Origin of the sequence: Curtobacterium sp. L6-1 (genome assembly GCF_018885305.1) — a bacterium.
Lineage (GTDB): Bacteria > Actinomycetota > Actinomycetes > Actinomycetales > Microbacteriaceae > Curtobacterium > Curtobacterium aetherium.
In genome coordinates this window covers 1,384,118-1,441,788 of the sequence record NZ_CP076544.1, presented here as the reverse complement: position 1 = coordinate 1,441,788, position 57,671 = coordinate 1,384,118, and the positions used below count along the sequence as shown (strand labels likewise).

At 72.0% G+C, this 57,671-nt stretch carries 49 protein-coding genes and 1 pseudogene (2 of these 50 running past the window's edge); 39 read left to right on the top strand and 11 right to left on the bottom strand.

Annotated features, from left to right (window positions below; translation table 11 throughout):
• The 3 genes in view from KM842_RS06640 to KM842_RS06630 are tightly spaced (each overlapping or abutting the next) and all read right to left on the bottom strand, a layout consistent with a single transcriptional unit that may run on beyond the window.
• Positions 1 to 1,126, bottom strand: partial view of a glycosyltransferase gene (locus KM842_RS06640; RefSeq protein ID WP_216261672.1) — the 5' end (the start) only. It extends 1,469 nt beyond the left edge of the window; only the first 1,126 of its 2,595 coding nucleotides appear in the window; it begins with the start codon at positions 1,124 to 1,126; its stop codon lies off the left edge, out of view.
• The gene (locus tag KM842_RS06635) at positions 1,126 to 2,565 is read right to left on the bottom strand and encodes a glycosyltransferase family 2 protein (RefSeq protein WP_216261671.1); all 1,440 of its coding nucleotides are present in this window, start codon (positions 2,563 to 2,565) and stop codon (positions 1,126 to 1,128) included. Before KM842_RS06635 ends, KM842_RS06640 begins: the two co-directional genes overlap by 1 nt.
• Positions 2,562 to 3,932: a rhamnosyltransferase WsaF family glycosyltransferase gene (locus KM842_RS06630; RefSeq protein ID WP_216261670.1), complete on the bottom strand. Its 1,371-nt coding sequence runs from the start codon at positions 3,930 to 3,932 to the stop codon at positions 2,562 to 2,564. Before KM842_RS06630 ends, KM842_RS06635 begins: the two co-directional genes overlap by 4 nt.
• Before the next feature lie 80 nt (positions 3,933 to 4,012).
• Between KM842_RS06630 and hisD the strand changes: the two genes are divergently transcribed.
• The 3 genes from hisD to KM842_RS06615 are packed head-to-tail and all read left to right on the top strand — an operon-like array spanning position 4,013 to position 6,882.
• Positions 4,013 to 5,320, top strand: a complete 1,308-nt coding sequence (hisD, locus tag KM842_RS06625; protein WP_216261669.1) for a histidinol dehydrogenase — start codon at positions 4,013 to 4,015, stop codon at positions 5,318 to 5,320.
• 12 nt (positions 5,321 to 5,332) lie between these two features.
• Entirely contained in the window at positions 5,333 to 5,818 is a 486-nt protein-coding gene (gene nrdR / locus KM842_RS06620) for a transcriptional regulator NrdR (protein ID WP_216261668.1), read from the top strand.
• The gene (locus tag KM842_RS06615) at positions 5,815 to 6,882 is read left to right on the top strand and encodes a quinone-dependent dihydroorotate dehydrogenase (RefSeq protein WP_216261667.1); all 1,068 of its coding nucleotides are present in this window, start codon (positions 5,815 to 5,817) and stop codon (positions 6,880 to 6,882) included. The genes nrdR and KM842_RS06615 overlap by 4 nt, the downstream gene beginning before the upstream one ends.
• Positions 6,883 to 6,969: 87 nt before the next feature.
• On the opposite strand, the gene KM842_RS06610 is transcribed toward KM842_RS06615, so the two are convergent.
• Positions 6,970 to 7,545, bottom strand: coding sequence for a DUF3043 domain-containing protein (locus KM842_RS06610; RefSeq protein WP_253206281.1), 576 nt, complete (start codon positions 7,543 to 7,545; stop codon positions 6,970 to 6,972).
• A 52-nt stretch (positions 7,546 to 7,597) separates the two neighbouring features.
• On the opposite strand from KM842_RS06610, the gene KM842_RS06605 reads away from it, so the two are divergent.
• The 6 genes from KM842_RS06605 (at position 7,598) to KM842_RS06580 (ending at position 14,534) form a co-directional block, all read left to right on the top strand.
• A complete protein-coding gene (locus tag KM842_RS06605) occupies positions 7,598 to 9,061 on the top strand; it encodes a dipeptidase (RefSeq protein ID WP_216261665.1) in 1,464 nt (487 codons plus the stop codon).
• Positions 9,062 to 9,165: 104 nt separating this feature from the next.
• The gene (locus tag KM842_RS06600) at positions 9,166 to 9,534 is read left to right on the top strand and encodes a HesB/IscA family protein (RefSeq protein WP_111053050.1); all 369 of its coding nucleotides are present in this window, start codon (positions 9,166 to 9,168) and stop codon (positions 9,532 to 9,534) included.
• Positions 9,535 to 9,839: 305 nt separating this feature from the next.
• A complete protein-coding gene (gene ctaC / locus KM842_RS06595) occupies positions 9,840 to 10,742 on the top strand; it encodes an aa3-type cytochrome oxidase subunit II (RefSeq protein WP_216261664.1) in 903 nt (300 codons plus the stop codon).
• A gap of 12 nt (positions 10,743 to 10,754) precedes the next feature.
• Complete coding sequence (gene ctaD / locus KM842_RS06590) at positions 10,755 to 12,494, top strand: aa3-type cytochrome oxidase subunit I (protein ID WP_216261663.1); 1,740 nt, start codon at positions 10,755 to 10,757, stop codon at positions 12,492 to 12,494.
• A gap of 6 nt (positions 12,495 to 12,500) precedes the next feature.
• Entirely contained in the window at positions 12,501 to 12,917 is a 417-nt protein-coding gene (locus tag KM842_RS06585; protein WP_216261662.1) for a cytochrome c oxidase subunit 4, read from the top strand.
• Between the two features lie 243 nt (positions 12,918 to 13,160).
• Positions 13,161 to 14,534, top strand: a complete 1,374-nt coding sequence (locus tag KM842_RS06580) for a glucose-6-phosphate dehydrogenase (RefSeq protein ID WP_216261661.1) — start codon at positions 13,161 to 13,163, stop codon at positions 14,532 to 14,534.
• 140 nt (positions 14,535 to 14,674) lie between these two features.
• Here the strand turns inward: KM842_RS06580 and KM842_RS06575 are convergent, their stop codons facing one another.
• Entirely contained in the window at positions 14,675 to 16,579 is a 1,905-nt protein-coding gene (locus tag KM842_RS06575) for a glycoside hydrolase family 15 protein (protein WP_301183818.1), read from the bottom strand.
• 106 nt (positions 16,580 to 16,685) lie between these two features.
• On the bottom strand, positions 16,686 to 17,843 hold the full coding sequence (locus tag KM842_RS06570; RefSeq protein ID WP_216261659.1) for an App1 family protein phosphatidate phosphatase: 1,158 nt from the start codon (positions 17,841 to 17,843) through the stop codon (positions 16,686 to 16,688).
• A 140-nt stretch (positions 17,844 to 17,983) separates the two neighbouring features.
• Between KM842_RS06570 and KM842_RS06565 the strand changes: the two genes are divergently transcribed.
• From KM842_RS06565 to KM842_RS06515, 11 genes are all read left to right on the top strand, one after another.
• Positions 17,984 to 18,634, top strand: a complete 651-nt coding sequence (locus KM842_RS06565; protein WP_216261658.1) for a TetR/AcrR family transcriptional regulator — start codon at positions 17,984 to 17,986, stop codon at positions 18,632 to 18,634.
• A 212-nt stretch (positions 18,635 to 18,846) separates the two neighbouring features.
• Positions 18,847 to 19,755 carry an ABC transporter ATP-binding protein gene (locus KM842_RS06560; RefSeq protein WP_216261657.1) on the top strand — a complete coding sequence of 303 codons (909 nt, stop codon included), beginning with the start codon at positions 18,847 to 18,849 and terminating at the stop codon, positions 19,753 to 19,755.
• Complete coding sequence (locus tag KM842_RS06555) at positions 19,752 to 20,468, top strand: ABC transporter permease (protein ID WP_216261656.1); 717 nt, start codon at positions 19,752 to 19,754, stop codon at positions 20,466 to 20,468. The genes KM842_RS06560 and KM842_RS06555 overlap by 4 nt, the downstream gene beginning before the upstream one ends.
• Positions 20,465 to 21,193, top strand: a complete 729-nt coding sequence (locus KM842_RS06550; protein WP_216261655.1) for an ABC transporter permease — start codon at positions 20,465 to 20,467, stop codon at positions 21,191 to 21,193. Before KM842_RS06555 ends, KM842_RS06550 begins: the two co-directional genes overlap by 4 nt.
• Complete coding sequence (locus KM842_RS06545) at positions 21,190 to 22,113, top strand: ABC transporter substrate-binding protein (RefSeq protein WP_216261654.1); 924 nt, start codon at positions 21,190 to 21,192, stop codon at positions 22,111 to 22,113. The genes KM842_RS06550 and KM842_RS06545 overlap by 4 nt, the downstream gene beginning before the upstream one ends.
• A gap of 303 nt (positions 22,114 to 22,416) precedes the next feature.
• Positions 22,417 to 23,829, top strand: coding sequence for a cytochrome ubiquinol oxidase subunit I (locus KM842_RS06540; RefSeq protein WP_216261653.1), 1,413 nt, complete (start codon positions 22,417 to 22,419; stop codon positions 23,827 to 23,829).
• A gap of 1 nt (position 23,830) precedes the next feature.
• Entirely contained in the window at positions 23,831 to 24,835 is a 1,005-nt protein-coding gene (gene cydB / locus KM842_RS06535) for a cytochrome d ubiquinol oxidase subunit II (RefSeq protein ID WP_216261652.1), read from the top strand.
• Positions 24,836 to 24,848: 13 nt separating this feature from the next.
• On the top strand, positions 24,849 to 26,624 hold the full coding sequence (gene cydD / locus KM842_RS06530) for a thiol reductant ABC exporter subunit CydD (RefSeq protein WP_216261651.1): 1,776 nt from the start codon (positions 24,849 to 24,851) through the stop codon (positions 26,622 to 26,624).
• Positions 26,621 to 28,324 carry a thiol reductant ABC exporter subunit CydC gene (cydC, locus tag KM842_RS06525; protein ID WP_216261650.1) on the top strand — a complete coding sequence of 568 codons (1,704 nt, stop codon included), beginning with the start codon at positions 26,621 to 26,623 and terminating at the stop codon, positions 28,322 to 28,324. The genes cydD and cydC overlap by 4 nt, the downstream gene beginning before the upstream one ends.
• Before the next feature lie 50 nt (positions 28,325 to 28,374).
• On the top strand, positions 28,375 to 30,930 hold the full coding sequence (gene leuS, locus KM842_RS06520) for a leucine--tRNA ligase (protein ID WP_216261649.1): 2,556 nt from the start codon (positions 28,375 to 28,377) through the stop codon (positions 30,928 to 30,930).
• Between the two features lie 92 nt (positions 30,931 to 31,022).
• Positions 31,023 to 31,874, top strand: coding sequence for a ComEA family DNA-binding protein (locus tag KM842_RS06515; protein WP_216261648.1), 852 nt, complete (start codon positions 31,023 to 31,025; stop codon positions 31,872 to 31,874).
• A gap of 56 nt (positions 31,875 to 31,930) precedes the next feature.
• Here KM842_RS06515 and KM842_RS15845 read toward each other — a convergent pair whose 3' ends face one another.
• A complete protein-coding gene (locus tag KM842_RS15845) occupies positions 31,931 to 32,701 on the bottom strand; it encodes a hypothetical protein (RefSeq protein WP_253206280.1) in 771 nt (256 codons plus the stop codon).
• Here KM842_RS15845 and KM842_RS16025 point away from each other — a divergent pair.
• Positions 32,678 to 33,748, top strand: a pseudogene (locus KM842_RS16025) (ComEC/Rec2 family competence protein); the annotation flags it as partial. The gene KM842_RS15845 and the pseudogene KM842_RS16025 overlap by 24 nt on opposite strands.
• Positions 33,749 to 34,692: 944 nt before the next feature.
• Complete coding sequence (holA, locus tag KM842_RS06500; RefSeq protein ID WP_216261647.1) at positions 34,693 to 35,712, top strand: DNA polymerase III subunit delta; 1,020 nt, start codon at positions 34,693 to 34,695, stop codon at positions 35,710 to 35,712.
• 197 nt (positions 35,713 to 35,909) lie between these two features.
• Here holA and rpsT read toward each other — a convergent pair whose 3' ends face one another.
• Entirely contained in the window at positions 35,910 to 36,170 is a 261-nt protein-coding gene (gene rpsT, locus KM842_RS06495; RefSeq protein ID WP_216261646.1) for a 30S ribosomal protein S20, read from the bottom strand.
• A gap of 203 nt (positions 36,171 to 36,373) precedes the next feature.
• Between rpsT and KM842_RS06490 the strand changes: the two genes are divergently transcribed.
• From KM842_RS06490 to KM842_RS06480, 3 genes are read left to right on the top strand one after another with little or no spacing between them, the layout of a single operon-like run.
• Positions 36,374 to 37,540 (top strand): pyridoxal phosphate-dependent aminotransferase, encoded by a 1,167-nt coding sequence (locus KM842_RS06490; RefSeq protein WP_216261645.1) that lies wholly within the window; start codon positions 36,374 to 36,376, stop codon positions 37,538 to 37,540.
• A 43-nt stretch (positions 37,541 to 37,583) separates the two neighbouring features.
• Positions 37,584 to 39,431: a translation elongation factor 4 gene (gene lepA, locus KM842_RS06485; protein ID WP_216261644.1), complete on the top strand. Its 1,848-nt coding sequence runs from the start codon at positions 37,584 to 37,586 to the stop codon at positions 39,429 to 39,431.
• Positions 39,428 to 40,072 carry a DUF1990 domain-containing protein gene (locus KM842_RS06480; RefSeq protein WP_253206278.1) on the top strand — a complete coding sequence of 215 codons (645 nt, stop codon included), beginning with the start codon at positions 39,428 to 39,430 and terminating at the stop codon, positions 40,070 to 40,072. Before lepA ends, KM842_RS06480 begins: the two co-directional genes overlap by 4 nt.
• A gap of 97 nt (positions 40,073 to 40,169) precedes the next feature.
• Here the strand turns inward: KM842_RS06480 and KM842_RS06475 are convergent, their stop codons facing one another.
• Positions 40,170 to 40,862, bottom strand: a complete 693-nt coding sequence (locus KM842_RS06475; RefSeq protein ID WP_216261643.1) for an HAD family hydrolase — start codon at positions 40,860 to 40,862, stop codon at positions 40,170 to 40,172.
• 29 nt (positions 40,863 to 40,891) lie between these two features.
• On the opposite strand from KM842_RS06475, the gene hemW reads away from it, so the two are divergent.
• Entirely contained in the window at positions 40,892 to 42,115 is a 1,224-nt protein-coding gene (gene hemW, locus KM842_RS06470) for a radical SAM family heme chaperone HemW (protein WP_216261642.1), read from the top strand.
• 135 nt (positions 42,116 to 42,250) lie between these two features.
• On the opposite strand, the gene KM842_RS16020 is transcribed toward hemW, so the two are convergent.
• A complete protein-coding gene (locus KM842_RS16020) occupies positions 42,251 to 42,772 on the bottom strand; it encodes a DUF4870 domain-containing protein (protein ID WP_367397714.1) in 522 nt (173 codons plus the stop codon).
• A gap of 122 nt (positions 42,773 to 42,894) precedes the next feature.
• Between KM842_RS16020 and hrcA the strand changes: the two genes are divergently transcribed.
• From hrcA to era, 8 genes are all read left to right on the top strand, one after another.
• Complete coding sequence (gene hrcA, locus KM842_RS06460; RefSeq protein WP_216261641.1) at positions 42,895 to 43,917, top strand: heat-inducible transcriptional repressor HrcA; 1,023 nt, start codon at positions 42,895 to 42,897, stop codon at positions 43,915 to 43,917.
• 50 nt (positions 43,918 to 43,967) lie between these two features.
• Positions 43,968 to 45,080, top strand: coding sequence for a molecular chaperone DnaJ (gene dnaJ / locus KM842_RS06455; protein ID WP_216261640.1), 1,113 nt, complete (start codon positions 43,968 to 43,970; stop codon positions 45,078 to 45,080).
• On the top strand, positions 45,080 to 45,844 hold the full coding sequence (locus KM842_RS06450; protein ID WP_216261639.1) for a 16S rRNA (uracil(1498)-N(3))-methyltransferase: 765 nt from the start codon (positions 45,080 to 45,082) through the stop codon (positions 45,842 to 45,844). Before dnaJ ends, KM842_RS06450 begins: the two co-directional genes overlap by 1 nt.
• A gap of 76 nt (positions 45,845 to 45,920) precedes the next feature.
• Positions 45,921 to 46,274: a histidine triad nucleotide-binding protein gene (locus KM842_RS06445; protein ID WP_216261638.1), complete on the top strand. Its 354-nt coding sequence runs from the start codon at positions 45,921 to 45,923 to the stop codon at positions 46,272 to 46,274.
• A complete protein-coding gene (locus KM842_RS06440) occupies positions 46,264 to 47,319 on the top strand; it encodes a PhoH family protein (RefSeq protein WP_216261637.1) in 1,056 nt (351 codons plus the stop codon). Before KM842_RS06445 ends, KM842_RS06440 begins: the two co-directional genes overlap by 11 nt.
• Entirely contained in the window at positions 47,316 to 47,777 is a 462-nt protein-coding gene (gene ybeY, locus KM842_RS06435) for an rRNA maturation RNase YbeY (protein ID WP_216261636.1), read from the top strand. The genes KM842_RS06440 and ybeY overlap by 4 nt, the downstream gene beginning before the upstream one ends.
• A 5-nt stretch (positions 47,778 to 47,782) precedes the next feature.
• On the top strand, positions 47,783 to 49,105 hold the full coding sequence (locus KM842_RS06430) for a hemolysin family protein (RefSeq protein WP_216262156.1): 1,323 nt from the start codon (positions 47,783 to 47,785) through the stop codon (positions 49,103 to 49,105).
• Positions 49,102 to 50,028, top strand: coding sequence for a GTPase Era (gene era, locus KM842_RS06425; protein WP_216261635.1), 927 nt, complete (start codon positions 49,102 to 49,104; stop codon positions 50,026 to 50,028). The genes KM842_RS06430 and era overlap by 4 nt, the downstream gene beginning before the upstream one ends.
• Positions 50,029 to 50,044: 16 nt before the next feature.
• Here era and KM842_RS06420 read toward each other — a convergent pair whose 3' ends face one another.
• Positions 50,045 to 52,054: an acyltransferase family protein gene (locus KM842_RS06420; RefSeq protein ID WP_216261634.1), complete on the bottom strand. Its 2,010-nt coding sequence runs from the start codon at positions 52,052 to 52,054 to the stop codon at positions 50,045 to 50,047.
• Between the two features lie 94 nt (positions 52,055 to 52,148).
• Between KM842_RS06420 and KM842_RS06415 the strand changes: the two genes are divergently transcribed.
• The 5 genes from KM842_RS06415 to leuA all read left to right on the top strand — a co-directional run.
• On the top strand, positions 52,149 to 53,381 hold the full coding sequence (locus tag KM842_RS06415) for a sensor histidine kinase (protein ID WP_216261633.1): 1,233 nt from the start codon (positions 52,149 to 52,151) through the stop codon (positions 53,379 to 53,381).
• Positions 53,378 to 54,073, top strand: a complete 696-nt coding sequence (locus KM842_RS06410) for a response regulator (RefSeq protein WP_216261632.1) — start codon at positions 53,378 to 53,380, stop codon at positions 54,071 to 54,073. Before KM842_RS06415 ends, KM842_RS06410 begins: the two co-directional genes overlap by 4 nt.
• A gap of 108 nt (positions 54,074 to 54,181) precedes the next feature.
• Positions 54,182 to 54,931 (top strand): ABC transporter ATP-binding protein, encoded by a 750-nt coding sequence (locus KM842_RS06405; RefSeq protein ID WP_216261631.1) that lies wholly within the window; start codon positions 54,182 to 54,184, stop codon positions 54,929 to 54,931.
• Positions 54,928 to 56,322 (top strand): ABC transporter permease, encoded by a 1,395-nt coding sequence (locus KM842_RS06400; RefSeq protein WP_216261630.1) that lies wholly within the window; start codon positions 54,928 to 54,930, stop codon positions 56,320 to 56,322. Before KM842_RS06405 ends, KM842_RS06400 begins: the two co-directional genes overlap by 4 nt.
• A gap of 234 nt (positions 56,323 to 56,556) precedes the next feature.
• Positions 56,557 to 57,671: the 5' portion of a 2-isopropylmalate synthase gene (gene leuA, locus KM842_RS06395; protein ID WP_216261629.1), read on the top strand. Its footprint extends 655 nt past the window's final position; the window shows 1,115 of its 1,770 coding nt (coding positions 1–1,115); it begins with the start codon at positions 56,557 to 56,559; its stop codon lies off the right edge, out of view.

The window sequence follows — 57,671 nt, the reverse complement described above, 5'->3', positions numbered from 1 at the left end:
GACGGACGACGAGGGCGTTCAGGTCGATGAAGTTGCCGGCGAGCAGGTCCTCGTGGGTGCCGTCCTCGCCCCGGTAGGTCTCGGTGGGCGCGGTCGCGTCGTCGGCGTTGTTCGCGCCGACCATCCGGACGCCGGTGTGCACGCCGGGGCCGTCGGTCTCGAGCAGGGCGGCGAGGGCCGCGGTGAGGTGCTCGGGACGCCAGGTGTTGTCCGCGTCGAGGAAGGCGAGGAACGTGCCCCGGGCGGCGGCCAGGCCGGTGTTCCGGGCGGCGCCGGCACCGCCGTTCTCACGTTCGAGCAGGCGGATCCGGTCGTCGGCCCGGGCGCGGGCGCGCACGACCTCGACCGTGTCGTCGCCGGAGCCGTCGTCGACGACGAGGAGCTCCCAGTTCGCGTACTGCTGGGCGAGGACCGAGTCGATCGCCGCGCCGACGACGTCGCCCCGGCGGTACACCGGCAGGACGACGGAGACGAGGGGCTGCTCGGTGTCGCGCCGTGCGGCGCCGCGCGGGTACGCGGCCAGCGCCGTCGCGGTGTCCGGTCCGTCCCACGATGACCGGTAGCGACGCCGGGTGCGGTGCTGCGCGGCGGCGAAGGCGTGCGCCGAGGCCAGGGCCGCTGCCCGGGCGGCACCCAAGGTCGGTGCCGGTCCGCGACGGCCGGGAGGCACGGGGAGCGCGGTCGCGTCCGTCGCGTCCCGCAGGAAGTGCCGCAGCGCGTCGAGCGTCGACGTCGGCCGGTCGGCCGCCGGCACCGAGGCGGCGTACACGCCGGCGTCGAAGAGCGGGCCGGTCTGGAAGAGCTCGGGTCCCTCCTGGTGCAGGGCGTCGTACCAGGACATCGCGGCGACGGGCTGGTGCTCGCGCATCCACTCGTGCTCGACGAGCGGGCTGAGCGACAGGCCTCGCTGTCCGTCGTTGTGCACGTAGAAGGAGACCGCCTCGTCGTCCGAGGCGAAGGTGCGGCCGGTCTGCGCTTCGAGGTAATCGCGGTCGAGCACGCCGAACTCGGTGATCCGTCGGGCCCAGCGGTCGAGCCGGTCGGCGACGGTGAGCGGCTTCTCGGGGCCCCGCAGCTGGCGGGCGAACCGGCGTGCGACGCGACCGAGCCCGGCGCGGTCCGCCATCAGCGGCGACCCGGCAGACGGGAGGCGACCTTGGCGATGGCCTGGCCGGTCCGGAACGACCGGCTGGCGCGCAGGTCGTCGAGCTCCCGGCGGAGACGTGCGACCTCTCCGGCGGAGCGTGCCGCGCCGGTCTCGGCCGCGGCCAGGTCGAGCGGCAGGAACGCGGCCCACCGGCGTTCCAGGGCGGCGGAGGTCCCGTCGAGCGGCGCGAGCACGTCGCGATCGACCGCCTCGCGGGCGCGCTCGAGGCCGTCGGGCGTCACCACCTCGGCGAACGGCCGGACGAGGTCGACGACACGGTCCGCACCCGCCCGGTGCTGCGGCGACGACCACGGCACCGTCGCCGCGTCGGTCCGCACAACCACCCAGAACGCGGCCCGACGGTTCGCGACCACGAGGTCGCCGGGGGTGGGGTTGACCAGCACCTGGACCGTGACGAGGTCGTCGGGGTCCGGGTCGTCGTCCGTGACGGTCCACGTGGCCGGGGCCGACGTGCCGGCGGGGAGCCGCGCCTCCACGGCGAAGCCGTCGCCGAAGGCCGCGTCGACGGCTCCGACCAGGCCGTCCGGGTCCGCGACGAGCCGCAGGTCCACGGCGAGCCGCGGGGTCGGGCCGGCGGGGACGAGGACGTCGGCGAAGCGCTCCGTCGCGGTCGTGCCGTGCCGCTGGTAGGCGGCCACCGCGTCGGGCAGGAACGGGTAGCGCCGTTCCAGCTCGCGCTGGTGCGCCGCGCGGAGGGCGGTGCGGTTGCCGGCGAAGCTCTTGCCGCCGGCGTGCAGGACGAGCGCGCGGTTCGCGATCTTGGCGAGCCAGCCGTGCGCGGCGATGCGCAGGCAGTAGTCGTTCTCCTCGCCGTAGCCGGGCGCGAAGGCCTCGTCGAAGAGCCCGTGCTCGGTGACCAGCTCGCGGCGGGTGAGGAAGCAGAAGCCCATCGCGACGGGGAGGACCTGCGAGACGGGCAGGAGCGGGGCGACCTCGTCCCACACCGCTCGGGTCCGCGCCTCGGTCCGGGCGGCGCCGCGGTTCGTCAGCCGGTAGGGGATGCTGGCGATCGTGGCGTTGTCGCTGCGGGCGGTGACGACACCGGTGCGGTCCTCGTCGAGCACCGCGAGCATCGCGTCGAGGAACCCCGCGGTCGGCACGGCGTCGCTGTTGAGGAGCAGGACCGCCTCGGCGCCGGTGTCGAGTTCGGTCACCGCGCGGTTGCAGGTGCCGACGAACCCGAGGTTGTGGTCGTTCCGCTCGTACCGGAAGCCCGCACGGCCGTCGATGCGCTCGAGGAGCGCCCGCTCGATCGTGTCGGCGTCCGGGCCGCAGTCGTTGACCAGGAGCACCCGGTGCACGGTGGTGTCGAGGTGCTCGACGAGCCCGTCGACACAGCGCAGCAGGGACTCGAGGTCCCCGTACACGGGGACGACGACGAGGGTGGTGCGGGTCATCGGGTGCGGTCCTCTGCTTCGAGTGCGGTGCCGAGCGCGTCGACGGCGGTGTCCAGCGGGCCGCCGAGCGCGCCGTCGGCGAGCGGCACGAACCCGGTGGGTCCGGCCGCCGCGGTCCGACGGACGGCCTCGGCGACGGCGAGGCCGAGCGAGCGGGCGTCCGCCGGCACCGCGGTGAGGTTCGGGTGGAGCGCGGCGCGGGTGCCGCGGAACTCGTTCGTCACGACGCGTGCGCCGGAGATCGCACCGTCGAACGGCGGGTGGCTCGGGTGCGGGCTGTGCTGCAGCGAGAGGACGACCCCGGTCGAGGCGATGAACCGGAAGTAGTCGTCCCACGGCATCGTGCCGTGCGACACGAGCTTCGTGTCGCCGCGACCGCCGTCGAGCTCCACGTCGCCGTGCTGCTCCCCGGCGGAGTGGAACTCGACGCGGAGGCCGTCGTCGGCGAGTTCCTGCACGGCGACGCGGAGCGCGGCGACGCCGAGCCGGAAGAGGTTGCGGTGCTTGCTCGGGCGGCCGTAGAAGAGGACCCGGACGACGCCGCCGTCCTCGGCGGCGGGGCGGCGCGCTGCGGCGACGCGTCCGAGCAGCTCGACGTCGAGGTGCGGAGCGAAGGTCCAGGCGGGGGCGACCTCGATGCCCTCGACCTCGGCCAGGTACCGACGCAGGGGCTCGGAGTTAACGAGCATCCGGAAGCCGGCGCGGTAGGTCGAGGCGGCGACGGCGTACTCGGTCGACCACGGGCTGAAGCCGGGCTCGTAGTCCTGCACGAGGTAGACGACCCGGTCACGCGGCACGACCCCGGCGGTGGCGGCCACGTCCAGCGGGTGGGCGGTCTTCCAGTGCGTCGCGAGCCAGACGTCGCCCGTGCCGAACACGGTGTCGAGCACGTCCTCGCGCCGGACCACGCGCACGCCGGGCTGCCCGTCCACGCGGGACTCGGGGAACCGGTCGGCGATCAGGGCCTCGGCCGCCGCGGTGCTGTTGCCGGGCGTCGTCCAGCGGACCATGACCACCCGGACCCGCCGACCCAGCCGGGCGCCGAGCCCGAGCGCGACGGCCAGCGCGGTCTGCACACCAGCGAAGGCCGCGCCCTCACGCAGTTCATCGACGACGAGCACGACCTCGGGCTCCCGGTCCTCGGTGCGGATGCCGGCGAGTGCCAGGCTCGTCTCCACCAGCCCCTCGAAGGGGCGGGCGGTGCGGGGCGCACGGTCGCGCTCCCGCCGCGCGACACCGACGTCGACCCGGGACACCGTGCGGCCGAGCCGCTCCCGGACGTCGTTGCGGTAGTGCCCGTCGCGGACGTAGCGCTCGTTCACGCGGACGAGGTCGGCGACCAGCCGACGAGCCTTCTCGAAGTTCATCGGACCTCACGTTACCGGGGCGGTGCCCCCGCGTGCGGACCGGGCCGCGGCACGGCGCACTCGGTAGACTCGGGGCCCTCATGATGCAGCGAATCGACCTCCGCGGCGGCCTCCCGGCCCGTGCCGAACTCCTCCGTCTCATGCCGCGCGCCACCGGCGACGTCAGCAGCGCCACGGCAGCCGCCCGGGAGCTCGTCGACGCCGTCCGCGAGCACGGTGCCGCGGCGCTCCGCGAGCAGGCCGAACGGTTCGACGGGGGAGCGCCCGAGCACGTCCGGGTGCCCGCCGCCGAGATCGCCGCCGCGGTCGCGGGTCTCGAGCCGTCCGTGCGCGCCGCCCTCGACGAGGCCATCCGACGTGTGCGCGCCGCCAGCGCCGCCCAGGTCCCCTCGGCGTCCGTGACCACCCTCGGCGACGGGGCCGAGGTGCACCAGCGGTGGCAGCCGATGCGCCGCGTCGGGCTGTACGTGCCCGGTGGCAAGGCCGTCTACCCGTCGAGCGTCGTCATGAACGTCGTGCCCGCGCAGGTCGCCGGTGTGGGGTCGATCGCCCTCGTCTCCCCGCCGCAGCGCGACCACGGCGGCGCGGTGCACCCGACGATCCTCGCCGCGGCCGGGCTCCTCGGCGTGCAGGAGGTCTACGCGATGGGCGGTGCCGGTGCGGTCGGCGCGCTGGCGTACGGCGTCGCCGAGATCGGGCTCGAGCCGGTCGACCTGGTCACCGGCCCCGGCAACAACTTCGTCGCGGCGGCCAAGCGGCTGGTGCGCGGGGTCGTCGGCATCGACTCCGAGGCCGGCGCGTCCGAGATCCTCGTGATCGCCGACGACACCGCGGACGCCGGGTACGTCGCGGCCGACCTCATCAGCCAGGCCGAGCACGACGAGCAGGCGGGCAGCGTCCTCGTCACGACGTCGGAGTCCTTCGCCGACGCGGTGGAGGCGGCCGTGCCGGAACGCACGGCGGTGCTCGGGACGGCGACGCGCCTCCAGGCCGCCCTGGACGGACCGCAGTCCGCGATCGTGCTGGTGGACTCGCTGGCCGACGCGGCGACCGTGAGCAACGCGTACGGGCCGGAGCACCTCGAGATCCAGACCGCCGACGACGACGCGGTCCTGGCCGACATCGACGCCGCCGGTGCGGCGTTCGTCGGACCGCACTCGCCGGTCAGCCTCGGCGACTACCTGGCCGGGTCGAACCACGTCCTGCCGACCGGTGGCCAGGCGCGCTTCGGGGCCGGGCTGTCCGCGTCGACGTTCCTCCGCCCGCAGCAGGTCGTCCGGTACACGGCGACGGCCCTGGCCGAGGTCGTGCCGCACATCGTCGCGCTCTCGACCGAGGAGCAGCTGCCGGCGCACGGTGCCGCCGTGTCGGAGCGCACGAACCGCTAGCCTGAGGGGGCCATGTTCTGCCCCTTCTGCCGCCACCCGGACTCCCGCGTCGTCGACTCCCGGACGAGCGACGACGGAACCTCCATCCGTCGTCGTCGTCAGTGCCCGAACTGCGGACGGCGGTTCTCGACCACCGAGACCGCGTCGCTGAGCGTGGTGAAGCGCAACGGCGTCCTCGAACCCTTCAGCCGCGAGAAGATCATCTCCGGCGTGCGCAAGGCGTGCCAGGGGCGCCCGGTGACCGACTCCGACCTCGCGGTGCTCGCGCAGCGCGTCGAGGAGATCGTGCGTTCCTCCGGGGCGAGCCAGATCGACGCGAACGACATCGGCCTGGCGATCCTCAGCCCGCTCCGGGACCTCGACGAGGTCGCTTACCTGCGGTACGCCAGCGTCTACCAGGCGTTCGACTCGCTCGAGGACTTCGAGGACGCGATCGGCCAGCTCCGCATCGACCACCACGGTGCAGCGGGGCGCACGGCGGACGGCGCGGGAGCGTGAGCGGCCTCGAGTCCCTCGTGCGGGCCGGGTACGGGGTCGTCTTCCGCTCGGTGTTCGCGAAGATGGACCCGGAGCGGGCGCACCACGTGGCGTTCGCGGTGATCCGCCTGCTGCCCAAGGTGCCCTTCGCCGCCGGCGCCATCGAGCGCTCCGCCCGGCCCTCCGCCGAGGACGGCATCACGACGATGGGCATCCACTTCCCGTCGCGCTTCGGCCTCGCCGCGGGGTTCGACAAGGACGCGAAGGGCATCACCGGACTCGGGGTGCTCGGCTTCGGCCACGTCGAGGTCGGCACGATCACCGCACGCGCGCAGCCCGGCAACGAACGGCCCCGGCTCTTCCGGCTCATCGCCGACCGGGCTCTGATCAACCGGATGGGCTTCAACAACCACGGCGCCGCGAAGGCCGCCGGCCGGCTCGAGAAGGCCCGACGGAACCCGGGGCGTCCGGTCATCGGCGTCAACATCGGCAAGAGCCGCGTCGTCTCGGTGGAGGACGCCGTCGAGGACTACCTCGAGTCCACCCGGATCCTCGCACCGTTCGCCGACTACCTGGCGGTCAACGTCAGCTCGCCGAACACCCCGGGTCTGCGCGGGCTGCAGGAACTCGACCAGCTCCGCCCGCTGCTGGCCGCCGTGCACGACGCGGCCGGTCGCACCCCGGTGCTCGTGAAGATCGCGCCCGACCTGACCGACGAGCAGATCGACGCGATCGCCGGACTCGCGGTGGAGCTCGGGCTCGCCGGCGTCATCGCGACGAACACGACGATCGAGCGCGGCGGACTCCGGACGCCCGATGACGAGGTGCGGGCGATGGGCGCCGGGGGACTGTCCGGTGCTCCGGTCGCCGCCCGGTCGCTCGCGGTGCTGCGCCGGGTCCGCGCGGCGGTGCCCGCGGGCTTCTGCGTCATCGCGGTCGGCGGCGTCACGTCGGAGGCGGACGTGCAGGCGCGCATCGAGGCCGGGGCGACCCTGGTGCAGGGCTACACGGCGTTCCTCTACGAGGGGCCGACGTGGGCGATGCGGATCAACCGGCTGCGGCGGAAGCGCCTCCGCCGGCGCTGATCCACCGTCCCCGGGGACGACGAGAGCGCCGCCGACCCGGGGGTCGACGGCGCTCGTGCGTGTGCTGCGGGAGCAGCGCAGCGGGTGTCAGAGCGTCGGGTACTGCCCGCGCTTGACCTGGGGCTTCGGCAGGCGGAGGAACCGCAGCTGCCACGCCCGCGTGAGGATGTAGAGGAACGTGCCGCGCTGCAGCGCTTGGCCGGCGGCGGTGAATCGCCGACGCATCGCGAACCAGAGCACCACGCAGTCGAGCACGAAGAGCACGACGAAGGCCCAGACGAACAGCAGCGAGTACGAGGCCGCGGCGGTCTGTGCGGCGATGAACCCGACCAGCAGGAAGAGCACGAGCACGGGCATCATGACCTCGCCCACGTTCCAGCGGGCGTCGATGAAGTCGCGGATGAACCGGCGCTGCTCTCCGCGGTCCTTCGCGGGCAGGTAGCGCTCCTCGCCGTTCGCCATGCCGACCCGGGCCCGCTCGCGGTCGCTGTTGAGACGCGCCCGGGCGGCCTTCTTGTCGGCGGGGGAGTTGCCCACGATCGGCCGACGGTTCGCGGCCTCGCGCTCGCGCCGCGACGGGGTGGGGCGACCCTTGCCGTGCGCGACGAGCTCGTCGTCACCGGGGTTCACGGTCACGTTGGTCTTGGGTGATGCCTTCGCCACGGTGGTTCCTAACGGCGCTCTGCGTTGCTGGTCGTCCTCTAGATTACCGGCCATGACCGACTCCGAGAAGCACGGCCCCACCACCGGGCCGCAGGCACCTCCCACCGACCCCGCCCTGCTCGAGGCGCTGCGCGAGCACGTGCACGGCGCCCTGCCGACGACGATCGCCGACCTGTCCGCCCTCGTCCGCATCCCCTCGGTGTCCTGGTCGGCCTTCGACCCGGCGCACGTGCAGCGCAGCGCGGAGGCCGTGGCGGACCTGGTGCGCTCGACCGGGGTCTTCGACGAGGTCCGGATCGTGCGCTCCGCCGTCGAGGGCGACACGCCGGCCGACGGTGCCGCCGAGGGAGTCGAGCTCGGCCAGCCCGCGGTCCTCGCCGTACGCCCGGCGCGGAACGGCAGGCCGACCGTGATGCTCTACGCGCACCACGACGTGCAGCCGCAGGGCGACGACGCGCTCTGGGAGACGCCGCCGTTCGAGCCGACCCTGCGCGGCGACCGGCTGTACGGCCGCGGCGCCTCGGACGACAAGGCCGGCGTGATGACGCACGTCGCGGCCCTCCGTGCCGTGCACGCGCAGTTCGGCGACGACCTGGACGTCGGTGTCGTGCTGTTCGTCGAGGGCGAGGAGGAGTTCGGCTCCCGCTCGTTCCGCACCTTCCTCCGAGAGCAGCGCGAGCACCTGGCCGCCGACGTCATCGTCGTCGCGGACAGCGACAACTGGTCGACCGAGATGCCGGCCATCACGGTCTCGCTCCGCGGCAACACGACCTTCAAGATGACCGTCACGACCCTCGAGCACGCCAGCCACAGCGGCATGTACGGGGGAGCGGCGCCGGACGCGATGATGCCGATGGTGCGCCTCCTCGCTTCGCTGCACGACGACGACGGCGCGGTGGCGGTGGCCGGTCTCACGGCGCACGAGGCCCCGGTGCCCGAGCGGTCCGAGGACGACTTCGCCGCCGAGGCCGCCCTCGTCGACGGCGCCCGTCCCGTCGGCAGCGGCCCGGTGCTGTCCCGCATGTGGTTCCAGCCGTCGATCACCGTGACCGGGCTCGACGTGCCGAGCGTCGCGAACGCGTCGAACACGCTGCTGCCGTCCGTCGCCGCCCGCGTGTCGGTCCGGGTCGCCCCGGGGCAGGTCGCGACCGAGGCGTTCGCCGCGGTCGAGGCGCACCTGCGGGAGCGCGTGCCCTTCGGTGCACGGCTCGAGCTCACCGAGGTGGACGCCGGCGACGGCTTCCTCGTGGACGCGTCCGGCTGGGCCGTCCAGGAGGCGCGCACCGCCATGTCCGAGGGCTGGGGCGCGGACCCCGTGGAGCAGGGCATCGGCGGCTCGATCCCGTTCGTGTCCGACCTGGCCGCCGAGTTCCCGGAGGCGCAGATCCTCGTCACCGGCGTCGAGGACCCGGACACCCGCGCGCACAGCCCGAACGAGTCGCAGCACCTCGGCGTGCTGCACCGCGCGGTCCTGTCCGAGGCCGTCCTGCTGGCGCGGCTGCAGGGGCGCGCGTGACGTCGGTCCTGCACAGGTCCTGCGCTGGGGTCCCAGTGGTCGGTGGACGTGCCTAGAATCGACGCGACGGCCGGTGAACGTCACCGCCAGCGAGGGAGACGCCGATGAGCGACACCATCACGACCGAAGCAGCGACCGACGCCACGTCGCACGGTGTGCTGCTGAGCGACGCGGCCTCGGCCAAGGTCGCCAGCCTGCTCGAGCAGGAGGGCCGCGACGACCTGCGCCTGCGCCTCGCCGTCCAGCCCGGTGGCTGCTCGGGCCTCATCTACCAGCTGTACTTCGACGAGCGTCTGCTCGACGGTGACGCCACGGCCGAGTTCGACGGGGTCGAGGTCGTCGTCGACAAGATGAGCGTCCCGTACCTCGACGGCGCGACGATCGACTTCGAGGACACCATCCAGAAGCAGGGCTTCACGATCGACAACCCGAACGCGCAGGGCAGCTGCGCGTGCGGCGACAGCTTCCACTGATCACCGCGTCATCCGACACGCGAGCGGGGAGCGACCGACACGGTCGCTCCCCGCTCGCGTTCCCGCATCCGCACTGAGGTGCCGATGACCAGGGGAAACCGGCTTCCGCAGGCCTCGATCCGTCCACAACGCGTGTCGGTTGTGTGCTCGGTGTCGACAGCTGCGAGTAAGCTAGGAGTGTTCCAACCAAGCTGGGAGCCACCCATGCGTCGGCCTCGTGTCGGCAGTGGTGCTCGTCGACGAGATCGTCGTCAGCCAGTCGCCAGCCGACTGGTCCCCGGCCCACGTCTTTCCGAGAGGTAACAGTGCGTTCGAATCGCCGTATACGTTGGGCGGCCGTCCCGGTGGCCGTCGGTCTGGTCATCGCACTGGCTGGCTGCACGCAGCAGCAGATGAACGGATGGCTCCCCGGCACGGAGGAGACGAAGGACGTCACCAACCACACGAGCCGCATCGTCGGCCTGTGGACGACGAGCTGGATCGTCCTGCTGGCGGTCGGCCTCATCGTGTGGGGGCTCATCATCTGGGCCGCCATCGTGTACCGCCGCCGGAAGGGCCAGACCGGCCTGCCCGTGCAGATGCGGTACAACATGCCGCTCGAGATCTTCTACACGCTCGTGCCGCTGATCCTCGTGCTCGGCTTCTTCGCCTTCACCGCGAAGGACCAGGAAGCGATCGAGAAGCCCTTCGCGCAGCCGGACGCCACCGTGCACGTCTACGGCAAGCGCTGGGGCTGGGACTTCAACTACATCGACAAGAAGAACCCCGACGAGAGCGTCTACTACCAGGGCATCCAGGCCCAGGAAGAAGAGAACGGCGGCGGGGCCGTCGACGAGTCGCTGCTCCCGACGCTCTACCTGCCGGTGGGCAAGAAGGTCGAGATCGAGCTCAGCTCGCGCGACGTCAACCACTCCTTCTGGGTCATCGACTTCCTCTACAAGAAGGACATGCTCCCGGGCAAGACGAACTACGAGTACTTCATCCCGCAGAAGGAAGGCACCTTCCAGGGCAAGTGCGCCGAGCTGTGCGGTGAGTACCACTCGCTGATGCTCTTCCAGGTGAAGGTCGTGTCGCAGGCGGAGTACGACGACTACCTCGCGTCCCTCAAGGACCAGGGCAAGGTCGGTCTGCTCGGCAACGAGTACGACACCAACACGAACCAGCCGAACAACGAGGCGCCTGCCGAGGCGTCGAGCGACAAGAAGTAAGGGCGCGTCTCAATGACAACGTCATTCGTCGGCCAGGCGACCACCAGGCCCTCGACGCCGGACTTCCAGGCGTCGAAGGTCGGTCGCAAGGGCAACATCATCGTTCGGTGGGCGACGTCCACCGACCACAAGACGATCGGGTACATGTACCTGATCACCTCGTTCCTCTACTTCCTGCTCGCCGGCATCATGGCGCTCGTCATCCGCGCGCAGCTCTTCGAGCCGGGGCTCCAGGTCGTGGCGACCAAGGAGCAGTACAACCAGCTCTTCACGATGCACGGCACGATCATGCTGCTGATGTTCGCGACGCCGCTGTTCTCCGGCTTCGCCAACGCGATCATGCCGCTCCAGATCGGTGCACCGGACGTGGCGTTCCCGCGTCTGAACGGCCTGGCCTTCTGGATGTACTTCTTCGGCAGCGCGATCGCCGTCGGTGGCTTCCTCACCCCGCAGGGTGCGGCCTCGTTCGGGTGGTTCGCCTACGCGCCACTGAGTGACACGACGTTCACACCAGGGCTCGGTGGCACCTTGTGGGTGTTCGGCCTCGGGATGACCGGCTTCTCGACGATCCTCGGCGCGGTCAACTTCATCACCACGATCATCACGATGCGTGCGCCGGGCATGACGATGTTCCGCATGTCGATCTTCACGTGGAACGTCCTCGTGACGAGCCTCCTCGTCCTGATGGCCTTCCCGGTCCTCGCGGCGGCGCTGTTCGGCCTCGGTCTCGACCGCGTGTTCGACGCCCAGATCTTCAACCCCGCGAACGGCGGCGCCCTGCTCTGGCAGCACCTGTTCTGGTTCTTCGGGCACCCCGAGGTCTACATCATCGCGCTGCCGTTCTTCGGCATCGTCTCCGAGGTCTTCCCGGTCTTCAGCCGCAAGCCGATCTTCGGGTACAAGACCCTCGTCTACGCGACCATCACCATCGCGGCCCTCTCGGTCACGGTGTGGGCGCACCACATGTACGTCACCGGTGGCGTCCTGCTGCCCTGGTTCTCGCTCATGACGATGCTCATCGCGGTCCCGACCGGCGTGAAGATCTTCAACTGGGTCGGCACCATGTGGCGCGGCTCGGTGACGTTCGAGACCCCGATCCTCTGGGCCATCGGCTTCCTCGTCACCTTCACCTTCGGTGGTCTGACCGGCGTCATCCTCGCGTCGCCGCCGCTCGACTTCCACGTGTCCGACTCGTACTTCGTCGTCGCCCACTTCCACTACGTGGTGTTCGGCACGGTCGTGTTCGCGATGTTCTCCGGCTTCTACTTCTGGTGGCCGAAGTTCACCGGCAAGATGCTCAACGAGCGTCTCGGCAAGATCCACTTCTGGCTGCTGTTCGTCGGGTTCCACACGACGTTCCTCATCCAGCACTGGCTCGGCGTCGTGGGCATGCCCCGCCGCTACGCGACCTACCTGCCGGACGACGGCTTCACCTGGATGAACCAGGTGTCGACCATCGGCTCGATGATCCTCGGCATCTCGTTCCTGCCGTTCATCTTCAACGTCTACGTGACCGCGCGGAACGCACCGAAGGTCGCCGTGAACGACCCGTGGGGCTACGGCCGCTCGCTCGAGTGGGCGACCTCCTGCCCGCCGCCGCGCCACAACTTCACGTCGATCCCGCGCATCCGTTCCGAGTCCCCGGCGTTCGACCTGAACCACCCCGAGGCCGGCGTGCCGGTCGGCGTGGGCCCGGCGAAGGACGCTCCCGACGCCCCGACCTACGACGCCGCGAAGGGCGAGGTGAAGTAACACGCCATGCGCGCCAACACCAATCTGTTCTGGATCCTGTTCGTCTTCTTCGTGCTCGCGGACGCCGCGTACACGATCTGGTCGATGATCTACTACGGCAGCATCGAGTGGGTCGGTACCCTCTCGATCGGCCTGACCGGCATCATGTCGGCGTTCATCGCCTTCTACCTGGGCCGCGTCATGTCGGCCCAGGGCGGCGTCCTCCCGGAGGACCGCCAGGACGCCAACATCGAGGACGGCGACGCCGAGCTCGGGCACTTCAGCCCGTGGTCGTGGTGGCCGATCTTCCTGGCTGCGGCCATCGCGGTCTGCTTCCTCGGTGTCGCAGCCGGCCTCTGGATCGTCCCGATCGGCCTCGTGCTGGTCGCGGTGACCCTCGTCGGCTGGGTCTACGAGTACTACCGCGGCAACTTCGGGCACTGACCCGCACCCCACGCGCTTCGGGCGGCACCATCTCGGTGCCGCCCGAACTGCGTCCGGGGCAGGTCGCCCCTCCGGTGCCCACCCCGCTCGGCGGTCGTCCGTCCGACCGCCCTCCCGTCTCATCCGCCACATCTCCGAACCGTCCGGGAACAACCCGGGCACGATGGGCCTTGGGCTCTGAGGACCGCACGTTCGCGGCCTGAGGTCCAGCGGACCGTCCACAAGCGAAAGGAGTCACCTCAGGTGACCGACAAGCGCACCCTCATCATCTTCGGCGCGACGGGCGACCTCGCCTCCCGCCTCCTCCTGCCCGGCCTCGGTACCTTCCTGCAGAGCGGTCGGTCCGTCCCCGTGCAGCTCATCGGCACTGGCCGCAGCGCCCGCAGCGAGGAGCAGTGGAAGGACGTCGTCACGAAGTCGTTCGCGTCGCAGGACGTGAGCGGCCCCGAGGTGGACGCAACCGTCGAGTCGACGAAGTTCATCCAGGGTGACCCGACGGACCCCGAGCACCTGAAGGCCCTGCTCGACGCCGCCGAGGCCGAGCCGATCCTCTACTTCGCGCTGCCGCCGCAGATCGCGTCCGACATCTGCGAGGCGCTGCAGCACGTCGAACTCCCCGAGGGCACGACCCTCGCGTTCGAGAAGCCCTTCGGCACCGACGTCGCCAGCGCCGAGGCGCTGAACAAGACGGTCCTCGAGCTCGTCCCCGAGGAGCGCGTGCACCGCACCGACCACTTCCTCGGTCGCACCACGGTCCTCAACATCATCGGCCTGCGCTTCGCGAACCGCTTGTTCGAGCCGATCTGGAACGCCGACAACATCGAGAAGGTCGACGTCTTCTACGACGAGACCCTCGGCCTCGAGAACCGCGCCCAGTACTACGACGAAGCCGGCGCACTCGTCGACATGATCCAGTCGCACCTGCTGCAGATCCTCGCCCTCGTGACGATGGACGCCCCGGCAGCGATCGACTCGGTCGAGTTCCGCTCGTCCCTCGCCCGCGTGCTCCGCTCGACCCGCCTCAAGGGCGACGACGCCACCATCGCGTCGCGTCGTGCGGTGTACACCGCCGGCACGATCGACGGCAAGGAGCTGCCCTCCTACCAGCAGGAGGACGGCGTCGACCCGTCGCGCGAGACCGAGACCCTCGCCGAGATCGAGGTCGAGGTCGACACCGCCCGCTGGGCCGGCGTCCCCTTCACCCTCCGCTCCGGCAAGGCGCTCGGCGCCAGCCGCAAGGAGGTCCTCATCACCTTCAAGCCCGTGACGCGCCTGCCTTCCGGGCTGTCCGGTCGTCCGAAGGCGGACACACTGCGCATCGTCCTCAACCCCGACGAGATCGAGCTGTCGGTGTCGGCGAACGGCGGCGGCAACCCGTTCGAGATGGGGCAGGTCACCCTGTCGTCGTCGTTCGACGACGGCGAGCTCACCCCGTACGGCGAGGTGCTCAACGGCATCTTCCACGACGACCCGCTGCTCTCGATCCGTGGCGACGTCGCGGAGCGCTGCTGGGAGATCGTCGAGCCCGTCGTGGCGGCCTGGAAGGCCGGCGACGTGCCGCTCGAGGAGTACCGCGCCGGGTCGCGCGGCCCGGCCGAGTGGGTCAGCTCCTCCTGAGCAGGCCGTGACGGCGTCCTGACGCGGGCGCGGTGACGAACCCTCCACCACGACGACGGGAGGCCCGGTGCCAGCTGGCACCGGGCCTCCCGTCGTCCGTGTGGCGGGGCGGAACGGGGCTGTGCGGGGCGGAACGGCGCTCAGGCGGGCCGGCCCGCCCGCTCGCCAGCTCCCGACACGCTCGCGGTCCCACCGCCGTGTCGTGGCGACCGGGTCCGGTGGCCGGCGGCCGCGCCCTGCGCCCGGGCGATCGCGTCCGCCGCGGTGACGAGCGTCAGGTGCGACAGGGCCTGCGGGGTGTTGCCGACCTGGTGGCCGGTGGCGACGTCGACCTCCTCGGACAGCATGCCGAGGTCGTTCGCGTAGCCGACGAGCACGTCCATGAGCCGTTCGGCGTCCGCCAGGCGTCCGGAGCCGGCGTACTGCTCGACGAGCCAGAACGAGCACGCCAGGAACGGGTGCTCCGCGCCGCGCAGGCCGTCGAAGCCCGACGAGGTCCGGTAGCGGAGGACGAGGCCGTCGTCGCCGACGCGCAGGTCCTCCTCGACGGCGGCGACCGTGCCGAGCATCCGTGGGTCGTCGGGCCGGCAGTACCCGATCTGCGGCAGGACGAGCAGGCTGGCGTCGACCTCGTCGGTGTCGTAGTGCTGGCGGTACGACCCGCGCTCGGCGTTCCAGCCGTGCTCCTCGATCTCGGCGCGGACCCTGTCGCGCAGGGTGCGCCACCGCTCGACCGGACCCTCGAGTCCGAACTCCTCGCAGGCGGCGACCCCGCGGTCGAAGGCCGCCCAGATCATCGCGCGCGAGTGGGTGAAGTGCCGGCGCGGGCCCCGCATCTCCCAGATCCCGTTGTCCGGGTCCTGCCAGTGCTCCTCGACGTGGGCGAGCAGGGCGCGCTGCAGCGACCACGAGGCGGCGTTCTCCTCGACCCCGAGCTCGCGGGCGTCGTGCAGCGCGGAGAGCACCTCGCCGAAGACGTCGCCCTGGTACTGCGTGTAGGCGCCGTTGCCGACCCGCACGGGTGTCGAGTCGGCGTAGCCGCGCAGGTGGGGGAGCGTCCGCTCGGGCAGTTCGCGCTCCCCGGCGATGCCGTACATGATCTGCACGTCGTCCGGGTCCCCGGCGATCGCGCGGAGCAGCCAGCCGCGCCAGTCCGCCGCCTCGTCGCGGTACCCGTGGGCGATGAGCGAGGCGAGCGCCATCGACGCGTCGCGCAGCCAGACGAAGCGGTAGTCCCAGTTGCGTTCGCCGCCCGGGTCCTCCGGGAGGCTCGTGGTCGCGGCCGCCACGACGCCGCCGGTCTCCGCGTGGGTCATGGCGCGCAGGTACATGAGGGACTGCCGGACGACCGGCGCGTACTTCCCCTCGGCGCGGGTCCGGGAGGTCCAGTCGTGCCACCAGTCACGGGTGCGGTGCAGCGCCACGTCGACGTCGAACGGCTCCGGCGGTTCCCGGTGCGACGGGTACCAGGTGAGCGTCGTGTCCAGGACGTCGCCGTCGGCGATGGTCGTGGTGGCGGCGTGCCGGTGGTCGTCGGCCCGGAACCGCGGGCCGCGGACGACGACGGCGTCGGGACCGGCGGTGGCGACGAGCACGGGGTCGTCGTCGTCGCCGACCTGCCGGATCCAGGGCAGGACGTCGCCGTACCCGAACCGGATGCGGAGGACCTGCTGCAGCTCCACGGTCCCGGTGAGGCCGCGGACACGCCGGACGATGGTCGCCCGGTGCGCCTCGACGGGCATGAAGTCGGTGACCTCGACGACGCCGGTCGCGGTCGTCCACACGGTGGAGAGGACGAGCGAGTCGCCGTCGTGCCGTCGGACCGAGGTGGCGTCGGGGTCGGTCGGGCGGAGCGACCAGTGGCCGTCGTGCTCGTCGCCGAGGAGTGCGGCGAAGGTCGAGGCGCTGTCGAACCGGGGCAGGCACGCCCAGTCGACGTCGCCGTCACGGGTGACGAGTGCGGCGGTGTGGCAGTCCCCGATGAGGGCGTGGTCCTCGATGCGCTGGTCCATGGCCCGATCGAACCACCCGGACCCCGTGTCCACCTGCGCTGAGGGTGCGTTCAGATCACACCCGGCAGTGCCTCGGGCGGTGCGATTCGCCGACGGCCGACGGCCGACGGCCGACGGCCGACGGCCGACAACTGACGCCTCAGTCGACCTCGGCGATCCCGACCCGGCCGAGCTCGGTCCAGAGACCGGCACCGTCGGGGGCGTAGACCCACGGCTTCGTCGAGTCACGGGTGCGTTCCTGCGCGCGCGACCGCCCGCCGGCGAGCACGGCCTCGCTCGTCGACAGCTGCCGGATCGCCACCGCGGCGACGTTGTCCGGGTGCTCCCGCACGAACTCGCCGTACAGCTGCTCGTCGTGCTGGCCGTCGTCGCCGACCAGGAGCCACTGGATGTCCGGGAAGTCGCGGGCCAGGCGCCGCAGGTTGTCCTGCTTGTGCTGCTGTCCGCTCCGGAAGAACCGGTCGTGCGTGGGGCCCCAGTCGGTGAGCAGGAGCGTGCCGGACGGGTACATGTTCCGGGTCAGGAAGCGCTGCAGGGTCGGGGCGACGTTCCACGCGCCGGTCGACAGGTACACGGTCGGCGCGCCCGGGTGCTGCGCGAGGACGCGTTCGTACAGCACCGACATGCCGGGGACCGGACGCCGCGCGTGCTCGGTCAGCACGAAGGAGTTCCACGCCGCCAGCATCGGGCGGGGGAGGCTCGTCACCATCACGGTGTCGTCGATGTCGGAGAGCAGACCGAAGCGGGTGTCCGGGTGCACCACGAAGACGTCGGCGTCGACGTCGCGCATGCCCCCGGCGGACAGGCGGATCGTCTGCCACCCGGGCTCGAGGTCGATCGGGACGATGGTGTCCACGACGCCGCCGCGGTCGCTCGTGACGGTGTGCGTCGAGCCGCCGGCCGTGATCGTCACCTCGGCGTGGTCGACCGCCACGCTCGTGAAGCTGCGCCACCCGCGGACGCCGGAGTACGAGACGTCGGAGGCCAGGCCGCGGCGGGTGAGCAGGACCCGGCAGAGCACCCGGACCCAGCCCGGCGCGCCGTAGCCTGTGTAGGGGATCACGGTGGGCACCTGGCCGCGGCGACGGGCACGCTGCTCGCGGAACTCCTGCACGGAGTCCTCGATGCGGGCCGCCCGGTGCAGGATCGGCTCGGGGATCGCGGTCTCCCACTGCTGGATGCCCCACGGAGCCTGCTCACGGCGGTCGTGCTCGCGTTCGACGGACCGGGCGTCGCGCTGTGGTGCGGGTGTTGTCTCCCGGGGCGCGGCAGGGTCCGGAGGCGTCGTCTCGGGCATCCGGTCATCATCCCACGCGGGGGTGTCCAGAACCCGGGTCGCCGCCCGACACCCCGGGAATCGCAGCCAAGACCAAGGCGGTCTCTGGGAGAGTTGCGGTCTCAGTCATCAGCCCGCGGTCACCGCGAGAAGGAGAAGACGTGCTCGTCACCGAGGTTTCGAACGCACTGCCGGGGGGATCACCACTGCTCAGGAACGAGCCGGTCCAGGCCCGCAGCTCGGCGCGCCTCGCGGGTCTGCTCGACGCCGCCGCCGCGGTCATCGACGAGATCGGCTTCGAGCGGCTCACGACGGCCATGGTCGCGGAGCGAGCCGGTGCGTCGATCGGCACGGTCTACCGGTACTTCCCGGACCGCATCGCCGTCGTCGAGGCCCTGGCGATCCGCTGCACCCAGCGCCTGGCCTCCCGCTTCCTCGAGGCGATCGACGCCTCCGGCGCCACCACCTGGCAGGAGGGCTGTGACGCCCTGGTCGAGATGACCGCCGAGATGTACCGCACGGAGCCCGGCTTCCGGGCCATCCGGTTCGCGGACATCGACGTCGCCGCCGCCGGTGACGAGGACGCCGACCGACTCGCCGCGCTCGGCGGGGCCGTCGGCACCGTCATGCACGAGCGCTTCGGCATCCCGCAGACCGAGGCCCTCAGCCGGGCCTGGGTCGTGCTCGCCGAATCGGCACACGCCGTCCTCGCGCGCGCCCACGTCGACCGCGAGCACCCGGACGAGGCGCTCATCGAGGCGTACCGCGCGATGAGCCGGCCGTACCTGGAGTCGGTGATCCGGGCCTCCTGACCGGTCCCGCCGGCGGGACCACCCGCCGCACCCATCCGACACGCCCGCTCCTCCGAACGGAGGGGCGGGCGTTCGTCGTCCCGCACGTGTCCACCGTGCGCGGGAACGGCCCCGATGTCCGCAAGGCGACATGCGCCGACACGATGGAACCGCTAGGGCCCAGGACCGGTACTGTCGTCCGGAGTCGGGCTACCTCCACAAGAAGGGCACCCATGATCGAGTTCCGCTCGGTGCGCAAGACCTATCCGGACGGCACGACCGCCGTCGAGTCGTTCGACCTCGTGATCCCTTCGCGGACCACGACGGTGTTCGTCGGTTCGAGCGGATGCGGCAAGACCACCCTGCTGCGGATGATCAACCGGATGATCGACCCCACCGCCGGGTCCGTCCAGATCGACGGCGAGGACATCGCCGGCGTCGACCCCGTGCAGCTCCGTCGCCGGATCGGCTACGTGATGCAGAACGCCGGGTTGCTGCCGCACCGCAAGGTCGCCGACAACATCGCGACCGTGCCGCTCCTGACCGGCGTGCCCAAGGCCGAGGCGCGGAAGCGTGCGCTCGCCCTGATGGACACCGTCGGGCTCGACCGGTCCCTGGCCGACCGCTACCCGTCGCAGCTGTCCGGTGGGCAGCAGCAGCGTGTCGGTGTCGCGCGCGGCCTCGCCGTCGACCCGAACGTCCTGCTCATGGACGAGCCGTTCGGCGCCGTCGACCCGCTGGTCCGCAACGACCTGCAGGACGAGCTGATCCGGCTGCAGCGCGAGCTCGGCAAGACGGTCGTGTTCGTCACGCACGACATCGACGAGGCGTTCAAGCTCGGCGACCAGGTCGTCATCCTCAAGAAGGGCGGCGAGATCGCCCAGCTCGGCACGCCCGCCGAGATCCTCTCCGAGCCCGCCGACGACTTCGTCGCGAACTTCATCGGCGCCGGGCGTGGTCGCCGGGCACTGCGGGTCGAGCAGACCCCGACCGGACCCATCGTCGTGGACGGGGACGGCCGCGCCGCCGGCGTCCTGACCGGTCCCGTGGGCGTCGTCGACGCTGCTGCCGCTGTCCGCTCCGAGGCCGGGACGCCCACGGGCGCCCCGGGTGCTGCGGCGCAGGGTGGGAGCACCCGGTGAAGTGGGTGCTGTCGAACCTCGACACGATCGGGGACGACACGGTGGCGCACCTCGCGGTCGCGATCCCGCCGATCATCATCAGTTTCCTGCTCTCGATCCCGATCGGCTGGCTCGTCGTCCGACTCCGGCGTCCCGGTGCCGGCCGCTTCAGCACCGGTGTCGGCGGCGGCGTCGTGACGGTCGCCGGGCTGCTCTACGCCATCCCGTCCCTGCCGCTCTTCATCGCCCTGCCCGGGCTCATCGGCACCGGGCTGCAGGACCCCGTCAACGTCGTCATCGGCCTGACGCTCTACGGGCTCGCGCTCATGGTGCGGTCCACCGTCGACGGCCTCGGCTCGGTCGACGCAGCCACCACCTCGGCGGCCACCGCGATGGGCTACTCGGGCGCCCAGCGGTTCTTCCGCGTCGACCTGCCGCTGGCCGGTCCGGTCCTGCTCGCCGGGCTCCGGGTCGTGTCCGTGTCGACCATCTCGCTCACCACGGTCGGCGCGGTGCTCGGCATCCGGAGCCTCGGGTCGCTCTTCACCGACGGCATCGGGCGCACCATCCCGGAGGAGATCGTCGCGGGCATCGTCATGGTCCTGGTCCTGGCGTTCGCGATCGACGGGCTCCTCGTGCTGCTCGGTCGGCTCGTGATGCCGTGGACGCGGCGGTCGGCACCGTCGAGGCGCGCCGCCCGGCGCGTCCTGCAGGCAGCGGAGGCCACGTCGTGATCATCGGACAGGCCTTCGCGTGGGTCCTCGACCCCGCCAACCACACCGGCCCGAACGGTATCCCGGTCCGCCTCTGGGAGCACGTCTGGATCTCGTTGCTCGCCGTCGCCATCGCCTCGGTGGTCGCGGTCCCGATCGGGTACCTCATCGGTCACACCGGCAAGGCCCGCGGTGTCGCGATCGCGCTGTCCGGCGGGATCCGCGCACTGCCGACCCTCGGCGTGCTGACGCTGTTCGGCCTCATGCTCGGCGTGAACCTGCAGGCGCCGCTGCTCGCGCTCGTCATCCTCGCCGTGCCGTCCGTGCTCGCCGGGGCCTACGCGGGCATCGAGTCCGTCGAGCCCGTGACGGTCGACGCCGCCCGGGCACAGGGCATGACCGAGTGGCAGATCCTGACCAGGGTCGAGATCCCGCTCGGCCTCCCGCTGCTCGTCGGCGGTGTCCGCGCCGCCGTCCTGCAGGTCGTCGCCACCGCCACCCTCGCCGCGTACGTCGGAGCCGGTGGCCTCGGTGGCTACGTGTTCCTCGGGCTCAAGACCCAGGACTACGCCATGATGCTCGGCGCCTCCGTCCTCGTGATCGCCCTCGCGATCGCGTTCGAGATCGTCCTCGCCGTGCTCCAGCGGGCGGTGGTGCCCGCGGGCGTCGCCGACCGTCCGGCACGACGACGCTCGGGATCGCGTGAGCGGCCCCGCACCCCCATCCCGGAAGGAAACCCCTCGTGACCACAGCACCCAAGCTCCGCGCCGGCATCGCCGCCGCGGTCGCCCTGGGCGTCGCAGCCGCACTCGCCGGCTGCTCGTCCAGCAGCCCGCTCGACAGCGGCTCCAGCTCGTCCTCCGACTCGAAGACCATCGTCGTCGGCTCGCAGGCGTACTACTCGAACGAGATCATCGCCGAGCTCTACGCGCAGGTCCTCGAGAAGGACGGCTTCACCGTCAAGCGCAACTACCAGATCGGCCAGCGCGAGGTCTACCTCCCGCAGCTGCAGAAGGGCGCGATCGACGTCATGCCCGAGTACGGCGGCAACCTGCTGCAGTACTACGACAAGGACTCGACCGCGAAGACCGAGGCCGACATCGCGAAGGAGCTCGAGAGCGCCCTGCCGAAGGGCGTCCGCGCGCTCGACGCCGCCGAGGCCACCGACCAGGACAGCTACACCGTCACGAAGGAGTTCTCCGAGAAGAACGACGTGACGAGCCTGGCCGACCTGAAGAACGTCAAGGAGCAGCTCACCGTCGGGGCGAACTCCGAGAACCAGACCCGTCCGTACGGTCCGAAGGGCCTGAAGTCGGTTTACGGCGTCGACGTGCAGTCGAAGGCCATCGAGGACTCCGGCGGAGCGCTCACGGTCAAGGCGCTCAAGGACGGCACGGTGCAGCTCGCCGACATCTACACCGCCGACCCGAGCATCAAGGCCAACGGCTTCGTCACGCTGAAGGACCCGGAGAACCTGATCCTGCCGCAGAACGTCACGCCGATCGTCTCCGACAAGGTGGACGAGAAGGCCGCGGCGGACATCGACAAGGTGAGCAAGGTCCTGACGACCGAGGCGCTCATCGACCTCAACTCGAAGAGCACGGTCGACAAGGAGAAGTCCTCGGATATCGCCGAGGAGTTCCTCAAGGACAAGGGCCTCCTGTAGGTCGCTTCCCACCCCCGGTTCCGCGTGCTGACGCGGGACTCAGGACGACAGGCGTCGGGCATCGAGCCCGGCGCCTGTAGTCGTCTGCGGGGTGATGCAGGGTGACAGATGTTCCGCACGGTTGTGCCGTGCAGAGCGTGTGCACGTTCGTGCAGAGGCGGCCTCTACAACTTGTCGAAGCGGTGTGACGAGCAGTACCGTCGAAGGGTCCCGACGACGTGACGGCAACGAGCAGAACCCCTTCCACAGGAAGCATCTCAACGTGCACGAACAGCGCGCGGCGATCCCGATGGGCCCGGCCGCATGAACGACCTCCTCGATCCGCTCCTCCTGTCGCGGTGGCAGTTCGGTCTGACGACGATCTACCACTTCCTCTTCGTCCCGTTGACGATCGGCATGGCAGTCGTCGTCGCGGTGTTCCAGACGGCGTGGGTCCGCACCGGTCGCGCGCACTACCTGCAGCTCACCCGGTTCTTCGGCCGGATCTTCCTCATCAACTTCGCGATGGGCGTCGTCACGGGCATCGTGCAGGAGTTCCAGTTCGGCATGAACTGGTCGGACTACTCGCGCTTCGTCGGGGACGTCTTCGGCGCACCGCTCGCGCTCGAGGGCATCCTGGCGTTCTTCTTCGAGGCGGCGTTCATCGGCCTCTGGATCTTCGGCTGGGACCGGCTGCCGAAGAAGGTCCACCTGGCGACCATCTGGTGCGTCAGCGCGGGCACGATCATGTCGGCGTACTTCATCATCGCCGCGAACGCCTTCATGCAGCACCCGGTCGGCTACGCCATCAACGAGGCGAAGGGCCGCGCCGAGCTCACCGACATCTGGGCGGTCCTCGGCAACAAGGTCGCCCTCGCCGCCTTCCCGCACACGATCTTCGCCTGCTTCATGGTCGCCGCCGGCGTGATCATCTCGGTCGCCGCGTACCACCTGTCGCGGAACCAGAACCTCGAGACGATGATGCCGGCGCTCAAGTTCGGCCTGTGGACGATGGTCGCCGCCGGGGCGCTCACGGTCCTCACGGGTGACCAGCTCGGCCTGACCATGGTCGACACGCAGCCGATGAAGATGGCCGCGGCCGAGGCGCTGTACAACACCGCCAGCGGCAAGGACGCATCGTTCTCGATCTTCACGCTCGGCACGCCGGACGGGGTCACCGAGCTCTTCTCGATCCGGGTGCCCTACCTGCTGTCCTTCCTCTCCACGCACACGTTCTCCGGCACGGTCGAGGGCATCAACGACCTGCAGGCCCAGTACACGCAGGTGTACGGCCCGGGGGACTACAAGCCGATCATCTGGGTGACCTACTGGTCCTTCCGCTGGATGATCGCTCTCGGCGTCGGAGCCGTCATGGTGTCGCTCGCCGGGCTCTGGCTGACCCGGAAGGGCCGCTTCCCCCAGCAGCGCTGGATCTGGCGCATCGCGATCTGGGCGGTCCCGCTGCCGATGGCCGCGATGATCGTCGGCTGGGTCTTCACCGAGATGGGCCGCCAGCCCTGGCTGGTCTTCGGCCTGCTCAGGACCGCCGACGGCGTGTCCCCGAACGTGACCGGGCTCGAGGTGCTCATCTCGCTGGTCGTGTTCACGCTCATCTACGGATCCCTCGCGGTGGTCGAGTTCCGACTCATCAAGAAGGTCGCCCAGGAGGGCCCGGCCGCCCCGGCCGAGGTCGACGCGGAGACCGGCGAGGTCGAGCACGAAGTGACGGTGTACTGAGATGGACCTGCCCGTTCTCTGGTTCGCGATCGTCGGGGCGTTCTTCGTCGGGTACTTCGTGCTCGACGGGTTCGACTTCGGGGTCGGGATGTCGCTGCCGTTCCTCGGCAAGGACGACACCGACCGCCGCGTCCTGATCAACACCATCGGCCCGGTCTGGGACCTCAACGAGACCTGGGTCATCGTCGCCGGCGCCTGCCTGTTCGCGGCCTTCCCGGAGTGGTACGCGACGATGTTCTCCGGCTTCTACCTGGCGCTGCTGCTCATCCTCGCGGCGCTCATCGCCCGGGGGGTGTCGTTCGAGTACCGCCACCAGGGCAAGCACCCGGCCTGGCGGCGTCGCTTCGACCTCATGATCGTGGTCGGCAGCGCCGTGCCGTCCTTCCTCTGGGGCGTCGCGTTCGGCAACGTCGTCCGGGGCATCCCGATGGACGCCGGGCACAACTACACGGGCACGCTCCTCGACCTGCTCAACCCCTTCGCACTGCTCACCGGCGTGACCACCCTCCTGGTGTTCTTCACGCACGGGGTCGTCTTCGTGGCACTGAAGACCGAGGGGGAGATGCGTGAGCGGGCGATCGCGCTGGCGAAGCGGGCGGGGGTCCTGACGATCGTCGTCGGTGCCGTGTTCCTCGGCGCGATGGCACTGGTCCGCTCCACGCCGACGTCGCTCGTGCTCTCCGTGGTCGCCGCCGTCGCGCTCGTCGTCGCCGTGCTGTGCGCGGCCCGCGGTCGCGAGGGCCGCGCCTTCACCCTCATGGCGATCACGATCGCGGCGGTCGTCCTGGCGATGTTCACCGCGGTGTTCCCGGACGTCATGCCCGCCACGAACGACCCGGCGAACAGCCTGACCGTCGCCAACGCCTCGTCCGGCAGCTACACGCTGACCGTGATGAGCTGGGTCGCGGTGGTCTTCATCCCGCTCGTGCTCGCCTACCAGGCGTGGACGTACTGGGTCTTCCGCAAGCGGGTCTCGCGCGCCACCGTCGCGCAGGCCGCGCACTGAGCCGGAGCGACACGTGAAACCGCTCGACCCCCGTCTGCTCCGCCTGTCGAGGACGGCGCGCGGCTTCGTCCTCGCCGCCGCCGGCACGGGCGCGGTGCGGACGGTCGCGACCATCGGCATCGCCTGGGGCATCGCCGCTGCGGTGACCCAGGTGGTGGACGCGGTGCGTGCCGGCGCGGTCCCGGCGACGTTCCCGGGCACCCTGCTCCTGCTCGGTGCGGCGTTCGTGCTCCGTGCGGCCGCGGCCTGGTCGACGGACGACCTCGCCGCCCGCGCCGGGGCCCGCGTGAAGAGCGAACTCCGTGCCACCGTGCTCCGGCGCGCGGCCGACCGGGGCCCCGGGTGGCTCGCCGGTCGGTCGAGCGCCGGTTTCGCCACGACGCTCGGCCCGGGTCTCGACGCCCTCGACGCGTACTTCGGCCGGTACCTGCCGCAGTTGGCGCTCACCGCCGTCGCGACCCCGGTCCTGCTCGTCGCGATCGCCCTCGGCGACCTCACCAGCGCCGTCGTCATCGTCTGCGCGATGCCGGTCATCCCGGTCTTCATGGTCCTCATCGGCCTGGCCACGCAGTCCCTGCAGCGGCGTCAGGCCGACGCCCTCGCGCGCCTCGGCGGGGCGTTCACCGAGGCCGTCGAGGGGCTGGCGACGCTCAAGGTGTTCGGCCGCGCCCGTCGTCAGGTCGGCCGGATCGGTGCCGTGACCGACGCGTACCGTCGCGGCACGATCGGGGTGCTGCGGCTGTCGTTCGTCAGCGGCTTCGCACTCGAGCTCGCCGCGAGCCTGTCCGTCGCCCTGGTCGCGGTGTCCATCGGCATCCGGCTCGTCGACGGGTCCCTCGGCCTCGGGGCCGCGATGTTCGTGCTCGTGCTCGCACCGGAGGCGTTCGCCCCGCTCCGGCAGGTCGGTGCGGACTTCCACGCGGCCCAGGACGGGGTGGAGGCGTCGCAGGCGGTCCTCGACGTGCTCGACGACACCAGGACTGCCGAGGCTGACACCGACGGGCTGGCCGCCGCCGCACCCGGTCCCGCCGCAGCCGGTACAGCCACAGCCGGCACCGCCCCAGCCGGTACAGCCACAGCCGGCACCGCCCCAGCCGGCACCGTCGCATCCGACACCGCCCCGGCGGGCGCCGAGGCGTCGTCGGCGCTCGTGCTCCGCGGCCTGACGGTCCGCCGCCCCGACGTGGTGGTCGGCCCCGTCGACCTGCACGCCCCGGCCGGCACCGTGGTCGCCCTGGCGGGTCCGAGCGGGTCCGGCAAGTCGAGTCTCCTCGCCGCCCTCCGCGGTGCCCTCGCCGCCGAGGGGTCGGTCACCGTCCCCGGTCCCGCCGGCGCGACCGTCGCCGACCGCACGACCTGGGTCGACCAGCGGCCGCGGCTCGTCCGCGGCTCCGTCGCCGAGAACGTCGCCCTCGCCGCCGACCCGGACGACGACCGCGTCCGTTCCGCCCTGCGTGCGGTGGGGCTGGCACTCGACCCGGGCCTCCCGGTCGGCTCCGGCGGGTCCGGCCTGTCCGGCGGCCAGGCGCAGCGCGTCGCCGTCGCGCGCGGTCTGTACCGGGCTGCCGCGCGCCGCACACCGCTCGTCCTGCTCGACGAGCCGACCTCCGCGCTCGACGCGGAGTCCGAGGCGGACGTCATCGCGGCCGTCCGACGGCTCGCCGCCGACGGCGCCGTCGTGGTCGTCGCGAGCCACCGTCCCGCGGTCGTGGCCGCCGCCGACCTCGTCGCGACGATCGACCCGTCGGGTTCCGTCGCCGTCCGGTCCGCACGGGCGGTGCACGCATGAGCGCGACCCGCCCAGGCCGGGAGGCCCGCGACCGCTCCGTCCTCCGGCTCGCCATGCCCCGTGGTCGCGGTTGGACGAAGGCCGTCGTCGCCGGCGTGCTCACCGCGCTCTGCGGGGTCGCGCTGCTCGCGGCCAGCGGCTACCTCATCACCCGGGCCGCGGAGCACCCGCCGATCCTCTACCTGACGCTCGTGATGGTCGGCGTGCGGGCCTTCGCGCTCGGCCGCGCCGTGTTCCGCTACGTGGACCGCCTGGCCGGCCACGACGCCTCGTTCCGACAGCTCGCCGTCGTCCGGACCGAGACGTACCGGCGGCTGGCGTCCGTCGCGCCGGCGGGCCTCGGCTCGACCGGCCGGGGTGACCTGATGACCCGCCTGGTCACCGACACCGACCGGCTGCAGGACCTGCCGATCCGCGTGGTCGGGCCGCTCGTGTCCGCGGGGGTCACCGCGCTGCTGTCCGTGGTCGCCGTCGCGGTCGTCTCGCAGCCGGCCGCGCTCGTGCTGGTCCTGGCGCTCGGGGTGGCCGCGCTCGTCGGGACCGTCGTGACGAGTGCGGTGGCGACCCGGTCCGACCGCGAGACGGCCGCCGACCGCGGGCACGTCGCCGACCTGGTCCTCGACACCGTGCGGACGCTCGACGTCTTCGCCGCCTACGGCACCCTCGACGACCGGCTGACGCACATCGCCCGACTCGACGACCGGGTGACCCGAGCGGTGCGGCGGCGCGGGGCGGTCGAGTCGTTGGTCGGCGCCCTCGTCGGACTCGTCGGCGGGGCCGCGGTGATCGGTGTGCTCGCCGTCGGTGCACCCGCGGTCGTGACCGGCAGCCTCGACGGGCCGCTCTGGGCGCTCGCGGTCTTCGTGCCGCTCGCCCTGTTCGAGGTCGTCGGGAGCGTCCCGCTGGCGGTCCTCACCCTCCGCCGGGTGCGTGCCGCCGCCGAGCGGGTCGAGCGGGTCGTCCCCGCCGAGCTGCCCGCCGGCCTGGTCCCCGAACCCGAGCAGCCGGCGTCGGACGAGGAGCTGGCGGCGCCGCCGGCGGTGGCCCTGCGGGTGCGCGACCTCTCCGTACGGTGGCCCGGTGCCGCGACACCCGCGGTCGACGGGGTCTCGTTCGACCTCACCCCGGGCGAGGTCGTCGTGCTCCGCGGCCCGAGCGGCGCCGGCAAGTCGACCCTCGTGGACGCCCTCGTCCGGTTCGTCGACCACACCGGCAGCTACACGCTGGACGGCGTGGAGGCGCGCGAGCTGCACCCGGACGCCGTCCGCGCCCGCGTCGGTCTCATCGAGCAGGACCCGTTCGTCTTCGACCAGTCCGTGCGGCAGAACCTGCTGTTCGCCCGGGACACCGCCACCGACGCGGACCTGCTCGCGGTGCTCGACCGGGTCGGCCTCGGCGAGTGGGTCGCCCGACGCGGCGGACTCGATGCCGACGTGGGGGAGCGCGGGTCCCTGGTGTCCGGAGGGCAGGCGCACCGCCTGGCCCTGGCGCGGGCGCTCCTGCACGCGTTCCCGGTCCTCGTGCTCGACGAGCCGACCGCCGACGTCGACCCGGACCTCGGTGACGACGTGCTCCGCGACCTCGTCACGACGGCCCGCGCAGCGGGGCGGACGCTTTTCGTCGTCTCGCACGTCCCGGTGCCGGACGACCTGGTCGACCGGACCCTGCGGATGGCGGACGGACGCCTGCTCGCGCCGTGAGCCGACGCGGGGACGCAGGAGGAGCCTCCCGGCTTGTATCGTTGACGACCGTGACCATCGAGCAGCACGTCGAGGACCCGCACACCTACGACTTCCGGCGCATCCAGGAGAAGTGGCAGGCACGGTGGGAAGAGCTCGGCCTCTTCACCGCCGACCCCGACGACACCCGCCCGCGCAAGTACATCCTCGAGATGTTCCCGTACCCGTCCGGCGACCTGCACATGGGCCACGCCGAGAACTGGGCCCTCGGTGACTTCGTGGCACGGTACTGGCGCCAGCAGGGATTCAACGTGCTGCACCCGATCGGGTGGGACTCGTTCGGTCTGCCCGCCGAGAACGCCGCCATCAAGCGCGGGGTCGACCCCAAGGACTGGACCTACGCGAACATCGCGCAGCAGAAGGCGTCCTTCAAGCGGTACGCGCCGTCCTTCGACTGGTCGACCGAGATCCACACCTCGGACCCCGAGTACTACAAGTGGAACCAGTGGCTGTTCCTCAAGATGTACGAGAAGGGCCTGGCGTACCGGAAGGACAGCTGGGTCAACTGGGACCCGGTGGACCAGACCGTGCTGGCCAACGAGCAGGTGCTGCCCGACGGCACCTCCGACCGCTCCGGCGCCGTCGTCGTCAAGAAGAAGCTGACGCAGTGGTACTTCAAGATCACGGACTACGCGGACCGGCTGCTCGACGACCTCAACCAGCTCGAGGGACGGTGGCCGTCGAAGGTCATCGCGATGCAGCGGAACTGGATCGGTCGCTCCGTCGGCGCCGACGTCGACTTCGTCATCGAGGGCCGTGACGAGCCGGTCACCGTCTTCACCACGCGTCCGGACACCATCCACGGCGTGACCTTCCTGGTCGTCGCCCCCGACTCCGACCTGGCCGCCGAGCTCGTCGACGACCCGTCCGTCGACGACGCCACCCGCGCCGCCTTCCAGGAGTACCTGGTCGCCACGCAGAAGGCGTCGGACATCGACCGGCAGAACGCCGACCGCCCGAAGACCGGGGTGCCGCTCGGCCGGACCGCGGTGCACCCGCTGACCGGGGAGCGCCTGCCGCTCTGGGCCGCCGACTACGTGCTGGCCGACTACGGACACGGTGCGGTCATGGCCGTGCCCGCGCACGACCAGCGCGACCTCGACTTCGCCCGCGCCTTCGACCTGCCCGTCACGGTCGTCGTCGACACGAACCAGCCCGTCACCGGTGCGATCCCGGTCATTCCCGAGGGCGCGACCCTCGAGGACCTGCCGTCGCTCGACCCCGCCACCACGGGCGAGGCGCTGACCGGCCAGGGACGGATGATCAACTCCGGCCCGCTCGACGGCATGAGCAAGCAGCACGCCATCACCGCGGCGATCGGCCTGCTCGAGGAACGCGGCACCGGCCGTGCCGCCAAGACCTACCGTCTGCGCGACTGGCTCATCTCGCGCCAGCGGTTCTGGGGCACCCCGATCCCGATCATCCACGGCGAGGACGGCAGCCAGTACCCGGTCCCCGAGGACCAGCTGCCCGTGGTCCTGCCCGACACCGAGGGTCTCGACCTCAAGCCGAAGGGCACCTCGCCCCTCGGTGGCGCGACCGACTGGGTGAATGTGCCGAACCCGGTCGACGGCAGCCCTGCGCGCCGCGATCCCGACACGATGGACACGTTCGTCGACTCGTCCTGGTACTTCCTGCGCTTCCTGTCCCCGCAGGACGAGACGCAGGCGTTCGACCCGGCGCTCGTGAACAAGTGGGCGCCCGTCGACCAGTACATCGGCGGCGTCGAGCACGCGATCCTGCACCTGCTGTACGCGCGCTTCGTCACGAAGGTGCTGTTCGACCTCGGCTACCTCGACTTCACCGAGCCGTTCTCGGCGCTGCTCAACCAGGGCATGGTGCTGTCCGGCGGCTCGAAGATGTCGAAGTCGAAGGGCGGCGTGTCCCTCGGCGACGAGCTCGACGCGCACGGTGTCGACGCGATCCGTCTGGTGATGGGCTTCGCGGGTCCGCCCGAGGACGACATCAACTGGGAGGACGTCTCGCCGGCAGCCTCCGCGCGCTTCCTGGCCCGTGCCTACCGGATCGCCGTCGACGTCACCTCGACGCCCGACGCGGTCTGGTCCACCGGCGACCGCGCCGTCCGGCAGGCGACCCACCGGTTCCTGGCCGATGCGCCCGGGCTGATGGAGTCGTTCAAGTTCAACGTCGTGATCGCGCGGCTCATGGACCTGGTGAACGTCACCCGCAAGGCGATCGACAGCGGCCCCGGTGCCGCCGACCCCGCCGTGCGTGAGGCTGCCGAGACGATCGCCCTCGGACTCAGTGTGTTCGCGCCCTACACCGGCGAGGAGATGTGGCAGACGCTCGGCTACGACTCCCCGGTGGCGACGTTCGGGTGGCGCAAGGCCGACCCGACCCTGCTCGTGCAGGAGACGCTGACCGCGGTCGTGCAGGTCAACGGCAAGGTGCGCGACTCGTTCGAGGTGTCGAAGTCGATCGAGGCGGACGAGCTCGAGCAACTCGCCCGGAGCTCGGCGGCGGTGCAGCGGTACATCGGTGACCGCGAGATCGTGAAGGTCATCGTCCGGGCGCCGAAGCTCGTCAACATCGCGATCAAGGGGTAGTCCTCCCTCCACAGCGGGGTCCGGGGCGGAGGCGCTCCACAGGTCCGACACACGGAGCCCGGTCGAGAGACCGGGCTCCGTAGCGTTCCGGCATGTCCCGCTTCGCGCTCTCGCCCCGTGCCGGCCTGGTGCTCGTGGGGGTCGTGCTGGTCGTCGCGGTGGCGGTGGTCCTGCTGGGCGGCGGCGGTGCGGCGGGCAGCGGTGTGGGCGGCGGTGGCGCGGGTGTCACCGTGGTCTCGGGGGCGCCGACGGTCGTGGGGGAGCCGGGCGACGCCGGGGCGTCCTCGGGCGGTTCGACGGGCGCTGGTGGTCCCGGCGGCGCTGGCGGCCGTGGTGGCGCCCGTGGAGCCGGGGGGTCCGGCAGTGGTGCTGGTGCTGGTGTCGGTGCGGGCCGTGGTGCGTCGGGTGCTGCGTCCGGTCCGGCGGGGATCGCCGTCGTGTACGTCGTCGGTGCGGTGGCCCACCCCGGGGTCGTCCGGGTGCCGGTGGGCGAGCGGGTGTCGGACGCCCTCGACGCGGCCGGGGGCGCCGGGGGTGACGCGGACCTGACCCGCCTCAACCTGGCGCGCCCCGTCGTGGACGGCGAGCGGGTGTACGTGCCCCGGGTCGGGGAGACCGAGGTCCCTGCCGAGCTGCGGCCGGGCGGCGCGGTGGTCGGCAGCGGTGCGGCTGGCGGGGGCGGTCCGGCGGGTGCGGGCGGTGCTGTCGGCGGTGCGGCCGGATCCGGCGTCGGTGGGACCGTTGGCGAGGACGCGGTCGTCGACCTCAACGCGGCGGACACGACGGCGCTCGAGACCCTGCCGGGGATCGGTCCGGCGCTGGCGCAGCGGATCCTGGCGTGGCGGGAGGAACACGGCGGCTTCCGCTCGGTCGAGGACCTGCTCGAGGTCAGCGGCATCGGGGACGGCCGGTTCGCCGAACTGCGGGACCGGGTGCGCGTGTGAGCGCGGCGGGACTCCGGGCGTCCCCGGCGGACCTGCGACTCGCGGGGCCCGTCGGGTCATCGTGGGTCGTCGGCACGGTGCTCGTCGGGGTGCCGCACCTGGCCGTCCCGGTCGTCGTGGTGGCCGCGGCCGCGGTGGTGGGTGCGCTCGTGGTGCTGATCGGGCTGGAGCCAGCGGCGCTGCTGCGGGTCCGACGATCCCGGGGCTGGGCGCTCCTGCCCGTCCGGCTGCGGTCGGCCCTGCGCCGCCGGGTGGCCGCGGCGGACCTGGCCCGCGGGGCGTGTGCACTCGCGCTGACCACCGCGCTCCTCGTCGGACTGCTGGCGGTGGCGGTCGCCGTCGGTCAGGGACGGCGGGAGCCGTCGGTCCTCCTCGACGCGTCCGGCCGGACGAGTGACGTCCGCGTGCGCCTCGACCGCGACCTCGCGCCGGGCGACCGGTCTGTGGTCGGGACGGTCGTGGCGGTCCGGACCGGCGCCTCCCGGCCCGACGGCCTGCGGGTGCCGGTCCGGCTCGTGCCCGCAGCCGGCGAGCCCCGGCGAGTCGTCCTGCCGGCGGGGACGGTCCTCGACGTCCGCGGTCCGATGCAGCAGGACGAGGCCGGGGCGACCACCGCGTTCGTGCTCTTCGTCCGCGGGGACCTGCGTGTCGTGGACGGCCCGCACGGGGTCCTCGGAGCGAGCGCCGTGGCACGGGCGGCCTTCGTCACCGTCACCGCCGACCTGCCGGAGCCCGGCGCTGCGCTGCTCCGCGGCCTCGCGATCGGTGACCGGTCCGGACTCGACCCGGTGACCGAGCAGGCCATGGAGACCTCCGCCCTCACGCACCTGACCGCGGTGTCGGGGTCGAACTGCGCCGTCGTCGTGGCACTCGTGGTGCTGGTCGGTCGGGCCGTCGGGGCTCCCCGCCTGGTGCGTGCCGCCGCCGCGGTCGTGGTGCTGCTCGGCTTCGTCGTGCTCGTCCGACCCGATCCGTCGATCACCCGCGCGACCGTGATGGCGGTCGTCGTGCTCGTGGTCCGCCTGCGCGGACGGCCGGTGCGCGGGGTGCCGCTCATCGCCCTCGCCGCGGCCGGGATGCTCGTCGCCGATCCGTGGGTCGCCCGTTCCTATGCCTTCGCGCTCTCGGTGCTCGCGACGACGGGGATCGTGGTCCTCGGGCCACCCCTGACCGACCTGCTCGCCCGCCGGCTCTGGACGCCGGCGGCCGCCGCGGTCGCGGTCCCGGTCGCGGCGCAGGTGACGTGCTGGCCGGTGACGATCCCGCTGTCGGCGTCGCTGCCCACCTACGCGGTACCGGCCAACCTGCTGGCCGAGGTCGTGGCACCGGTCGCCACCGTCGTCGGGCTCGGCTCCTGCCTGCTCGCGCCGTGGTGGCCGGCGGGGGCCGGGCTCCTCGCGACGGTCGGCTGGGTGCCCGCCGCGGTCGTCGGCGCCGTCGCACGCGGGGCCGCTGCGCTGCCGGCCGCCTCGGCACCCTGGCCGCCGGGCGTGGTCGGGGTCGTCGCTGCGGCGGCGGTCAGCGCTGCCCTCGCGGTCGGCGTGCTCCTGCCCGGGCGGGTCCGGCGGACGCTGGTCGTCGCTGCCGCGGTGACGGCCGTCGTCGGGGTCGGGTCGGTCGCCGTGCCGGTGGTGCTCGTCCGCGGCTCGGTGCCCACCGGGTGGACCACCGCGATGTGCGACGTCGGGCAGGGGGACGCGACCCTGCTGCGGAGCGCCGGGCAGACCGCCCTCGTCGACACCGGCGACGACCCCGAGCGGCTGCGGACCTGCCTGACGCTGCTCGGCGTCTCCCACGTCGACCTGCTCGTCCTGACCCACTTCGACCGCGACCACGTCGGAGCGGTCGACGCGGTCGCCGACCGGGTGGAAACCGCCTTGGTCGGTCCGGTCGGACGGCCGTCGGACGCCCGGGTGCTCACGGACCTGCGCGCGGCGGGCGTCGACGTGCGACGAGCGACGGACGGGACCGCCGGTTCCCTCGGGGACCTGCGGTGGCGGGTGCTCTGGCCGCGCAGCTCCGACCCGGAGGCAGGGAACGCCGCGAGCATCGTCCTGCGCGCCGATCCCACCCCCGGAGCAGCGTGTCCGGGGTGCCTGAGCACGCTCCTGCTCGGCGACCTGGGGGAGGACGCGCAGCGACGACTCCTCCGGACGGCGCCCCCGGACCTCCTCGCGCCCGTCGACGTCGTCAAGGTGGCGCACCACGGCTCCGCCGACCAGGACCCGGAGCTGTACCGGGTGCTCGCGGCCAGCACCGGGCTGATCGGGGTCGGCGCGGACAACGACTACGGGCACCCGACCGAGCGTGCGCTGACCATGCTCGCGGCCGCCGGGACCACGGTGTACCGGACGGACCTGTCGGGGACGGTCGTGCTCCGCGGCGCGGGGGAGCGGCGCGCGGATGACGAGGTGGCCGGTGCGGACGGCGCGGACGGGGCGGACGGCGCCGACGGGGCGGACGGGCCGGACGGGGCGGCTGGCGAGGGCGGGCCGGACGGGGCAGCCGCTGCGGGCGGGGCAGCCGGGGCGGGCGGGGCGGACGGGGCAGCGGGGGCTGGCGGGCCGTGCCGTGCGGCGCAGGTCGAGGTCTGGACCGAACGCGACGTCGACGCGCCTGACCCCGACGGCGATGCGCCTCATGCCGACGCACCCGGCCCCGACGCACCCGACGCCGACCCACCTGACGCCGACCCCGACCGGGCCGCTCGGACGGCACCGTCGGCACCCGCCCCTAGGATCGAGGCGGCGACGTCCGGCCCCGTGCTGCTCGTGCACCGGGCACGTCGTCGTCGCCCAGCGTCACCGGAAGGACCCGCATGCCCGCCAAGAAGCCCGCGCGCGCCGCAGCGAAGATCGACCAGATCCCCTGGTCGGCGATCCGGCCTGCGCCGGTCGTCCTGGTCACCGGGGCCGAGACCTTCCTCGCCGAGCGGTCCATCGGCATGCTCCGCGACCTGCTCGTCGGCGAGGACCCCGCGCTCGAGGTGCACGACCTCGAGGCGGACCAGTACGCGCCCGGGCTGCTGGCGACCCTGGCCAGCCCGTCCCTGTTCGGCGAGCCACGCCTGGTCCGGGTCACGAACGTCGAGAAGTGCACCGACGCCTTCATCACCGAGAGCATCTCCTACCTGCAGGCGCCCGCCGACGACGTCACCCTGGTGCTCCGGCACGGCGGGGGCGTCCGAGGCAAGAAGCTCCTGGACACCATCCGCAGCGGCGTCGGCGGCGGCATCGAGGTGCAGTGCGACGAGATCAAGCGCGACACCGACCGCATCGACTTCGTCAACGCCGAGTTCCGGGCCGCCCGGCGGAAGATCGCTCCGTCGGCCGTGCGGACCCTCGTCGCTGCCTTCGCCGACGACCTCGCCGAACTCGCTGCCGCCTGTCGTCAGCTCCTGGCCGACGAGGCCGCCGAGATCACCGACCGCACCGTCGACAAGTACTACGGCGGCCGGGTCGAGACGAACGCGTTCAAGGTCGCGGACATCGCCCTCGCCGGCCGGTCCGCCCCCGCGATCGTCGAACTCCGTCACGCACTTTCCACGGGGGAGGCGCCGGTGCCGATCGTGGCGGCCTTCGCGAGCAAGCTCCGCACGATGGCGAAGGTCAGCTCTTTCCGCGGATCGAGCGGGCAAGCTGCGTCCTCGCTCGGCATGGCTCCGTGGCAGGTGCAGCGTGCACAGCGTGACGTCGCAGGGTGGAGCGAGGCGGGGCTGGCGAACGCGATCACGAGCATCGCGGCCGCCGACGCCGCGGTGAAGGGCGGCTCGCGGGACGCGCACTTCGCCCTCGAGGTGATGGTCCGCACCATCGCCCGACGCGGCGAGGACCGCTGAGGCGAGCCGCGCCTCCCGGCCGTGACGCGGGCCGCACCGCCCGTCGCCCCGCCGACGACGCAGACCCCCGCCGACGAGGAGCACCCACCGACGACGAGCATCCCACCGACGACGCAGGCCTCGACGACCACGGCCCCGTCAACGACGAAGGCCCCGCACCAACGGTGCGGGGCCTTCGAGACGATCAGCGCCTCAGATCAGAGCGCGGAGACCTTCTTCGCGATGGCCGACTTGCGGTTCGCGGCCTGGTTCTTGTGGATGACACCCTTGCTGACGGCCTTGTCGAGCTTCTTCGAAGCGAGCGACAGGGCGGCGACGGCCTTGTCCTTGTCACCCGAGGCGATGGCCTCGTTCGTGTGACGGATGTAGGTCTTCAGCTCCGACTTGTACGCCTTGTTGCGGTCGGTGGCCTTCTGGTTGGTCTTGATGCGCTTGAGCTGCGACTTGATGTTCGCCATGCGTGTTGCTCCTGGTTTCGTCTCGGACGGGTGGTTGCGATCCCGGGTAGAGGGGCCCTTCGTCGCATCGCGTTCCACCCGTGGGCGACGGAACGCGTAAGCCAGCGACAAACGTTACCAGGCCGACCCGTCCCGACCAAAGCCCGACACGGTGCGCGTGGCGCGGAGGTCGGCGCGGGAACCGGAGCGGATACGGTGGCGGCATGCCGTCCCTCGCGCCCCGCATCGACACCGTCCCGCCCTCGGGCATCCGCCGGGTGTTCGAGCAGGCGGCCCTCCTCGACGACGTGACGATGCTCGTCATCGGTGAGCCGGACGTCCCCGTCGCGAAGCACATCGGCGACGCCGCTCGTCGTGCGTGGGCGGAGGACCGCACCGACTACGGTCCGAACGGCGGCATCCCGCAGCTCCGGCAGGCGATCCAGGACAAGCTGCACCGCGAGAACCGGATGGACGTCGACCTCGAGCAGGTGTGGGTCACGGTCGGTGCGACGCAGGCGCTGTTCACCGCGATGACGCTCGTGCTCTCGCCGGGCGACGAGGTGCTCGTGCCGGACCCCGGCTACACGACCTTCACGATGAACGCCCACATCATCGGCGCGGACCCGGTGCCGTACCAGCTGTCGCCGTCGCACGGGTTCGCGCCCGACCTGGCGGCCCTGGAGGCGCGGATCACCGACCGCACGCGCGCCATCGTCGTCAACTCCCCGTCCAACCCGCTCGGCACGGTGTTCGGCGAGCAGACGCTGCGGGATCTGCTGGCGCTGGCGAAGCGGCACGACCTCTGGGTGATCAGCGACGAGGTCTACGAGTACTTCACCTACGGCACGCGGCACGTCAGCCTGGCGTCCCTCGACGACGACGACCGGGTGTTCTCCGCCTTCTCGCTGAGCAAGACCTACGCGATGACCGGGGTGCGGGTGGGGTACCTCGTGACGCCGAAGGGCATGGGCCCGACGATGCGCACCGTGCAGGAGTCGATCATCAGCTGCGTCGCGGAGCCCGACCAGTGGGCGGCCCTGGCGGCCATCGTCGGGGACCACTCGCCCGTGCAGGACGCCCGCGAGCACTACCGCGAGAACCTCGAGGTCGCGACCGGGGTCCTCGACGCCGCGGGCATCCGGTACAACGACCCGCAGGGCGCCTTCTACCTGTGGATCGACGTCTCGCACGCCACCCGGGGCGACGTCGCCGAGTGGGCGCTCGCGTTCCTGCAGCAGGAGCGGGTGGCGGTCGCACCGGGCAGCGCGTTCGGACGGACCGGCGAGGGCTGGATCCGGGTGTGCCTGGCCGCGTCGGCCGAGGACCTGCGTCGCGGACTCGGCGCGCTGCCCGTCCCGACGCTCGGGACGCACGCCACCGACGCCTGAGCATGGGACAATCGTCGGACCGTCCGACCCACCCCGAGGAACCGTGAGCCCACAAGCATCTGCGCCGCTCGAGCCCGCCTCGACGCCGGCCGCCGCGATCCGCAACTTCTGCATCATCGCGCACATCGACCACGGCAAGTCCACGCTGGCCGACCGCATGCTGTCGATCACCGGCATCGTCGAGGACCGGGCGATGCGTGCGCAGTACCTCGACCGCATGGACATCGAGCGCGAGCGCGGCATCACGATCAAGTCGCAGGCCGTCCGCATGCCGTGGGAGCTCGACGGCGAGACCTTCGCGCTGAACATGATCGACACGCCGGGGCACGTCGACTTCTCGTACGAGGTCTCGCGGTCCCTCGCGGCGTGCGAGGGTGCGATCCTGCTGGTGGACGCGGCGCAGGGCATCGAGGCCCAGACGCTCGCCAACCTGTACCTGGCGCTCGAGAACGACCTCGAGATCATCCCGGTGCTCAACAAGATCGACCTGCCGGCCGCCGAGCCCGAGAAGTACGCCGCCGAGCTCGCGCAGCTCATCGGCGGCAAGCCCGAGGACGTCCTGCGCGTCTCCGGCAAGACGGGCGAGGGCGTGGCCGAGCTGCTCGACCGCGTCGTCCGGACCGTGCCGGCACCCGTCGGGACCGTCGACGCCGCGCCCCGCGCGATGATCTTCGACTCGGTGTACGACAGCTACCGCGGTGTCGTGACCTACGTGCGCATGATCGACGGGTCAATCAAGCCGCGCGAGAAGGTCCAGATGATGTCGACCAAGTCGACGCACGAGATCCTCGAGATCGGGGTGTCGAGCCCCGAGCCGACCCCGACGAAGGGGCTGTCCGTGGGCGAGGTCGGATACCTCATCACCGGCGTGAAGGACGTGCGGCAGTCGAAGGTCGGCGACACGGTCACGAGCGCGCAGCGTCCGGCGACCGAGGCTCTGTCCGGCTACACCGACCCGAAGCCGATGGTCTTCTCGGGCCTGTACCCGATCGACGGCAGCGACTACCCGGTGCTGCGTGAGGCGCTCGACAAGCTCAAGCTGTCCGACGCCGCACTGGTCTACGAGCCCGAGACCTCCGTCGCGCTCGGCTTCGGCTTCCGCTGCGGCTTCCTCGGGCTGCTGCACCTCGAGATCATCACCGAGCGGCTGCGCCGCGAGTTCGACCTCGACCTCATCACGACCGCGCCGAGCGTGGTCTACGAGGTCACGACCGAGGACAACACCGTCACCGAGGTCACCAACCCCTCGGAGTTCCCGACCGGCCGCATCGTCGAGGTCCGCGAGCCGATGGTCCGCGCCGCCATCCTCGCGCCGAAGGACTACGTCGGCGCGATCATGGACCTGTGCCAGCAGCGCCGTGGCTCCCTGCTCGGCATGGAATACCTGGGCGAGGACCGGGTCGAGATCCGCTACGAGATCCCCCTCGGCGAGATCGTGTTCGACTTCTTCGACCAGCTGAAGAGCAAGACGCAGGGCTACGCGAGCCTCGACTACGAGCCCACCGGTGACCAGGCCGCCGACCTCGTGAAGGTCGACATCCTGCTGCAGGGTGACCAGGTGGACGCGTTCAGCGCGATCGTGCACCGCGAGAAGGCGTACGCGTACGGCACGCTCATGACCGAGCGCCTGCGCAAGCTCATCCCGCGCCAGCAGTTCGAGGTGCCGATCCAGGCCGCGATCGGCGCCCGCATCATCGCCCGCGAGAGCATCCGCGCGATGCGCAAGGACGTCCTGGCGAAGTGCTACGGCGGTGACATCACCCGCAAGCGCAAGCTGCTCGAGAAGCAGAAGGAAGGCAAGAAGCGCATGAAGACCATCGGTCGGGTCGAGGTCCCGCAGGAAGCCTTCATCGCAGCGCTCTCCGGCGACGTCGAAGAGAAGAAGAAGTGAGCCGCGGGCAGCACCGGACCGCCCTGACCTACGGCGCCGTCGGTGCGACCCAGGCGTCGGACCTCATGACCTACCCGCCGGAGGGCTTCACGCCGGCGGAGTCCCGCGCCCGGATCGGCCACGGCGACCAGCGCTTCGAGACCGCGGTCATGCAGGCCCTGACCTGGCAGATCCAGGAGCGCAGCGGCATGGGCGTGCACGTCGAGGACACCCCGGAGGACGACGAGGTCCGGTACAACCCGGTCACCTTCGACGAGAACGGCGTCCCGGTCGTCCCCGCGTCGATCGGCACCCCGCGGGTCGAACGGACCACGCCGGACGGCACGCCGTTGCTGACCGCGGGCACGACGGCGACGCTGACGATGCACGCGTTCGGGCAGACCGTGCAGGCGCCGGTGCGCGTCGTCGCGATCATCGACGAGCGCGACCGCAAGGGCTTCGCGTACGGCACGCTCGAGGGACACCCGCTGTCGGGCGAGGAGTCCTTCGTCGTCGAGCGCACGCCGGACGGGTCGGTCTGGTTGCAGGTCCGCCAGTTCTCGCAGCCGGCGAGCCGGAAGTGGCGGTTCGTCGCGCCGCTGCTGCGTCGCCAGCAGCGTGTGATGGCCGAGAAGTACCTGGCCGCGCTCCGCGGCGACTGACGCGGCCGCACCGACCGGTCGGGTGACGGTGACCGCGCGACCGGGGCGTGCCTCCCGGCCTGGAGGCACGCCCCGCGTGACCCGGTCGTCCCGCGTCTCAGCCGAGCGGCTCGAGCGCAGCGATCGCGTCCTCGATGAGCCGGGCGTCCTCGACGCAGTCCCGCGCGACCGCGACCGCACTCGTGGCGCGCAAGGCGTCCACGTCGTAGACCCCCGTCGCCACCGCGAGGAACGGGATCCCCACGGCGTCCGCGGCCTCGCCGTCACGGGGTGTGTCGCCGACGATGACGGCGCGGCTGCCGGAGAGCGCGGCGGCGGCGCGGGCGGTGACGCCGGACCGTTCCACCTCCTCGTCGCCGAAGTACGAGTGCTCCCAGTCGAAGGCGTCGACGTCGAAGCCCGCGCCGGACAGCTTGATGCGGGCGCGGTGCGCGGAGTTGCCGGTGAGCAGGCCGTTCCGCCAACCGAGCGACGCGAAGTGCCGCACGAGCTCGATCGCGCCGGGCGCCGGCGTCCGGCGGTCCCCGGAGCGGTACCGCTCGTCGGACAGGTCGCGGAGGTGACCACTGACCGTCGGGACGAGGCCGTCGTCGAGCCGGTGGGCGCGCACGTGCTCGACGATGATGCCGGCGTCGGTACGGCCGTGCTGGTGGCCGACGAGCAGGGGCAGGTCGCGGCCCATCGCCCGCTCGAGGGCCAGGTGGTAGAGGTTGCCCGGTGACGCGGCGTTGCGCACGAGGGTCCCGTCGATGTCCCAGAGGACCGTGGTGCTGACCTGGTGGTGCTCCATGCCGTCCATGATGACGGACAATGGACTCCATGCCGAGTGCTCTGCCGATCGCCGATCCCGCTCCCGCGGACGGGCTCGTCGATCCGGGTCCCGGAGCGGGCGACGTCCCGTTCGGTGTCTACGTGCACGTCCCGTTCTGCCGGGTGCGCTGCGGGTACTGCGACTTCAACACGTACACGGCGTCGGAGCTGCGCGGGGTCCGGCGTGACGACTACGCCGGCCACGCCCTGCGCGAGATCGCCTTCGCGGACCGGGTGCTCGAGCGCTCCGGCGTCCCGCGGCGTCCGGTGTCGACGGTGTTCTTCGGCGGCGGCACCCCGACGATGCTGCCGGCGTCGGACCTGGCGATGATCCTGCGGGCGATCGACGACACTTGGGGGATCCTGCCCGGAGCCGAGGTCACGACCGAGGCGAACCCCGACTCCGTCGACGCCGAGTCGATCGCGACGCTGCAGCGCGCGGGCTTCACCCGGATGAGCTACGGCATGCAGTCGGCGGTCCCGCACGTGCTCGCGACCCTCGACCGGACGCACGACCCCGAGCGGGTGCCCGTCGTCGTCGACCTCGCGAAGCAGCAGGGGCTCGACGTCAGCCTCGACCTCATCTACTCGACGCCGGGGGAGTCCCTCGACGACTGGCGCACCTCGCTCGACGCCGCGATCGCGTGCGCCCCGGACCACGTGTCGGCGTACTCGCTCATCGTCGAGGACGGCACCGCGATGGGCCGCGCCGTGTCGCGCGGTGAGCTCCCGGCACCGGACGACGACCTGGCCGCGGACATGTACGAGCTGGCGGACCGGGTGCTCGGCGACGCCGGCTACGACTGGTACGAGGTCTCCAACTGGGCGCGCGGTCCGGAGCACGCCAGCCAGCACAACCTGTCGTACTGGAGGGGCCACGACTGGTGGGGCATCGGCCCCGGAGCGCACTCCGCCGTGGCGGGGACGCGGTGGTGGAACGTGAAGCACCCCGCCGCGTACGCGAACAAGGTGCTGCAGGACGAGTCGCCGGCCGCGGGGCGTGAGACCCTCGACGCCGAGACGCGCTACGTCGAGCGCGTGCTCCTCGCCGCGCGGGTGCGCGGCGAGCTCCGCACCGACGAGCTCCGCCGGGAGGCCCGTGGCCGGGTCGCCGGCCTCATCGCGCGCGGTCTCGTGGACGGCCGGGCGGCGCTCGGCGGGTCCCTCGAGCTGACGCTCCCGGGCCGCCTGCTCGCGGACGCGGTCGTGCGCGACCTGCTCGACGAGGACTGACGCGGGACCGGGCGCAGAGTCGTCACCGCCCCGGCGCACCAGCGCGCAGGCCCGTCGGTGCGCCGGGGCGCCCAGGCGCTGGCCCGTCGGTGCGCCGGGGCGCCCAGGCGCTGGCCCGTCGGTGCGCCGGGGGCGCTAGGGCTTCACGAACTCGATCGAGAGCGGGTAGCGGTAGAACTGGCCCTGGTTGGCGGCCAGCGCGGCGAGGATGCCGAAGACGATCGACACGATGCCGACGGCCGCGATGACCAGGAACCCGATGCCGAGCACCGACGTCAGGGCCCCCACGAAGTAGGCGATGGCCATCGTGATGTGGAAGTTCAGCGCGACGCGGGTGTGCTCGCGGACGAAGCGGCCACGGTCACGCAGCAACAGGTACCCGATGACGGGGACGAGGACGTTCGAGAAGATCCCGCCGACATGGGTCAGCGTCGCCCAGAGTCGCTGGTCCTCCGGGGTCATCGGCTGCGGGGGCCGGTAGCCCTCCGGGTGCCCGGGCTGCTGCTGCCAGCCGCTGCCGTACGCGCCGTCCTGCTGCTGGCCGTAGCGCTGTCCGCCGTACGGCTGCCCGGGGTACCGGTCTCCGTCGGGCTGCTTCCCGCCGTGCTGGCCGTCGCGGGGGTCGCCCGGGCCGCCGGGCTCCTGTCCGTAGCTCATGCCCGCAGCGTACCGAGGCGCCTGTGCAGAAGTCCCGGGGCGTCGGTCGTCGGGCGTAGGATCAGCACTCGACGAGTGAGAGTGCCAGCAGTCGGACGGCGACACGAGCGGAAGGGGAACCGATGGTCAGCGAACGGAGCCTCGAGGTCCTCAAGGCCATCGTGCGGGACTACGTCGCCTCGCGTGAGCCGGTCGGGTCGAAGACCATCGTGGAGCGCCACGCCTTCGGGGTGAGCGCCGCGACGATCCGCAACGACATGGCCCAGCTCGAGGACGAGCAGCTCATCATCGCCCCGCACACCTCGTCGGGCCGTGTCCCCACCGACAAGGGCTACCGCGTCTTCGTCGACCACCTGGCCGCCGCCCGTCCGCTCTCCGGCGCCCAGCGGCAGGCGATCGAGACGTTCCTCGGTGCCTCGAACGACCTCGACGACGTCCTGACCCGCACCGTGCGCCTCCTCAGCCAGCTGACCAACCAGGTCGCGCTCGTGCAGTACCCGACCATGGGGCACGCGCGCGTCCAGCACGTCGAACTCGTCCGCCTGGCCGACACCCGCCTGATGGTCGTGCTCATCACGGACACCGCACGGGTCGAGCAGCGCGTCATCGAGACCGACGTCGCCGTCGACGAGTCCGCCCTGTCCGAGCTCCGCGCCGTCGTGAACGGCGCCACGGTCGGGCTGCCGCTGCAGGACGCGCCGACCACGCTCCGGTCCCTCCCCGGGCAGCTGCGTCCGGAGGTCCAGGCACTCGCCGGGGTCGTCGTCGCGAGCCTGGTCGAACAGGTCGCCGCGAACCGGCAGGACCGGCTGCTCATGGCCGGCGCCGCGAACCTGGCCAAGAGCGAGCAGGACTTCTCGGGCGGGCTCTTCCCCGTGCTCGAGGCCATCGAGGAACAGGTCACCCTGCTCCGGTTGTTCGGCGAGATGCAGGTCGACGACATCGCGGTCGCGGCGAGCATCGGGGTCGAGAACGCCGAGTACGGTCTCGACGCGACCAGCATCGTCGCGGGCGGCTACCTCGCCGCCCGTGGTGAGATCGCCCGCCTGGGCGTCCTCGGTCCGACCAGGATGGACTACGGCACGAACATGGCCGCGGTCCGCGCGGTCGCCCGCTACCTGTCCCGGTTGCTCGGCGAGGCCTGACCTCCCGACGCCCTCCCACCCCGCCCACCCACGCACCCCCTGAGGAACACTTGGCAGACCACTACGACGTCCTCGGCGTCCCGCGCGACGCCTCCGATGCCGACATCAAGAAGGCGTACCGGCGGCTCGCACGCGAGCTCCACCCGGACGTGAACCCGAGCCCCGACGCCGCCGAGCGGTTCAAGGACGTCACGCACGCGTACGACGTCCTGAGCGACCCGGACCAGCGCCGACGCTTCGACGCGGGCCCGCAGGACGGTCCCTTCGGCGCCGGAGCCGGCGGGTTCAGCGACATCTTCGACGCCTTCTTCGGCGGTGGTGGCGGCGGCGGCGGACGGGGAACCGGTCCGCGCAGCCGTGCCGAGCGGGGCCAGGACGCCCTGCTGCGGCTCGAGGTCGATCTCGACGAGGTCGTCTTCGGGACCCACAAGGACCTCGAGGTCGACACCGCGGTGCTGTGTGACACGTGCGGCGGTTCCTGCTGCGCGCCCGGCACGAGCCCGCAGACGTGCGACATCTGCGGCGGCTCCGGCCACATCCAGCGCCAGGTCCGCTCGCTCCTGGGCAACGTCGTCACGAGCGCGCCCTGCGGGACGTGCCGCGGCTACGGCACCGTGATCCCGAATCCCTGCCCCACCTGCCAGGGCCAGGGGCGCGTCCGCGCCCGTCGCACGGTCCCGGTGGACGTCCCCGCGGGCGTCGACTCCGGCCTGCGCCTGCAGATGCCCGGTCAGGGCGAGGTCGGGCCGGCCGGCGGTCCCTCGGGTGACCTGTACCTCGAGGTCCGCGTGCGGCACCACGACGTCTTCAGCCGCGACGGCGACGACCTGCTCGCCACGCTCGAGGTCCCGATGACCGACGCCGTGCTCGGTGCCACGACCACGATCGACGGCCTCGACGGGCCGGTCGAGCTCGAGATCCGTCCTGGCGTGCAGAGCGCCGACGTCCTGGTCATCAAGGACCGCGGTGTCACGAAGCTCCGCGGGTCGGGTCGTGGCGACCTCAAGGTGGGCATCCAGGTCGTGACGCCGACCAAGCTGTCCCACAAGGAGCGCCAGCTCATCGAGCAGCTCGCGAAGTCCCACAAGGCCGGGTCGCCCCAGCTGTCCCGCTTCCAGCAGGGCATGTTCGGCAAGCTCCGCGACCGGTTCTTCAACTTCTGATGGCGTCGCTCTACCTCGTCGACACGCTCGACGGCGTCACGGCGGGCGGCCAGGTGTCGCTCGACGGCGCCGAGGGTCGTCACGCAGTGACGGTGTCCCGCGTGCGCGTGGGGGAGCGGCTCCGGCTCTCCGACGGTCGCGGCACGGTCGTCGCCGGGGCGGTGGCGTCCGTGGGCAAGGACGCGCTCGTCCTGACGGTCGAGTCCGTCGACGTCGACCCGGCGCCCCGGCCGTCGCTGACCCTCGTGCAGGCGTTGGCGAAGGGCGGCCGCGACGAGATGGCCGTGCAGGCGGCCACCGAGATCGGTGTCGACCGGGTGGTGCCGTGGGCGGCTGCCCGGAGCGTCTCGCGGTGGGACGGCGCGAAGGTCGAGAAGGGCCGCGCGCGCTGGGCTGCCATCGCGCAGGAGGCCGCCAAGCAGGCGGTCCGCTCGCGCGTTCCCGAGGTCGTCGGGCCGGTCACGACCGCGCAACTCTCCGGCGGAGCGGGAACGTCGCCCGTCGACGGCGGCGGGGTCGGGCGGCGCGCGCTCGTCCTGCTCGACCCGACCGCGACGGTCCGGCTCGCCACGTGGGACCCGCCGACCGACGCGGACGAGATCGCCCTGGTCGTCGGGCCCGAGGGCGGGATCGACCCGTCCGAGCTCGACCGCCTCGAGGCCGCCGGTGCGGTGCGGGTGCGGCTCGGCGACACGGTGCTCCGGACGTCGACCGCAGGTCCCGCGGCGCTGGCGGTGCTGCAGTCGCGGCTCGGGCGCTGGTGAGCCGGTCCGGCGTGGATCGGATCGTCCGGTCGGACCGGGAAGGCGCGGGGTCGGTCGCGCGTTCTACGATGGGACCATGACCGACACCGAGCCCAGCGTCTTCACGAAGATCGTCGCGCGTGAGATCCCGGCGACCATCGTGGCCGAGGACGACCGTGTCATCGCGTTCGAGGACATCGCGCCGAAGGCACCCGTGCACGTGCTCGTCGTGCCGAAGACCCAGGCGTACGCGAACGTCGGCGAGCTCGCGAGCGCGGACCCCGAGCTGCTGGCACACGTCGTCGCGACGGCCCGGCGGATCGCCGACGAACGTGCCGGCGGTCAGTTCCGACTCGTGTTCAACACCGGCGAAGCCGCCGGACAGACCGTGTTCCACGTGCACGCGCACGTACTCGCAGGTGAACTGCAGGAAGGCACCCTTGCCAGCTGACGAACCAGCCACCACCGAGCCGGAGTCCGTCTCCGAGCCCGTCTCCGTCTCGGAGCTCACCGTCGACGGCATCGCCATGGTGCAGTTGCTCGGCCCGCAGGACCGCCTGCTGAAGACGGTCGAACGCCAGTACCCGGGCGTGCGCGTCCTCGTGCGCGGCAACCAGGTCTCGCTCTCGGGTCCGGAGCGCGACGTCACCCGTGCACGGGCGCTGGTCGACGAGCTCGTCGGCATGGTGCGCCGCGGCCAGGACATCGGGCAGTCCGACATCCCGACCTCGGCCCGCATCATCGACGAGGAGCGCAGCCCCTCGAACGTGTACGGCACGCCGATCGTCTCGAGTCGGGGCAAGTCGGTGCGACCGAAGACGGACGGCCAGCGCGCCTACGTCGACGCCATCGACGACCACACCATCACGTTCGGCATCGGTCCGGCCGGTACCGGCAAGACCTACCTGGCGATGGCGAAGGCGGTCCAGGCCCTGCAGCGTCGCGAGGTCACCCGGATCATCCTGACCCGTCCCGCGGTCGAGGCGGGGGAGCGCCTCGGCTTCCTGCCCGGCACGCTGACCGACAAGATCGACCCGTACCTCCGCCCGCTGTACGACGCGCTCAACGAGATGATGGACCCCGAACTGGTCCCGAAGCTCCTGGCCGCCGGCACGGTCGAGGTCGCACCGCTCGCGTACATGCGCGGCCGGACGCTGAACGACTCGTTCGTGGTCCTCGACGAGGCGCAGAACACCACGCCCGAGCAGATGAAGATGTTCCTGACGCGCCTGGGCTTCGGGTCGAAGATGGTCGTCACCGGTGACATCACCCAGGTCGACCTGCCCGGCAACGTCTCGGGTCTGCGGCTCGTGACGCGCATCCTCGAGGACGTCGACGACATCCACTTCGCCCGCCTCGGCAGCGAGGACGTCGTCCGCCACACCCTTGTCGGCCGCATCGTCGACGCCTACACGCAGTACGACGAGGAACGTCTCGCCGAGCAGGCCGGACACCGCCCCCAGCACCAGGACGACCGCCGAGGAGGCAACCGGTGAGCATCGAGCTCAACAACGAGTCCGGCGTGGCGGTGGACGAGGACACCGTGCAGCGCCTCGCCGCCTTCGCGCTCGACGCCATGCACGTGCACGCCGACGCCGACCTGGCGATCGTGTTCGTCGACGAGGGCGCGATGGAGCAGCTGCACATCCGGTGGATGGACGAGCCCGGTCCGACCGACGTCCTGAGCTTCCCGATGGACGAACTCCGCCCCGGCACCGAGGACGAGCCGACCCCCGCCGGCCTGCTCGGCGACATCGTGCTCTGCCCCCAGGTCGCCGAGGAACAGGCCCGCACCGCGGGGCACTCCACCCTCGACGAGATGCTGCTGCTCACCTGCCACGGCGTGCTCCACCTGCTCGGCTTCGACCACGCCGAACCGGACGAGAAGGCCGAGATGTTCGGCCTGCAGGGCGAGATCCTCGCCGGCTTCGCCGCACAGCGCCGGGAGCGGTGACCGCAGTGCTCCTCGTCGCCGTCCTGCTCGCGGTGGCGTTCGTGCTCGTGGTCCTCGGCGGACTGCTCGCCGCCGCCGACTCCGCGCTGTCCGTGCTGTCCCGTGCCGACCTCGAGGAGGTGGCCCGCGGCAGCAAGCGTCGACGTGCCATCGAGGCCCTCGCGGACGACCCCGGCGCGCACGTCAACGCCCTGAACTTCTTCCGCGTCCTCGCCGAGACCGCGGCCGCCGTGCTCGTGACGATCGCCCTCGTGACGGTGTTCGACACGTGGTGGCTCGCGCTCATCGTGTCGGCCGCCGTGATGACCGCCGTGTCCTTCGTGCTCGTGGGCTCCAGCCCGCGCAGCGTCGGTCGGGCGCACGCCGAGGGCATCATCGCCACCACGGGCGGCCTCGTCCGCGGGGTCCGGATCGTGCTCGGCCCGCTCGCCGGGTTGCTCGTCGCGATCGGCGACCGCGTCACCCCGGGCCGCGTGCGCAGCGCCTCGAGCGTCTCGAGCGAGGAGCAGCTGCTCTCCCTCGTCGACGAGGCCACCGAGAGCAACGTGCTCGAGGCCGACGACCGCGAGCTCATCCACTCGGTCTTCGCGTTCAGCGACACGCTCGTGCGCGAGGTCATGGTGCCCCGGACCGACATGGTGACCGCGGACGCCACCGACACCGTCTCCGCCGTGATGGAGCAGTTCCTCGCCACCGGCGTCTCCCGGATGCCCGTCACCGGCCGGGACAACGACGACGTGCTCGGCGTGGCCTACCTGCGCGACCTCGCCCGCGCGCTGTACGAGCGGCCCGAGGTCGGGACGCGGTCGGTGCGGACGATCCTCCGCCCGGCCGAGTTCCTGCCCGAGTCGAAGCCGGCCGACGAGACGCTCCGGCACATGCAGCTCGCGAAGAACCACCTCGTGCTGGTCGTCGACGAGTACGGCGGCGTCGCGGGCCTGGTGACGATGGAGGACCTCATCGAGGAACTCGTCGGCGACATCTCGGACGAGTACGACCGCACCGTCGTCGACCGCTCCGAGGTCGGCCCCGGACGCTGGCTCGTCTCCGCCCGCCTGCCCATCGACGAGCTCGGCGACCTGTTCGGCATCGAGCTCGACGACGACGACGTGGACACCGCCGGCGGCCTGCTCACGAAGGAGCTCGGGCACCTGCCGTCGGCCGGCGACACCGTGACGGTGTCCGGCGTCGTCCTGACCGCGGACCGCGTCGAGGGCAAGCGCCGCCACCTCATCACGGTCCTGGCGGAGCGCACCGCCGACCTCGCCTCGGCCGAGCAGGCCTTCGGCGACACCGACCACTCCACGACGGGAACCCGAACGACATGACCGACGCCACCCCCGAGTCCACGACGCCCTACCGCGCGGGGTTCGTCTCCTTCGTCGGCCGCCCGAACGTCGGCAAGTCGACGCTGACGAACGCCCTGGTCGGCCAGAAGGTCGCGATCACCTCGTCGAAGCCGCAGACCACCCGACGGGCGATCCGTGGCATCGTGCACCGGTCGAACGGGCAGGTCATCGTGGTGGACACCCCGGGCGTGCACCGTCCGCGGACCCTGCTCGGCGAGCGGCTGAACGACCTCGTCCAGTCCACCCTCGGCGACGTCGACGTGATCGGCTTCTGCGTGCCCGCGAACGAGCCGATCGGGCCGGGCGACCGGTTCATCAACGACACGCTCGACCAGTACCCGCGGGCCAAGAAGGTCGCGATCGTCACGAAGATCGACCGCGCCGGCAAGGAGAAGGTTGCCGAGCAGCTGCTCGCCGTCTCGCGCCTGCGGGAGTGGGACGCGATCATCCCGACCTCCGGGACCGAGGGGCTGCAGCTCGAGGACCTCCTCGACGAGGTCGTCTCGCTGCTGCCCGAGTCCCCGCAGCTCTACGACGACCTCGCGGTCACCGAGGAGACCGACGAGGAGCGCATCGGCGAGCTCATCCGCGAAGCCGCGCTCGAGGGCGTCCGTGACGAACTCCCGCACTCACTCGCCGTCGTCATCGAGGACATGGTCGAGCCGGACGCCGACGACGACCCGAACGGTCCGCTGCGCATCTTCGCCAACCTGTTCGTCGAGCGCGACAGCCAGAAGGCGATCGTCATCGGGCACAAGGGCGGGCGGCTCAAGGACGTCGGGACCCGCGCGCGCGTCGAGATCGAGGGCCTGCTCGGCCGGCACGTCTTCCTCAGCATCCGCGTGAAGGTCGCCAAGGAGTGGCAGCGCGACCCGAAGCAGCTGGGACGCCTGGGCTTCTGACCGGGCCTTCGCCGCGTCACCGCAGCTGCGGGACGCCCTGCTGGAGCAGTTGCCCCAGGGCGGCACGGACCGATCCGGCGTAGCCACGCGAGAGGTGGACACGGTCCGACCGCACCGGGACCCCGTCAACGACGGCGGTGGTCAGGCCGTCCCGGGCGACCAGGGGACTGCTGTCGACGATTCCGTCGCCGTGTCGCGCGGCCATCGCGTGGATCGTCGCGGCGCGCTCCCGCCAGGACGCCGACGTCCGTGTGACGCAGGCGAGCGGGGTCCCGAACGGCGAGCGGCACGTCCGGAGGTCGGCGCCGCCGGGTGGTGGGAGCAGGTGGACGAGTCGTCCGGTGGAGGACCGGAGCGTCTCGGCGAAGCGCTCGGTACCGTCCGCGAACTCGTGCTCGGTCGCGGCGCGGAGCGTGCCGTCGAGTCCGAAGGGGTCCTCGAGCTTGCTGGTCAACAGGACGACGTCCGGTCGGAGTTCCTGGATCGTCCGCAGCGCTGATGCAGATGCGGACGCGCACTGCGGTCGCAGGCCGCGGAGCGGGAGGTCGATCGCCGGGCAGCCGTCGGTCGGCACGGCGACGAGTCGCCAGCCCGGGAGGTGCTCGGCTGCCCAGGGGACGAGGGCGTCGAGCCAGGTCGCGGCGAGCGAATCGCCGGCGACGACCAGTGTGTGCGGCGCGGTCGCGGGTCCGAACGTGCAGTCCTCGATGGCCGGACGGTCGACGATCGACCCACAGGCCCGGGGCAGGGTGTGCGAGTCCTCCCGTGCCTGGAGGTCCCGGGGCAGCCCGCTCCAGGTGGTGGCGGCGAGGGCGGTGCCGAGGTGTTCCTGGACGGCCCGGACCGCTCCGCTCGCGGTCACCGGGCCGAGCTGGACGGGCTCGGGCACCGGCCGGACGGCGACCACGCCCACCGCCAGGGCGACTGCCGCGGCAGCCGAGGCGTAGGCGAGGGACCGCTGCGGCGGGCGGGGCCGAGCGCGGACGCGCTGTCGGAGGCCGTACCGCAGGGGCTCCTCGACGAGCCGGTGCGTCGCGTGGGCCAGGAGCAGCGCGATCGGGATGCTCGTCCAGGTCGCCGAGGGCGCCAGGACGGTCAGGAACACGAGGACGGGGAAGTGCCAGAGGTAGAGGACGTAGCTGATGGCACCGATCCCGTCCGTCACCCGGTTCTCGAGCACCGGGAGACCGGTACCACGCACGGTCCCGCCGACGAGCACGGCGCACGTCCCGAGCACGGGAAGCAGCCCGGCGGGAGCGGGGGCGGGGACGGCGGCGGTGATCGAGACCAGACCGAGGACCACGAGGACCACGCCGACCGACCAGAGGACCCGGGCGACGCGGGCGGGCACCCGACGACCGTCCGTCGTGCACGCGACGAGTGCTCCGGCCCCGATCTCCCACGCGCGCGTCGTCGTGGAGAAGTACGCCACCGACGGGTCGGACGCCGAACTCGACCAGGCCGAGACCAGCGAGGTCGCGACGACCACGACCAGGAGTGTGGTGAGGACGGCCCGCACGGAGCGCACGCCGCGGCGAGACCGGACGGCCACGGCGACGAGTGCGACCACCAGGGGCCACACCGCGTAGAACTGCTCCTCGACACCCAGGGACCACGTGTGTCGGAAGGCCGATGTCGGTCCGAGCGCAGCGAAGTAGTCGGTCCCGATCCGAGCGAAGTACCAGTTGGAGACGGACACGAGCGAAGCCGCCGCTGCGGTGGCGTCGGCTCGGAACGCGCCCGGCGTGAGCCACGCCGAGAGCGCGAGGGTCGCCGCCGTCACGAGCAGGAACGCCGGGGCGAGTCGCCACAGGCGGCGCCACCAGAACGTCGTCAGACGCACGGACCCGTCGTCCCGCAGCTGACGGAAGAGCCCACCGGTGATGAGGAAGCCCGACACGACGAAGAAGACGTCGACGCCGAGCCAGCCGCCGACCGGCGAACCTGCGGTGTGTTCGACGACCACCGCGAGGACCGCGATCGCACGGAGGCCCTGGACGTCACGGCGGAATCGTGTTGTAGGCATACCGCCCAGTATGACATGTAACATATCCTCGACAGCGAGGCGGGTCATCCCGCGGTCGGACGCGGCGGTCGGTCGATCGCCGTACCGTGGGGTGGTGTTCCGTCCGCTGCTCCGCACCCAGGTCGTCGTCGACATCGGCGTGGCGGTCGTCCTCGGCGGGCTGATCGCCGTGCTGTCCGGGTCGGCGATCGACGGTCCGGTGGCGCTGCTCACCGTCGCCGGGATGACCGTCGCCCTGGCCCTCCGCCGTCTGGCCCCGGGGCTCGCGCTCGCGGTGGCGTGGGCCACGGCAGTGTTCCAGATGGTGACGCAGCAGGAGCCGACCATCGTCGACGCCCTGGCCGCCGGCGTCGTATACACGACGAGCGTCTACGGCAGCCGGCGGGTGCGCGTCCTGGGGCTGCTCTCGGCGGTGGTCGGGGCGGTCGTCGCCGGCGTGTACATGGGCGTCCGGATCTACGGGACACCGGGCATCGGCGGGCGTCCCGAGACACTGCAGGAGTCGGTCTACGACGGCGCGACGTGGTTCGTCTTCACGCTCGCCGTCCTGATGCTGCCGTGGCTCGCCGGACTGGCCGTCCGCGCCCGACGCTCCGCCCGGATGAGCCGGGAGGCGCAGCTGCTCGCCGAGCGCGACGCCGCCCGCGCCGACCGGGCCGTGGCCATCGAGCAGGAGCGGGTGCGGATCGCCCGGGACATGCACGACATCGTGGCGCACTCGCTCGCGGTCGTCATCGCCCAGGCGGACGGCGCCCGGTACGCGCTGCGGGCCGACCCCGCGATCGCCGACGAGGCCCTCGGCACGATCGGCACGACCGCACGCCGGGCGCTCGGGGACGTGCGGGAGCTCCTCGGCGCCCTCCGGCACGAACAGGGCACGGCCCCCACGCCGGACGTCGACGACATCGAGCGCCTGGTCGCGCAGATGCGCGACGTCGGACTCGACGTGCAGGTGGAGCGCGAGGGCGACCCGTCCGCGCTGCCCACGACGACGCAGCTCGCCGTGTACCGGATCGTGCAGGAGAGCCTGACGAACGCGTACAAGCACGGCGCGCACGGGTCGCCCGTCCGGGCACGGCTGACCTACCGACCCGACACCGTCGAGATCGACGTGGTGAACCGTCGGTCGGAGGACGGCCGCCCCGGTCCCGGCACGGGTCACGGCCTCGTCGGGATGCGCGAGCGTGCCACCATGTCGGGCGGGAGCATGACGGCGGGACCCCGCGGCGCGGACTTCGCCGTGGCCGTCCGGATGCCCGCCCAGCCCTCGACCGGGCAGATGCCCCGGAACCGCGTGCCCACCGAGCAGGAGCAGTCCACGAGATGACCACCGAGCAGACCACGAGCAGCACCGCCCCCGCGCGCATCCGGGTCGCCCTCGTCGACGACCAGGCCCTCTTCCGGACGGGCATCCGGATGCTCATCGGGTCCCAGCCCGACCTGCAGTTCGTGGGCGAGGCCGGCGACGGCGCCGAGGGCCTCGAACTCGTCCGGCGCGGCCGACCGGACGTCGTGCTCATGGACGTCCGGATGCCGGTGATGGACGGCATCAGCGCCACGGCGGAGATCGTCGCGAGCGGAGCCGCCGCCAAGGTGCTCGTCCTCACCACGTTCGACTTCGACGAGGCCGCCGCGAAGGCCATCCGCGCCGGGGCGAGCGGCTTCGTGCTCAAGGACGCGGACCCCGAGTTCCTGCTCGCCGCGATCCGCACCGTGCACGCGGGCACCACCGTCTTCGCGGCCTCGGCCACCCGGGAGCTCCTGCGCCGGTACGAGGACCCCGCGGAGCAGCGGTCGACGGTCCCGGCGGCGTTCGCGGACCTGACGCCCCGGGAGCGGGAGATCTTCGACCTCGCGGCCCGTGGGCTGAGCAACGCCGAGATCGCCGCGCACGAGTACGTCAGCGAGGCGACCGTGAAGACGCACATCTCCCGGGTCCTCACCAAGCTCGAGCTGCGGGACCGGGTCCGTCTGGTCGTCTTCGCACACGAGCACGGGCTCGTCGCCAAGGGCGACTGAACCATCATCCGCCAGGAGGACACGGGCGGCGGATCCGAGCCGAGCGGATGACGGACGCGAGCCGGGCGACGGACGCGGGACGGGCCTCCCGGCCGCGATCGTGGAGGCATGGACAACCACGCACCGATCATCCGTCTCGACCACGTGTCCAAGCACTACGGTGACGCCGCCCGTCGTGTGACGGCGCTCGACGACGTCAGCGTCGACATCGGCGCGGGCGAGTTCACCGCCGTGATGGGCCCCTCTGGGTCCGGCAAGTCGACGCTCATGCACGTCGCCGCCGGGCTCGACCAGGTGTCGTCCGGTCGCATCACGATCGACGGCACGGACATCACCGGCCTCGGGGACCGCGACCTCACCGAACTCCGTCGGCGCCGGCTCGGCTTCGTCTTCCAGTCGTTCAACCTCGTGCCGACCCTGGACGTCAGCGAGAACATCCGGCTGCCGTTCCTGCTCGGCGGACACAAGCCCGACCGCGACGAGTCGGCGTGGATCGACCGGCTCGTCGAGATGCTCGGCCTCGGCAACCGTCTGGCGCACCGCCCGCACGAGCTCTCCGGCGGCCAGCAGCAGCGCGTCGCCATCGCCCGCGCCCTGGCCTCGCGGCCCGCCGTCGTCGTCGCCGACGAGCCGACCGGAGCCCTCGACTCCCGCACCGGCCGCGACGTGCTCGCCATCCTGCGCGGTGCCGTGGCCGAGTGGGGCCAGAGCGTCGTGATGGTGACGCACGACCCCGCGGCCGCCGCGAACGCCGACCGGATCCTGTTCCTGGCCGACGGGCGCATCGTCGCCGATCGGCCCCGCATGGCCGCCGCGGACATCTCCGCCACGATGCTCGGGATGGAGGCCGCGGCGTGAACGGCGTCAGGCAGTTCGCCCCGACGATCCTCGTCGCGGCGCTCGGCACGACCTTCGGGTCCGCCCTCGTCATCGCGCCGGGCGTCGTCGCCGAGGCGATCTCGACCACCGGGCTCGACGAGTCCACGACCGTCAAGGCGGTCCTCTCGGTGATCGGCTGGCTGTTCCTCGGCATCGCGCTCTACGTCGGCGCGATCGTGACGGCGAACACGTGCGCGACGCTCATCGCCGGGCAGACCCGCGTCATCGCCCTGCAGCGGCTCGTCGGCGCCACCGGTGCGTCGCTCCGGGCGCGGATCACCCGCACGGGGCTGCTCGTCGGCCTGCTCGGCGGTGTCGTCGGCGCGGTCGTCGGCACCGGGCTGTCAGCCGTGTTCGTGGCCGTGCTCCGCGGCAACGGGTTCCTGCCGGACCGGTCGTACACGCTGCTGCCGTGGGAGCTCGTCCTGCCGGTCGTCGCGGTCGTCCTCGCGACGTGGGGCGCATTCGCCGCCGGGTCACGGCGCGTGCTCACGGTCACGCCGCTGCAGGCGCTGTCGTCGAGCGTCGAGGCAAGCCACGAGGACGTCCGCGCCGGGAAGGCCCGCACCGTTTGGGCGATCTTGCTCATGGTGGTCGGTGCGCTCCTCGCCCTGCTCGGTCTCGCCGTCAGCAGCCTGTCGCCGATGGCGGTCCTGCCGGCAGCGCTCGGCGGGTTCGTGTCCTTCGCGGGTGTCGCCGTCGGCGCCACGATCGTGATGCCGCCGGTCCTGCAGGCCATCGGTCGGATCGGTGCGGCCGACCCGGTCGTCCTGCTCGCCGGCCGCAACGCCATGCGCGCCCCGGCCCGCTCGGCCCGTGCGACCATCGGGCTCGTCATCGGCGTCACGCTGCTCGTCACGTTCGCGGTCGCGCTCGGCATCATGCAGCACGTCACCGAGTCGACCTTCAGCGCGCAGAGCGGGGTCACGCCGGCGATGGTCGCGGAACAGCGGTCGTTCTTCGAGCAGCTCAACGCGGTGGTCAGCGTCATCGTCGGGTTCTCCGCCGTGATCGCCGCCGTCGGTGTCGTGAACGCCCTCGCCCTCGGCGTCCTGCAGCGGCGCCGGGAGCTCGGGCTCCTGCGCGTCCTCGGGCTCACCGGGGCGCAGGTCCGCCGGATGATCGTCACCGAGGCCGTGCAGATGGTCGTCGCGGCCGTCCTGACCGGGCTCGTGCTCGGCACCTTCTACGGCTGGCTCGGCGGGCAGACGCTGCTCGGCACGCTCGGGTCGGTCGTCACGCCGGTCCTGCCGCCGCTCATGATCGCCATCGTGGTCGTCGGGGCGCTCGTGCTCGCGGTGGTGGCGACGGTCGCGCCGGTGCGCCGCGCGATGCGCGTGCCGCCCACGGAGGCGCTCGCGGTCGACTGACCGCGTCACGTCTCGTCGCGTCGTGACCGACCGACGGACGGGAGGCTCGTCCCCAGCCGGGGGCGCGCCTCCCGTCCGTCACACGGTGCGCCGTCGACGGCCTGCGGTGCTAGCGTGAACCCGATGTCCTCGGCACTCCTCCTCCTTCGTCGCCGCGACGAGGCCTGACAACCGGCCCACCTCGTCGCGGAGTCCGTCGTGGCCGCACCACACCACACCGACGAAAGCGAACCGATGCAGAACGCGCAGCGCCCCTCCGGGATGCCGATCCACAAGTACGTCCCGTTCTCCGAGCAGATCACCGTCGACCTGCCCGACCGCACCTGGCCGACCAAGCGCATCGACCACGCGCCCCGCTGGTGCGCCGTCGACCTGCGTGACGGCAACCAGGCGCTCATCGACCCGATGGACGCCGACCGCAAGCGGGCGATGTTCGACCTGCTCGTGCGGATGGGCTACAAGGAGATCGAGGTCGGGTTCCCGAGCGCCTCGCAGACGGACTTCGACTTCGTCCGGTCGCTCATCGACGACGGCGCGATCCCGGACGACGTCACCATCCAGGTCCTGACCCAGGCGCGCGAGCACCTCATCGACCGCACGTACGAGGCGATCGACGGTGCGAAGCAGGCGATTGTGCACCTGTACAACTCGACGAGCATCGTGCAGCGCGAGGTCGTCTTCCGCACCGACGTGCAGGGGGTCGTGGACATCGCGGTCGCCGGCGCGCTCATGTGCAAGGCCGCCGAGGCCCGCCTGCAGCACGACACGACGGTCTACTACGAGTACTCGCCGGAGTCGTACACGGGCACCGAGCTCGAGGTCGCGGTGCAGATCTGCAACGCCGTGCTCGAGGTCTTCGAACCGACCCCCGAGCGCAAGGTCATCATCAACCTGCCCGCCACGGTCGAGATGGCGACGCCCAACGTCTACGCCGACTCGATCGAGTGGATGTCCCGCAACCTCGCCCACCGGCAGGACGTCATCCTGTCGCTGCACCCGCACAACGACCGGGGGACCGCCGTCGCCGCCGCCGAGCTCGGGTACATGGCCGGTGCGGACCGCATCGAGGGGTGCCTGTTCGGCAACGGGGAGCGCACCGGCAACGTCGACCTGGTCGCCCTCGGCATGAACCTGTTCACGCAGGGGATCGACCCGGAGATCGACTTCTCGGACATCGACCAGGTCAAGCGCACGGTCGAGTACTGCAACCAGCTGCCCGTGCCGGAGCGGCAGCCGTGGGCGGGCGACCTCGTCTACACGGCCTTCAGCGGTTCGCACCAGGACGCCATCAAGAAGGGCCTCGAGGCGCTCGAGGCCCGCGCGGCAGCCGAGGGCGTCGGCGTCGACGA

What these genes read in the sequence shown, in the direction of transcription:
- KM842_RS06635 (WP_216261671.1), bottom strand. Translation starts at nt 2,565, where the DNA reads ATGACCCGCACCACCCTCGTCGTCGTCCCCGTGTACGGGGACCTCGAG.
- KM842_RS06630 (WP_216261670.1), bottom strand. Translation starts at nt 3,932, where the DNA reads ATGAACTTCGAGAAGGCTCGTCGGCTGGTCGCCGACCTCGTCCGCGTG.
- hisD (WP_216261669.1), top strand. Translation starts at nt 4,013, where the DNA reads ATGATGCAGCGAATCGACCTCCGCGGCGGCCTCCCGGCCCGTGCCGAA.
- nrdR (WP_216261668.1), top strand. Translation starts at nt 5,333, where the DNA reads ATGTTCTGCCCCTTCTGCCGCCACCCGGACTCCCGCGTCGTCGACTCC.
- KM842_RS06605 (WP_216261665.1), top strand. Translation starts at nt 7,598, where the DNA reads ATGACCGACTCCGAGAAGCACGGCCCCACCACCGGGCCGCAGGCACCT.
- KM842_RS06600 (WP_111053050.1), top strand. Translation starts at nt 9,166, where the DNA reads ATGAGCGACACCATCACGACCGAAGCAGCGACCGACGCCACGTCGCAC.
- ctaD (WP_216261663.1), top strand. Translation starts at nt 10,755, where the DNA reads ATGACAACGTCATTCGTCGGCCAGGCGACCACCAGGCCCTCGACGCCG.
- KM842_RS06585 (WP_216261662.1), top strand. Translation starts at nt 12,501, where the DNA reads ATGCGCGCCAACACCAATCTGTTCTGGATCCTGTTCGTCTTCTTCGTG.
- KM842_RS06570 (WP_216261659.1), bottom strand. Translation starts at nt 17,843, where the DNA reads ATGCCCGAGACGACGCCTCCGGACCCTGCCGCGCCCCGGGAGACAACA.
- KM842_RS06560 (WP_216261657.1), top strand. Translation starts at nt 18,847, where the DNA reads ATGATCGAGTTCCGCTCGGTGCGCAAGACCTATCCGGACGGCACGACC.
- KM842_RS06540 (WP_216261653.1), top strand. Translation starts at nt 22,417, where the DNA reads ATGAACGACCTCCTCGATCCGCTCCTCCTGTCGCGGTGGCAGTTCGGT.
- cydB (WP_216261652.1), top strand. Translation starts at nt 23,831, where the DNA reads ATGGACCTGCCCGTTCTCTGGTTCGCGATCGTCGGGGCGTTCTTCGTC.
- cydC (WP_216261650.1), top strand. Translation starts at nt 26,621, where the DNA reads ATGAGCGCGACCCGCCCAGGCCGGGAGGCCCGCGACCGCTCCGTCCTC.
- KM842_RS06515 (WP_216261648.1), top strand. Translation starts at nt 31,023, where the DNA reads ATGTCCCGCTTCGCGCTCTCGCCCCGTGCCGGCCTGGTGCTCGTGGGG.
- holA (WP_216261647.1), top strand. Translation starts at nt 34,693, where the DNA reads ATGCCCGCCAAGAAGCCCGCGCGCGCCGCAGCGAAGATCGACCAGATC.
- rpsT (WP_216261646.1), bottom strand. Translation starts at nt 36,170, where the DNA reads ATGGCGAACATCAAGTCGCAGCTCAAGCGCATCAAGACCAACCAGAAG.
- KM842_RS06490 (WP_216261645.1), top strand. Translation starts at nt 36,374, where the DNA reads ATGCCGTCCCTCGCGCCCCGCATCGACACCGTCCCGCCCTCGGGCATC.
- KM842_RS06475 (WP_216261643.1), bottom strand. Translation starts at nt 40,862, where the DNA reads ATGGAGCACCACCAGGTCAGCACCACGGTCCTCTGGGACATCGACGGG.
- hemW (WP_216261642.1), top strand. Translation starts at nt 40,892, where the DNA reads ATGCCGAGTGCTCTGCCGATCGCCGATCCCGCTCCCGCGGACGGGCTC.
- KM842_RS16020 (WP_367397714.1), bottom strand. Translation starts at nt 42,772, where the DNA reads ATGAGCTACGGACAGGAGCCCGGCGGCCCGGGCGACCCCCGCGACGGC.
- hrcA (WP_216261641.1), top strand. Translation starts at nt 42,895, where the DNA reads ATGGTCAGCGAACGGAGCCTCGAGGTCCTCAAGGCCATCGTGCGGGAC.
- KM842_RS06450 (WP_216261639.1), top strand. Translation starts at nt 45,080, where the DNA reads ATGGCGTCGCTCTACCTCGTCGACACGCTCGACGGCGTCACGGCGGGC.
- KM842_RS06445 (WP_216261638.1), top strand. Translation starts at nt 45,921, where the DNA reads ATGACCGACACCGAGCCCAGCGTCTTCACGAAGATCGTCGCGCGTGAG.
- era (WP_216261635.1), top strand. Translation starts at nt 49,102, where the DNA reads ATGACCGACGCCACCCCCGAGTCCACGACGCCCTACCGCGCGGGGTTC.
- KM842_RS06420 (WP_216261634.1), bottom strand. Translation starts at nt 52,054, where the DNA reads ATGCCTACAACACGATTCCGCCGTGACGTCCAGGGCCTCCGTGCGATC.
- KM842_RS06410 (WP_216261632.1), top strand. Translation starts at nt 53,378, where the DNA reads ATGACCACCGAGCAGACCACGAGCAGCACCGCCCCCGCGCGCATCCGG.
- KM842_RS06405 (WP_216261631.1), top strand. Translation starts at nt 54,182, where the DNA reads ATGGACAACCACGCACCGATCATCCGTCTCGACCACGTGTCCAAGCAC.